Here is a 44,300-nt window from a genome sequence, read left to right on the forward strand (position 1 = left end):
CGGAGATGTGTATAAGAGACAGCCGCGGAGCTGGGATCCGCGTCGGCGGAGGCTGTAGGGGTGGAGGTGCGCTGTTTGCCGTCGTAAAGCAGTAGGGCACCGCCAGCAATGCCGAGAAGAACCGCGAGAGCAAGGATTAGAAAAGCCATCATCCCACGATAGTAGTAGGAAGGAGCAAGCCCTCAGCGCTCGGCGCGCGGACGCGGGAGGCTGAGGGCGAAGGCGAGGGGCGGGCTGGGGCGATTAGCCGTTGACGGTGAAGCGGTCGCCGCGCTCGACGGGGTTGTGGGGGTTGGCGGACCACTGGGACCAGCCGCCGACATAGTGGCGCAGGCCAGTGAAGCCGGCGTCTTCCATGGCGGCAAGGGCGAGGGCGGAGTGATTGCCGGAACCGGAGTAGATGATGGCGCCTTGGACGTTGTCGGGGGTGAGGCCGGCGTCGAAAAGCACTTCGCGGATTTCGCCCGCGGACTTCCAAGTGCGCAGGCCATCGTTGTGGAACAGGCGCTCCGGCACATTGACGGCGCCGGGGATGTGGCCGGCCTTGAGGTCGAGGTTCTCGCGGCGGCCGGCGAAGCGGTTGCGGGTGCGGGTATCGATGAGCAGGCCATCGTGATTGCGCACGTCATCGATGGTGGCCACGGGCATCTGGCCCGGGTTGACCTCGGCGGTGGCACCGACGGCGAAGTTGCCAGGGCCGGTCAGCGTGGTATAGCCCAGGTGGCGCCAATTGGCCAAGCCGCCGTCGAGGATGCGGACGTTGTCTAGACCAGCCCAGCGCAGGGTCCACCACGCGCGGCCAGCGAAAAGGCCACGGCCCTCGTCATAGACCACGACGGGACGGTCCTCACGGATTCCCCACTGGCGGAAGTGCTCCTGCAGCTTATCCGGATCCGGCAGCGGGTTGCGGCCTACTTGGGAGCCGGGCAGGCCGGCGAAGGAATTGGCGGTATCGCTAAACAGTGCCGTCGGGATGTGCAGGGAGGTAAATTCGTTGTAGCTCTGGCGCAGCTGCGGCTGCCAGTGGGTGGCCAAGAGGGTGAAACGCTCGCCGTGATAAATAGATTCGCGGAGTTCTTGCGGGGAGACCAAAATGCTCATGCCCCCGAGTCTAGGGGCATGAGCAGGATTTGGCGCGGCGGGCGGTGGAAGGCCGATTAGCGGGCGGCGATGTCTAGCTCGGCGCCGCCATCGGCGACGTCCACGTGGACGGTATCGCCGTCGACAATATCGCCGGCCAGCAGCTTCTTGGCGAGCTTGTCACCAATGGCCTGCTGGATGGTGCGACGCAACGGGCGGGCGCCATAGGCCGGGTCGTAGCCGCGCTCGGCCAGCCAGGACTTGGCGGAATCCGAGACCTGCAGGGTCAGACGGCGGGCGTCGAGGCGCTCGGACAGGCCGCGCAGTTGGATGTCGACGATGCCACGCAGGAGTTCCTCAGAAAGGGGCTCGAACATGACCACATCATCGAGGCGGTTGATGAATTCGGGCTTGAAGGCCTTCTTCACCGCGTCCATGGTCTCCTCGCGGGTGCCACCGGCGCCCAGGTTGGAGGTCAGGATGATGACGGTATTGCGGAAGTCGACGGTGCGTCCCTGGCCGTCGGTAAGCCGGCCCTCGTCCAAAACTTGGAGGAGGACGTCGAAGACGTCGGGGTGGGCCTTTTCTACCTCGTCGAAAAGCACGAGCGTGTAGGGGCGCCGGCGCACGGCCTCGGTGAGCTGGCCGCCAGCCTCATGGCCGACGTATCCCGGAGGGGCACCGACGAGACGGGAGACGGAATGCTTCTCGCCGTACTCGGACATATCGATGCGGACCATGGCGGATTCATCGTCGAAGAGGAAGTCCGCCAATGCCTTCGCCAGCTCGGTCTTGCCCACACCGGTGGGGCCGAGGAAGAGGAAGGAACCAGTCGGGCGGTTGGGGTCGGCCACGCCCGCACGGGAGCGGCGCACTGCGTCCGATACGGCAGTGACGGCTTCCTTCTGGCCGACCACGCGGTTGCCCAGCACGGATTCCATGTTGAGCAGCTTCTCGGTCTCGCCCTGCAACATCTTGCCGGCCGGGATGCCGGTCCAGGCGGAAACGACCTCCGCGATGGTGTCCGGGCTTACCTCCTCATCGAGCATCGTATTGCGCTGTTCGGTGGCCTTGACCTCCGCGGCCGCGAGATCCTTTTCCAGCGGTGGAATCTTGCCGTAGTTGATCTCAGAGGCCAGTGCGAGGTCGCCGTCGCGCTCGGCGATTTCGGCTTGGCGGCGCAGGTCATCGAGTTCTTCCTTGATGTTTTGGACATCGTCGATGGCCTTCTTCTCGTTGGCCCAGCGGGCCTTGAGCTCGCCGAGCTTCTCGCGCTGGTCCGCGAGCTCGCCTTGCAGGGCGGCTAGGCGGTCCTGGGAGGCGGCGTCAGATTCCTTCTTCAGCGCCAGCTCTTCGATCTCCATGCGGCGAACGATGCGCTCAAGCTCGTCGATTTCCTGCGGGGAGGAGTCGATCTCCATGCGCAGGCGGGAGCCTGCCTCATCGACGAGGTCGATGGCCTTATCCGGCAGGAAGCGGTTGGTGATGTAGCGGTTGGAAAGCTCGGCGGCCGATACCAGCGCGGAGTCCATAATGCGCACGCCGTGATGTACCTCGTAGCGCTCCTTCAAGCCACGCAGGATGCCGATCGTGTCCTCCACGGAAGGCTCGGCAGCATAGACCTGTTGGAAGCGGCGCTCGAGGGCGGCGTCCTTTTCGATGTACTTGCGGTATTCGTCCAAGGTGGTGGCGCCAACCAAGCGCAGCTCGCCGCGGGCCAGCATGGGCTTAATCATGTTGCCGGCGTCCATGGAGCCGTCGCCAGTAGCGCCGGCGCCGACGATGGTGTGCAGCTCATCGATGAAGGTGATGATCTCGCCCTCGGAGGATTTAATCTCATCGAGCACGGCCTTGAGGCGCTCCTCGAATTCACCGCGGTACTTAGCACCGGCGACCATGGATCCAAGATCTAGGCTGATGAGGGTCTTGCCCTTAAGGGACTCGGGGACGTCGCCAGCCACGATACGGCGGGCTAGGCCCTCCACGATGGCGGTCTTGCCCACGCCGGGCTCGCCAATGAGCACCGGGTTGTTCTTCGTGCGACGGCTAAGCACCTGGACCACGCGGCGGATTTCCTGATCGCGGCCGATGACCGGGTCGATCTTGCCCTCGCGGGCGCGTGCGGTGAGGTCCGTGGCGTACTTTTCTAGGGCCTGGAACTGGTCCTCTGGGTTCTCAGAGGTCACCTTGGCGGCACCGCGCACGGAGGGGAAGGCGCCCTTGATGGCGTCATAAGTAGCACCACGGCCGGTAAGCAGCTCGGCGGCGTCGGTCTTGGAGCCAGCAATAGCGGCGAGAAGGACCTCGGTGGAGACGAATTCATCGCCCAGCTCCCCGGCCAGCTCCTGCGACTTGGTCAGGACGTTGAGGCCGTCGCGGTTAAATTGCGGGTTGGGCATATTGGCGCCCTCGGCCTTGGGATAAGAATCAACGAGCTCACGGGCTTCCTTGAGCACGGTATCCGGGTCTACGCCGGTGGCCTTAAGAACCGGGGCGGCAATTCCGCCTTCTTGGCTAAGAATGGCCGCCAGCAGGTGGGCCGGGCGGATATCCGGATTGCCATTGGACGAGGCGGTTTGCAGGGCGTCCTGCAAAGCCTCTTGTGTTTTAGTGGTGGGGTTAAATGAGTTCATGTGTGCGTTGCTCCTTCTAAGTTTTATTCACCCACTGTAGGGCTTCACTTAGCACAACGCACCCAGAGTTGAGCCTATTCCACTCAACTTAAATATTTTTGAGTGTGGGTCGCTCAACTTTATGCAGGGCTTTTAAACCTGCTTGTACTCCTCGTTTTCATGGCCCAGAATCTGCAAGCTGTGGGCGGTAGCGAAGAAGGATACGGTCACTACCTGAATGAAAAGCGCCCACTTGAGATCTTCATTAAAGGTCTTGAAATCGCCGATACTGCACAGATGGGCAATGCCATTGGCGCCGGCCCATACAGCCAAGGTGCTGATATAGACCAGCTGGTCGGTGGGGGTAATTCCCATCTCGATGACAAACTTGCGGAGCAGGTCCATCATGATGGCAAAGTTCTTGGTCATACCCTCATGCGAGCTACCGTCACCATTGTGCGGAACAATGGAACCGCTGGCCAGCGCAATAATGGAGCTGAAGCGCTCTGGGTACATCATCGCGTAGTTAAAGTAGGCGGCAGCAACAATCTGCAGGCGGTCTACGGTGGGGGTATCTTCTGGAAGCACGGCGAGACAGTCCTCGAAGACCTTCGCCATCTCTGTGGTGGTGAGGGTTTCTGCAACCTCACGCAGCGCGAAGTCATTGTCCACGATGGTGGTCAGGAAGTCTTTGGAGGTACCAAGCTTTTCGGCCACGTGGTCAAAGAAGCGGCGGTCGACGCCGCGGCGACCAGCCACGCGCAGCGCGGCCTCAATAATGACCTTCTTGGCTTCCTCAGGATCCATCTGCTCAAGGTTATCCGGAGCCACGAAGGGTTTTTCACGCTCGCTGCCCATAACCTTTTCCACAATGCCGCGGGCATCGTTCATAATGGGGCGGCGTTGCGGGATCTGCTTATTCTTAAACCAATATTGCAGGGCATCAATCACGAGGCGATCCACCTGCTTCAGATTAGCGGCGCGAATAACGGCATGCTGCAGGCGCAAGATGCCCACCACACTCAAGTGCCCCATACCATGAATGACCGACCAGAGCGCCAAAGTGATGCGGCCGATTTCCAGAGGCGAGATATCTCCATCTGCTGCTACGACGGCACCCTGCTCTTCGGCAAAACGCTTGACGACGTCCAGCGCCATGTCCGCACCCGGCGTGCCCGACTTTTCTCCCTTGGCGAATTGGCAGACGTGCTCCTCATCCATGGCATCGTACCGCTCGAAGAGGTAATGGTAGATACCAGGCTCGTCCTGCGCGTAGGCAAAGTAGGCCTCGGCCAACTGCATGAGAACATCGCCGCCGGAATTACCCTCCGGCAGGTGACGCGCCGCTTCCACCATGTATTCAGACATGCGGCAATCCAAAAAATCTGGGATTGCCGCAAGCATGTCAGCACCGCTGGTAAATTCCGCAGAAACCGCCTCCGGCGAGAGGCCAGCCTGGTCCGCCACAGAGTCCACGGTAACAGCCTGCTCACCTGCAGAGCCCGCTATATAAACAGCAGCTTCCAGGATAATCACCCGACTGGAAGCCCCATCCAACTGGTACATCTAGTTCCTCATCATGCCAGAGATTGATATCCACTGATTCTAACAAATTTTAAGGTTTAGGGATAGTCCCAATCGATTACCCTTTTCAAGTATACAGCCCCTCACCAATGTTGACGGTGGTAGCGGGCCGATGGGCCACGATCACAGCCGCAGCCACGTCCATCCACTTTGCACCGATAGAACATTTTCTCAGTTTTGCGCGTCCTATCTCATAATTTTTTAAGGTAACGGTGTGAGGGAGGGGACGTCGGCAAGCGCGGCTATTCCTGCTTTTGCCCTACGTGGCCAATGCCCTCTTGGAAGATGGTGCCGCGCGGTGGCATAAGACGCATGGATTTAAAAGCAATGTAGACGCCGATGGAAATTGCTAAGGAAATGGCACCGAAAATGCCGGTGAATCCGTACATCACGGCCATAGGCGCGATGATGGTCCACGAGATTTCGAATGGTCCGAAACCAATGTAGGCCATGCCGTATTCAGACAGCGTGCCGGACTTAAGCTTGGGGTCCACAATCTTGAGGATGGCGATGCCGGTCGCCACGGTGGCGGTGGCCCAGCCCCAGCCAAAGATGCCCCGCTCAATCCAGCGCTCACCAAAGAACTCGGCCGGGAACCACAGCAAGAAGAACACGCAGAAGATGGTGCCCAGGACGAAGAGCAGGAGAAGTGCCTGCCAATAACAGTAGAAGTGCCTGCCAATAAGAGGCAATAGCGGCCGGGACGATGGCGGCCACACCGAAGGCAATGAGGTAGTCCGTGGCCGCACCAGAGATGGAGGAAATAGAGTCCTTATCCAAGTAGTCCTCGGCGCCAACGAAGTTCATAAGCGCGCGGAAGATTAGGCCCACCACCATGGACATGGCAAAAAGCGGCACGGAGACATTCTCCCAGATGCTGCTCAACCCCTGGTTGATGCCGTAGGCGGTCATCACTGTCAGAATGATGAAGCCGAAGTGCAATGCGAGCGGTTCGATGGAGGAAGGGTTGGTGGTAGCTCGGCCAAGCGACGGGCGCTCATCGATGTTTTTGATATAGCCGCGGCGCAGCTCTTCCGGCAGCTCCTTAGGTACGTGGGAGACCTTGCCCTTGCGGATGCCCCAGTTACCGGCGACTACGCCGCCGATGATTGCGGCCAGCGTGCCGACGGTCGCGGAGGTAAAGCCGAGCGAAGACGCGGCATCAGCGCCTACGCCCTCGAGCGCACCACCCACGGCCGCGGCGGTACCGAAGCCGCCGGTGAAACCGACGGGCAGCATCATGCCGAACCAATTCGGGGTATCGAAAAGCGGCGCAAAAAGGAAAAGACCCAGCACGATGAACAGGCCCCACTGGCCGGTGAACATCATGGTGGAATAACCCCACATATTGCGCGCGCCCTTGCCCATGTTGCCGCCCACTTCCATGGAGTAGGCCATAGACGCAAAGACCACTGCGATGAGGATGGAGGTGTAGTCGCCCAAGTTATCGGAGAAGTTAATCCACCCCAGCACATTTGGACCAACCACCAGGCCGATAAGGCCGGCGGTGATCGGGGCAGGTAGCAGCAGGTCCTGGAAAATGAACTTCACCTGGTGACGCAGGACGTTGCCGATGACCATGAGCAAAGAAATCCAGCCCACATCTAGCATGAGCGTATAAGCGGAAAAATCTTCCATGGGGACCCTTTCTAACTGTGCAATTATGGCGGCTTGCCCCCGTTAGAGGGCAGGCGGATAGGGAATACAATACCTTCCACTAAGTGATCCACAACATAGACTCCCGTTTTCACCCCCCACTACAGCTTTCAGTAGGTAGCTCGACCCCCGGTTGGGCGCTGACTATTAGGATGATGTGCCATGTGGGAATTGGGCGAGCATTTTCGAAATTACGCAGACGAGTACCGCGATGCGGTGCACGAGCATTTCTTTAACGCTGTGCCTGAATCCCGGCAGATTTTTGCCCTGTCGATGCGCGATACCCATACCTCGATGGTGCCTGCGCTGGCGTGGGTGATTGAGCATACGGAGCCGGGACAACCCCTGCTTTCCGACGTCTCTGCAAAGCTCACCCAGCTCGCCCGCGATCACCGCCGGCATGGGTTTCCGGCCGAAATCTATTCCCGCTTCGACGATGCCCTGGTAGCGGGCCTGCGGGTTTTGGCGCTGACGCAGTATCAATACAACTTTGCCTGCGACGTCATCCACCAGGTGTGCGCCACGATGGCCGACGCCGCGCGGGCGTCCGATGCCGCCGGCGAAGCACCGGCGCACTCGGCGCAAGTGGTAGCAGTGGATCACCCCACCCGCGAGACGTCCATCATCCACGTGGAGGCTGGCCTGGCTGTGCCCTATCAACCGGGGCAGCACTTTCCGGTGACCACGCAGTACTTGCCCGGGCAATGGCGGATGCTCACTCCTGCGCAGCCTAGCGACGGAACGGGCCAGGTGGTCTTTCACATCTCCACCGCGGGCGAGGCTTCCCGGTCCCTCGCGCACGCGCAGCCCGGAGATTGGTGGACCCTGGGCCAGCCCGCCGGCGGCATTAGCCTGCAGAACGCGGGCGCAGGCGAACTGGTCATTATTGCCTATGGCACCGGGTGGGCCACGGCCCGCTGCGCGGCACTCGCCGCGCTGAAGGAGAATAGCCGCCAGGTGCCCCGCATCTTTGCCGTGGCAGGGAGCCCCGGCACCCACTATGACACCTACTTCCAGCAGAACCTGGCAGCACTTGGCGTACCAGTGCGCCGCATCGTGCGGGAAGAAAAAGACCCGTGGCTGCTCAATGCCCGCGAATTGGCGCCCGGCGCCGACTACGTAGTCTCCGGGGAACCGACCGATGTAGTAGTCAACGAGGTGGAGTTATCCACAGGCACTCCCCCACGCTTCTTACTCGTCGGACCAGCCGACGAGGTTGTAGAAGGTGCGGAAAGGTTGGTTCAAAGGGGCGTCGGCAAGCAGCAGATCGACGTCCTTAGCTGGGGCCGCGACGGGCGCTGGCAGCCGGAAGACTACGCGGCTCTGGCCTAGCCCACAGTGGCCACAATCGGCAAGGCGCGGCGGGTTTTCGCTACCTCATTCGGATCGATGTCGGCATAGAGGATGTCATCCTCGTAGCCGGCCTCGGCCATGCGCACGCCATTCGGATCAACGATGGTGGAATGGCCAATACCCGTTGGTCCGGAAGGATTGCCCGCCTCTGCGTCACCGCCCGGGCGCGATTGGCCGGCCGCAACGATATAGCTGGTGGAGTCCAAGGCACGCGCGGCCGTGAGCAGGCGCCACTGCTCCAGCTTTCCGGGGCCATCCGCCCAGCTCGTGGGTACTACAATGAGCTGCGCGCCCTGGCTGGCCAGCTCCTTGAACTGTTCTGGGAAGCGAATGTCATAGCAGGTGGCCACACCCACAATAAGGTCATCCACGTCGAAGGCTACGAGCGATTCGCCGGCTAAGACCGTATCCGATTCGCGGTAGTCAAAGGCATCATAGGTGTGGATCTTGTCGTAGCCGCCCAGCACGCCAGGTCCTGCAATGAGCGCCGTATTGGTCACGCGATTAATGGTCTTGCCGTCGCGCTCCACGGTATCGGCTGGACAGAACATGCCGGCCACGACGGTGACCTCAAGCTCCTCTGCGAGCGTTTGGATCGCCGTGGCGAACGGGCCTTCGAGCGTCTGCGCCTGCTCATCAAGGCGACCGGAGCGGAAATTCTGCGCCGTGGCCTCCGGCAGCACGATTAACCGCGCCCCGTTTCCGGCCGCCTCACGGATCTTGGCGAGGGCCAATTCCTGGTTTTCGGTGACATTACCGGTGGACGTTAACTGCACTGCTGCTACCTTCATGCCTCCCAAAATAATGAAGCAATGCGGAGTTATCCACAGGCTGCGTCTTTACCCCTAGCGCGGCGTTGTATGGTCCTTCAGGCTTAGGGGCATGAGTTATGTAGAAATTTCCACCCACCTGCCCGATTACGTCCGCTCCCTCATGGCGCGCCCTCCGCTGCCACCGCCGACGGCCGCACTCGATACCGCCTGCCGCACCGCGGCCGCACTAGAGCGAGCCCGTGCCACTTGGTCCAGCGCCGTGACCGCAACGGAGGACGCCACGGCCGAGCAATTGCGCTCCATTGAGGCCTTCCTCGATACTGCCGCCGGGGCGGATTCCTGCCTAGGCCAGGCATTGGGAGATGGACGATGACCCTATCCGTGACTTTAAGACATGGCGCTAGCATTTTGCATGGCGAACGCGCTGAACTGCTTTTTCGATTTTTAGATGCACACCAGGATTGGCGCGACCTATCGCTGGGTGGCCCCGCCGGTGACGCCGCCCGCGCCAGTTTGGCAAGCTTCACCGACTGGCTCGCACAACCGCTGCACCAGATGGAACAGGTTGCCACCACCCTTGAACTCCACGCCACCTTGCAGGCTCGCCGCGAGGAACTCGAAGACCGCATCATCGCATTTCTAGGACAAGTGGATGAGCGCAATGGCCCCGCGGCCAGCGCCGCTGGACTCTTGTTGAATCAAGTGCGGGCACTGGGCGATTCCCTCGACTGGCTGTGCTCCCAAGAAATCGATGCCCTGTGTACGCCTGCCGGGGTGGCCCCACCCGTTCGCTTGGAAGACTTCTCCGATCTTCCAGTAGATACTGTCCACGAGATTAATCTTGCTCAGGCCAGCGAGCACGTGTCTGAACTCGCCGCGCAGAACCCAGATATGCGGGTGCTAGAAACTGGCGACGGACGGCTCGTAGCCATGGTGGACCCCGGTGGCTTCCGGACTACGCCGGCATCGCTTACCACCTTCGTGGAAGGAGTTCACTCCTCCGATCCAGAAACCTGGCAGCGCGCGGTGGACCGCGGCCGCAATCTTGCTAAGGCCAGCGGCGGGCCGGCGGTGGTGTGGTTGGGCTACCAGGCGCCATCTTCCCTGCCCCGTGCGGTTCACGCCACTCCCGCACACACTGCCAGCCAAGAACTCGCCCGGTTTCAGCGCTCGCTCGGTAGACGCTATCCGCAAGCCAAGCGCACCGTCGTGGGATATTCCTATGGTTCCGTCGTCACCGGGCATGCCGCAAAGCAGGAAAGGATTGCTGCGGACGTAGTGCTCGTCGGCAGCCCCGGCACCGGCGCTGGCCATGCCTCAGAACTGCATGGCCGCATCTGGGCAGCCACAAACGTCAACGACCCCATCGCTATTACGACGGGGCCTCACGGCGGCATCCATGGCCCCGATCCCACCATTGATACCTTTGGCGCTACTCCCCTTCCCGGTGCGGATGGCCTCCCTGGCGATCATGGCTCCTATTGGGAGGACCCCCGGTTCTTGCGTGGCCTAGGCCAAGTGGCACACGCGAACTAGTCCGAGGGGTTGGGCCTTTTAGAACAGACCAGCCGGCTGGTCCGAATAGGAGACTAACATATTCTTAGTCTCCTGATAGTGGCCCAGCATCATCAAGTGGTTCTCACGGCCAAGGCCGAAGAAAACCCCGCAGCCAGCGGGGAAGCTGGCTGCGGGGTTGGGTGTACTCGTCTGCAGAGCGAGAGTTAGTCTTGGCCGTATCCACGGCCGCGGGAGCGCTTGCGCTCACGCGCGGTGCGTGGGCTCCACATCACCACGGAGGTGGACCGTGGGACATGGACAAGCTCACCACCGCGCTGCGGGCGGCGTCCAGCGGCCTGCTCGCGCAGGGCCCGGACCTCTTCAGCTAAAGCGTCGCGCTCGGCCTCGAGTCGATCGCGTTCCTCGGTCAACTCGATGATGGACTTGATGCCGGCAAGGTTGACGCCATCGTCTTGGGACAGCGCCTGAATCTTGCGCAGCAGCTCGATGTCCCGGTCAGAGTAGCGGCGGCCACCGCCACGAGTGCGGGCCGGGGAGACCAAGCCCATGCGGTCATAGGTGCGCAGGGTTTGGGCATGCATTCCGGAGAGTTCCGCAGCTACGGAGATGACGTAGACCGCGGTGCCGGAATCTTCTGCCTTTCCAGTGCTCATTTCTTAACACACCTCCTGCCTTAAGCATTCTCGGCGCCGGCCCAACCCGCACGCGGGTTGAAACCGGAGTCCTTTTCCGCTTGAGCATAGGTGCGCAGTGCGCTAGAGGCGGCGGCATCGAGCTTGGTAGGCACGGTAACCTGCACGCTAACCAGTAGATCACCGGAGTTGCCACCGCGCTTGGCGATGCCCCTTCCGCGCACCCGCAGCGTGCGTCCATCCGGCGTACCAGCGGGGATCTTCACGCGCACCGGGTTATCCAAAGTTGGAACCGCGATGGTATCGCCCAAGGCCAGCTCCGTGAAAGAAACCGGAACGGTGACATGGAGGTCATCGCCCTCGCGAGTAAAGACCTTATCCGGCTTTACAGTCACCGCCACGAAGAGGTCACCAGCCGGGGTACCGTTGGGACCTGCTTCGCCTTGGCCAGCGAGGCGGACCTTTTGCCCATCGATGACGCCGGCAGGGATGCGCACGGTGATATTGCGGGTGCGGTGAACCGTGCCGGTGCCGTGGCAATCCTTGCACGGATCCGTGATGCGCCGGCCGGTGCCATCGCAATCCTTACACGGGGCAGAGAAACCGAAGGCGCCGCGGTTTTCCGAGGTAAAACCGGTACCGCTGCAGGTGCCACAGGTAGAGGTCTTGCCGGAAGCGGAGCCCGAGCCGTGACACGTGGTGCACGGCGCATTGCCGCTGAGCGCTAGGGGAATGGTGGTTCCCTTAGCGGCCTCGCGGAAGTCGAGGGTTATTTCCGTTTCGACGTCGGCCCCCCGCGACGGTTTAGCTGAGTGGCCAGCACTACCGCCGCGGTTGAAAACGCTACCGAAGATATCCCCAACACCGCCGCCTTGAGCCGATCCTCCAGCGGATCCTCCGAAGAGGTCCGAGAGGTCGAATTCTTGCGCACCTTGTCCACCCATGCGCGTGGATCGAAACCCGCCGGGAAATCCGGCGCCTCCCATCCGTCCAAAGCCGCCTCCATTGCGGAGCATGGCCTTGAACTGGTCGTATTCCTTGCGCTCGGCAGCGTCGGAAAGCACGTCGTAGGCTTCCGCAACCTTCTTGAACCGTTCCGCTGCTGCGGGGTCGTCTGGGTGGGTATCGGGGTGGTTTTCGCGCGCTAGCTTGCGGTAAGCACGCTTAATCTCGTTCTGGTCTGCGGACGAGGAGACCCCCAGATCCGCATAATAATCTTTGTCTGCCCATTCGGGTTTAGCGCTCACTGGGCATCTCCTCCTTTCAAAGAGAATCGATACAAGTTAAGTAAAAGGGCGCCGCGGGAAGGTCACTAGTCAATTCCCAGGGCGCCCTTTATGTTATTTACTCGGAATCTTCCGAGCTGCCGGACTCATCGCTGGGGTCCGCGATGATGACCATGGCATTGCGTACGAGCCTGTCGCCTACGCGGTAGCCCTTGCGCAGCACGGTGCCAAGCACCTGCTCATCGCCGGAGGACAAGTCCTGCACGGCTTCGTGGACCTCAGGGTCGAAGGCATCGCCTTCCTCACCAAAGGCAGCGAGGTCGTGCTTTTCCAACGTGTCGTGGAGCTTATCCGCAAACGCCTTGAGCGGGCCCTCCAAGTCACCATGCTCACGAGCCAACTCCAAGTCATCAAGGACAGGCAGGAAATCTGCGATGACCTTGGCCTTGGTGGTCTCGATTACGGCCTGGCGGTCACGCTCGGTACGGCGGCGGTAGTTGGTGTATTCCGCATTGAGACGCTGCAGGTCTTCCGTGCGTTCTGCCAACTGTGCTTCCACATCGCTGGCGCCAGTACCGGCGGGCTCTTCGCCCGCGGCTTCGGCCTCTACCTCATCGGCGTTGACGTCCGCCAGCGCTTCTTCAAGGTCAGCATCGAGGGTGGGATCCAGTTCGGCTTCCTCGGTGGCATCAGCCTGCGCTTCCTGCGCGGCTTGGGCCTCCTCAGCCTGCTCGGCAGCAGCCTCAGCGCGGTCAGCCGAGGTAGCCTCCGGATCCGTGTTTTCCGGGTCGCCTGGGTTGTGCGGCATTCCGCTGTCCTGAGTCATTACTTGTTGCCATCCTTGTTCTCGTCCTCGTCAACGACTTCAGCGTCGACAACGTTCGGGTCACCCTGCGCAGCACCAGCATCGGCAGCGCCCTCAGCGCCGGCCTCAGCAGCCTGTGCCTCGTAGATCTGCTTGCCCATCTCCTGGGATTCGGTGGACAGCTTCTCCACTGCGGACTTGATGGCCTCGAGGTCATCGCCCTTCAGAGCCTCATCAACGGCGTCAGCAGCCTCGGTGACCTTGGTCTTAACATCCTCGGATACCTTGTCAGCGTTGTCATCCAAGAACTTGCGGGTCTGGTAGGAGGTGGACTCTGCGTTATTGCGCAGCTCCTGCTCCTCGCGGCGCTTCTTGTCCTCTTCGGCGTGCTGCTCAGCATCCTTGACCATGCGGTCGATTTCTTCCTGGGACAGGCCAGAACCATCCTGAATCTTGATGGTGTTTTCCTTGCCGGTGCCCTTGTCCTTTGCGGTCACGTGGACAATGCCGTTGGCATCGATATCGAAGGTGACCTCAATCTGCGGAACACCGCGCGGTGCCGGAGCAATACCGCCGAGCTCGAAGGAGCCCAGCAGCTTATTGGCGGTAGCCATCTCGCGCTCACCCTGGAAGACCTGAATCTGCACAGAAGGCTGGTTGTCTTCTGCGGTGGTAAAGGTCTCGGACTTCTTGGTCGGAATGGTGGTGTTGCGCTCGATGAGCTTGGTCATCACGCCACCCTTGGTCTCAATGCCGAGGGACAGCGGGGTGACGTCGAGAAGCAGCACGTCTTTAACCTCGCCGCGCAGCACGCCTGCCTGCAGGGCAGCGCCCACTGCAACAACCTCGTCCGGGTTAACGCCCTTGTTGGCATCCTTGCCGGTCAGTTCCTTAACCAGGTCAGATACGGCTGGCATACGGGTGGAGCCACCAACGAGAACAACGTGGTCGATATCGCCGACGGAAAGGTCAGCGTCCTTGATGACCTGGTTGAACGGAGCCTTGGTGCGGTCCAGCAGATCCTGGGTGATCTTCTGGAACTCGGTGCGGGTCAGGGTCTCATCCAAGAATAGCGGGTTCTTGTCGGAGTCGACGGTGATGTACGGCAGATTAATGTTGGCCTGCTGAGAGGAGGACAGCTCAATCTTTGCCTTCTCTGCAGCCTCGCGCAGACGCTGTACGGCGCGCTTATCCTTGGTCAGGTCAACACCCTGGGAGGTCTTGAAGCGGTCTACCAGCCAGTCGACGATGCGCTGATCCCAGTCATCGCCACCCAGCTCGTTATCGCCGGCGGTGGCCATAACCTCGACGACACCATCGCCGATTTCCAGCAAGGAGACGTCGAAGGTGCCGCCACCCAGGTCGAATACCAGGATGGTCTGCTCCTGCTCGCCCTTTTCCAGGCCATAAGCCAAAGCAGCTGCGGTTGGCTCGTTAACGATACGGAGCACGTTCAGGCCTGCAATCTGGCCAGCTTCCTTGGTGGCCTGGCGCTGTGCGTCCTCGAAGTATGCAGGAACGGTAATAACGGCGTCAGTAACATCCTCACCGAGGTAAGCCTCTGCGTCGCGCTTCAGCTTCATCAGCGTGCGAGCGGAGATCTCCTGGGAGGTGTAGTCCTTGTCATCAATGTTGATCTTCCAATCGGTGCCGATGTGGCGCTTGACGGAGCGGATGGTGCGGTCAACATTGGTCACCGCCTGGTTCTTAGCGGACTGGCCAACCAGGATTTCGCCATTCTTTGCAAAAGCAACAACGGAAGGCGTGGTGCGGGAGCCCTCAGAGTTTGCAATAACGGTGGACTCGCCGCCTTCCAGTACGGAAACGACGGAGTTCGTCGTACCAAGGTCAATACCTACTGCGCGTCCCATGATTTCTTCTCCTTTTATCTTGGGGTAATTAATAAAGTTGACTGTCGGTGACTCAACTTCTTGTTGCGTCCGAGCGCTACTGTAACAGAACTTCTGCGCCCAGTCACACAACCTTGAGTCCGTGTCACTCAACCCTTACAACAGGTAGCCTACAAAAGTTATTCCTCGCGACTCAACTTTTCTTGTAAAATTTTTCTTTATGCAGCTCAGCACCGCTCTTTCCGACGTCCACCCCTACCCTCCACACAATCACCCCCTCTACTGGCACCGCCCCGTACCCAAACGGAGATCCTTAAATGATCCTAAGGGGATCCAAAAGTTACCTCAGAAAGGATCCAAAAGAGGATTGGCAGCCCGCCCCCACTACCGCATACTAGGAATCACAGCAGTTAAGAGCTGCTACCCCAGAGAGAGATTGTAGTTTTACTCCGCCAATCCGAAAGGAATTCATATGTTCGATACCCTCGCAGACCTCAGCTCCGCCATCGACTTCGAGGCACTCATCAAGGGCATCAAGGGCCTCATCGAGGCTTCCTCCGAGTCCAACACCGACTCCGAGGGCCTGTCCTCCGTATTCGAGGGCCTGTCCTCCAAGGATGACGCAGAGGCTGCTGTAGAGGCTAAGTAATTAGCCTCTACACTCCTTCATGAAGACCAGCTAAACCCCCTCACCTTCTTCCTCCGCTCGGAACCCACCACAAGGAACCGCGCACGAAGGTGCGGGGGTTTCGCTGTTTCAATCGCTGTTTCACGTTCGCTGTACTTACACTAGGGAGATAAAACCTCATTGAGCCTTAGCATCCAGGAAGCGTGGACCGCACCGTGTCGAAACCTTCACAGCCGCCAATTCACCAACGCATCCGCGCGGCCATGACCCTGCAGCGGACAGCAGCCATTACTACCTTCTTCTGCGTTTCCCTTACCCTGCTAGGCGCATTCCTTACCCCCACAGAACATCAGTTATCGGCAGCCATTCTTGGATTAATTCTCACAGTGATAACTACTTCAGGCTTTCGCTGGCCTTTGGGAATGGCCGGTGCCTTTGTCGCCGTCTGGCTAATCGCTACATTTCTTACACGGGCCCCATTTATCTGTTCGGTGTTCCTAGCTCCGATTTTCCTAGCGGTAGTTGCTTGCCACGGCAAACATAGCCACACAATTGCGGTCGGCCTACTCCTATGGATTTGCGGGCTCATTGATCCCGAAACGCTTGAACTAAGTATCCACCCTGCAACAGCTTTCACTTGGGGAATGCTAATTGGCGTCGGTGGCGTAATTGGAGCGACCTTCGCCCACTCTGCAAACCGCTATAGATCTGCCATGGTGGAGTGGAACGATGACGTGAAGCGCCGCCAATCCGACCTCGCAGAAACCTTGCACAATTCGGTTGTTTCTAACCTAACGGTAAACACCATGCAGCTAGAGGCCCTGAGCCTCGAATATTCCAAGCATCCAGAGCTAGCGAAGAGACTCGATGAGCTCAGCGATTCCATGCGCTCTTCCATGTCGGAAGTACGGGCACTGACCAAGGTCCTGCGAAATAATATCGATGGGATTAATGACGGCATGAGTTTTGGTTCAACCACGAAGCCAACAAGCTTTGCCCAGCTTATTTCAGAGGAAGAGGAGCGCCTTTCCCGCCTGAATCGATCACCCGTTGTTGAGGTCAAGGGCGAGGAGTTTGCGCCAGAATTTCCCCAAGAAATTCTGGAACCCATCGCAGCCATCACCACAGAAGCCTGCCTAAACGCGGTGAAGTATTCTCCACCAAGGGCGGAGATTGTAATTTCTGTTCGACCCCATATGGGCTGGACGGTCATTACCATCACTAATCCCGTAGCTAAACCAACAAGCAAGAACACCGAAATGTCCTCCGGCATTGGTATATCCTCTATGAACCGGATTGCAGCCACGATGGATGCGCGATTGGACACGGATTTGGAGTCTGGAAAATGGGAGTTGAATCTATTTCTGCCGCCCAGCGCCCATAAGCGGCGTTAGTTCCACCACGTTGTATAGCAAAGGCTTAATTCTTACACTAAGCTCTCGCTTGTTTCTGCCTATTCAAACTTTCACAAAAGGAGCGCCTTGATGCAGGCCGCACTCGCAAGTCTTCTCGCCCCACTAATGTTGTCTTCTTCCGTCTTCGGCGCCGGCCTTACGCCTGGTGATCTGCCAAAGACTACGGAATACGCATCTCCCGTCGATATTGCATTTGGTTGCCCAGGTCCATGGTGCGTGAAGTAAAAATATCCCTCTTGGTCGTCGATGACGACCCACTTGTCCTTGAGGCCTTGGGGCGCTACTTCGCCTCGGCTGAAGACATGGAGGTGCGCGCCACCGCAGAAAATGGCAAGGTCGCCCTCGCGCTTTTGCAAGAGCACGAATTTGACGTCATTGTCGCGGACGTACATATGCCCGAGATGGACGGCACAACCCTCTTGCGCGAGGTCAACAAGCTGGAAGACCCGCCGGTCTTTGTTGCGATGACCGCAATGGACAATGACGAGACCCTCAAAGAGGTCATGTCTAATAAGGCCGCGGCCTATATTTTAAAAAGCTCCAAGCCGGTCTACATCTTGGATACCGTGCGCGAGGCCGTGCGCGGCGGCACGGTTGTCACCCCACAGTCGCTTACCCGCTTGTTTGAGCAGCTTCCCGATTGGAACGCTGAGGGAACCAGCGCCGATGCGGCAGCTACAACCGCCAAGATCAAGGACAATCACCATATCTCCCCTGCGCTAGAGCAGGTCCTGGACTTGGTCTGCCAAGGAAAGTCCAATGAAGAAATTGCCAAGAGCACGCATTATGCACCGGGCACGGTGAAGAAGTATGTGTCCACCTTGCTCAGTGAATTCCACGCCAAGTCCCGCCTCGAGCTGGCAGTGAAGGCGCTCAAGGCTGGCTACGGTTCTTAGAACCCAATTGTTGGACAATCCGGGGGTGGGATACCCCCGGATGAGTCAATACCCCCTCTAAACCCCACATGCTGGGGTTTATTTTTTGTTTTTCTACCCCCGTCTACCATTTACCGAAGGAGACTAGCATCACGTTTGGCGCTTCCCTATAATTACGGCAACACAAAAGTTCATAATATTTCCTAGGCAACAATTGGAGCCTGAACCTGCAGGGTTGCCGCACGTCAAAGCGCTAAGCCGCTCACGTTTCTTCCTCTGCCCACCCATAGCCACGTCATAGAAAGCAGGTGAGAGTTGAACACCAACCTGGCGCGCGTTCGTCGCAGCAGCGATAGGCCTCCCGTCCGCATTCGGCCCGCATAATGGCCCGCTGACATCGCATTTCACCACGAATCTCTGCGACCCTCACTTTGCGTCGCGCGCACCCGCGTGTTCGCTCCTCACCCAGCTGCGCCCTGCAGCACCACATAGCTCACCGCTTACGTCCCAACCGCCCGTATCGCCCGGCAGCCCACTGTCCGGCACGAATACTGCTAGCGGCTAAGGGGATGTGACCCGTTTGAAAAAAGAGGTAGAACCCATATGACTTCTCCTGCTAATACCCGCTTGCCCATCTCTGATGACGTGGAAGCAGTCCTGCCTGCAGCTATCAGCCGCGCCCACGACTGGTTGAAGTCCACTGCGGACGAAGAAGATAAGGCCACCGAACAACTCGCAGACCTGCTGCGCGATGAGGACGGCGTGAAGTTCACCATGGACTTCGTCGACCGCGTCATGCGCCCAGAAGATGACAAGGTTGCCGCACACGCGCTGAAGGATATTTCCTCTCACTATGACCCGTCGTTCCTGGGCAGCATCAATGGTGCGCTCGTTGGTGCCGGTGGCTTCTTCGGCCCAATCCTGCCCAACCTAGTCATGCCGGTTGCCCGCCTGTACATGCGCAAGATGGTTGGCCACCTCGTTCTGGACGCCGAGTCTGATGCCCTCAACAAGATTCTGGACAAGGCCGCCGAATCCGGCGAACAGCTCAACCTCAACCTGCTGGGTGAGGCCGTGCTCGGTGAGGAAGAGGCTAAGTCCCGCGCGGAGCGCACCCTCAAGCTCATCCAGAACCCACGCGTAACCTACGTTTCGGTCAAGGCTTCCTCTATGGTGGCCCAGCTCAATCAATGGGATATCGATGGCTCGGTAGAGCGCCTCAAGGAGCGCCTGCGTCCGCTGTACCAGGCTGCGGCGGACCGTACCGACAAGGTCTTTATCAACATGGACATGGAGGAGTACCACGACCTCCACCTGACCATCCGCCTGTTCAAGGAGCTGCTCAGTGAGCCGGAATTCCTCACCCTGGATGCCGGCATCGTGCTGCAGGCTTACCTGCCGGATACCTTCGATGCGCTCAAGGATATCGCTGACTTTGCTAAGGAGCGCGTGGCTAAGGGCGGCGGCAAGGTCAAGGTGCGCATCGTTAAGGGCGCGAACCTATCCATGGAAACCGTGCAGGGCGAGGTCCACGATTGGCCGCTGGCTACCTACACCAACAAGCTCGACGTTGACGCCAACTACTACCGCCTATTGGATTACATCCTGCGCGAAGAGTACGCCGATAGCGTCCGCATCGGTGTAGCAACCCACAACCTCTACACCGCGGCAATGGCCTATGAGCTGGGTAAGAAGCGCGGCGTGCTGCACATGATGGATTCGGAGATGCTGCAGGGCATGTCCCCAGCACAGCAGGCAGCGGTGCGAAAGGTCTTTGACGGCCGCCAGATCCTCTATACCCCGGTTGTCCACGCAGAAGACTTCGACGTCGCCGTTTCTTACCTGGTACGCCGCTTGGAGGAAAACTCCGCGCCGCAGAACTTCCTCTACGCGCTCTTTGCCCCGGGCGAGGAGCCACTGGCGGACCAGGAAGAGACGTTCCGTCGGGCCGTCGCCAAGCGCTGGGACACCTTCGCTGGCGCCCGTCGCACCCAGAACCGCCTCGAGGAGGACGGCCGCCAAGCACCGCGTACTGGCCGCTTTACTAACGAGGCTGACACTGACCCGGCGCTCGCGCCGAACCGCCAGTGGGCGCTGGAAGCGCTCAAGCGCAACCCGGGCGAGCACGGCATCGGGGAGGTCACCGACCCAGCCGCAGTAGAAGGCCATATCGCTCGCGCCAAGGAGCTGGGCACCGAGTGGGGCAAGCGCCCTGCCGCCGAGCGCGCCGCCGCACTGGAGGCCGTGGCAGATCAGATTGCGTCCCAGCGCGGCAAGTTCATCTCCGTGGCTGCGTATGAGGCCAATAAGACCGTCACCCAAACCGACCCTGAAGTCTCTGAGGCGATTGACTTCTGCACCTACTACGGCCAGTCCGCGCGCCTGCTGGAAGAGTCCTACTCCGAGTTCACTCCGCACACCGTCACCGTGGTAACCCCACCGTGGAACTTCCCCATTGCCATCCCCACCGGCGGCATTGCGGCTTCCTTGGCGGCGGGCTCGGCGGTCATCGTCAAGCCTGCACCGCAGGTGGTTCACTGCGGCAAGCTCGTGGTGGAGGCCTTCCGCACCGCCCTCGACGCACAGGGCTTGGATCCAGATCTGGTGCAGCTGGTGCTTACTGATGAAGCCGCGGCCGGAAAGGCCCTGCTCTCCCACGATGACGTGGACAATGTCATCCTCACCGGCGCCTCCGATACCGGCGCGCTCTTCCGTTCCTGGAAGCCCAAGATGAATATCATGGCAGAAACTTCCGGCAAGAACGCGCTCATCATCACCCCTGCGGCGGACCCAGACTTGGCCATCGATGACCTCTACAACTCCGCCTTTGGCCACTCCGGCCAGAAGTGCTCGGCGGCCTCCCTGGTCATTTTCGTCGGCGCGGCGGGTAAGTCCGAGCGCCTGCGCACCCAGCTGCTGGATGCCGTTAAGACCCTCAAGCCGGGCCCGGGCTTCGATATCACCACCACCATGAATGGCCTGGCGGAAGAGCCGAGCGAGAAGCTCCTGCGCGGTTTGACCCAGCTCGAGCCGGGTGAGAAGTGGCTCCTCAAGCCGGAAAAGCTCAACCAGGAAGGCACCCTGTGGTCCCCGGGCATCCGCGATAATGTGCAGCCGGGCTCCTGGTACCACAAGAATGAGTGCTTCGGCCCCATCCTGGGCATCATGTACGCCGATACCTTGGAAGAGGCTATTGCCTGGCAAAACGACACCGGCTACGGCCTAACTGGCGGCATCCACTCACTTGACGACGCCGAGATTGAGTACTGGATCGACAACGTTGAGGTGGGCAACGCCTACGTCAACCGCGGGATCACCGGTGCGATTGTCCAGCGCCAGTCCTTCGGCGGTTGGAAGAAGTCCGTCATGGGACCGGGTGCCAAGGCTGGTGGCCCGAACTACGTGGCACAGATGGGTGAGTGGGCCGATGGCGAACTCAAGCCGCGCAACGTGGACATTGCCCCAGCCAGCCTCGCCGCACTGCACCGCCTGCGCGATAACCTCTCTGGCAAGCTCACCGAGGAGGACATCACCTGGCTGTGGCGCGCCGCTGAACTGGACCAGGTGGCCTGGCAGGAAGAGTTTGGCCGCAACCACGACCGCACCGGCCTGGTCTCTGAGGCTAATATCTTCCGCTACCGCCCGCTTCTGACCAAGCTGCGCGTGCGCGTGGGCGAAGGTTACGAGCTGCGCGAGGTTGCTCGCCAGGTGCTGGCCGCCGCGATTACCGGCACCGCCACGGAAATCTCCGCTACCCCGGAGGTTGCCACCCAGCTGCAGGATCTCGGCTTCGACGTCAAGGCCATCACCGACGAGGCTTTTGCCACCGCCGTGACCAATGACGCCTCCTCCCGCGTGCGCGCCCTGGGCACCGTGCCGGATTCCGTCTACGAGGCCGCGGTGCGCTCCAACTCCGTGGTGCTGGACCAGCCCGTGCTTGCCGACGGCCGCCGCGAGCTCCTTCCTTACCTCCTGGAGCAGGCAGTTTCGGTTACCATGCACCGCTTCGGCATTATTCGCAACGTAGGTAACCTGCGTGACGAGTAATTCCCGGCCGCGTCAGCGGACGTGTTAAAGGTACTGAAGGGAGGTAGCGCCCCGCCCATGGGCCGCTACCTCCTTTTCGTATATGCGCTGCGAGTTTTATGTGGCATAGTGGTAGACAATGTCTACGTCACATAATTCGTCTTCCCGCGACGAGGCCAAGCGCCCGTCTGCGCAAGAAAAAGGCAACGCAACACAGATCCAGAAGCCGGGCGAGGAAGATTCGCATACCCTCGTCGCTTATGATGACGCGCACCTTGGTGCAGAGGCTGCCAGCGAGCACCCTGCCGAGCGCGACGATAAATCCGCCGTCCTAGCCAGGGACTTCCGCACCATGGCCAAGGTCTCGGTGATCTTTATCCTTATCGTCGCCGGCCTAGCGCTGGCCGGCTACCTGCTCAAGTTCATTTGGGTAGGCCTGCTGCCAGTCCTGCTCGCCGTCTTGGTCTCCACGGTGCTCTACCCCATCAGCGCGTGGCTGCGTGGTAAGGGATTCCCGCGCTCGCTTGCGGCGGTCAGCACCTTGCTCGGTCTCATCATCATCTTCTGCGGCGTCTTTGCCGCCATGGCCCCGGTTGTCACCAACCAAAGCCAGACACTCATTGACCAAGCTGAAGATGGCATCAATCAACTCACGGAGATGGTGGAAAAGTCCCCCATCGATATCCAAAGCGACCAGCTACAGTCCGTGCTGCAAGACGTGGTCAAGTTTGCCAAGGGCCAAGCCTCTACCATCGCCACCGGCGTTATCTCTGGTTTCTCGATGGCCAGCTCCATCGTCGTGGCCGCACTGATCATGCTCTTTGTCACCTTCTTCATTATTAAAGACGGCGACAAGTTCCTGCCGTGGCTGCGCAAGTACACCGGCAATTCCACCGGCTGGCACATCACCGAACTCGGTTCCCGCATTTGGAAAACCTTGTCCGGCTTTATCCAGGCGCAGGCCGCCGTGGCCATGGTGGACGCAGTGCTCATCGGCCTTGGCCTGTGGGTGCTGCAAGTTCCGCTCGCGCTCGTCATCGCCGTAGTGACGTTCTTCGCCAGCTTCATCCCGATCATCGGTGCGGTCACCGCTGGTGCCCTCGCCATCATCATCGCGCTGGTCTCCAATGGCCTGACCAACGCGCTGCTGGCGCTTGCACTTATCATCATCGTCCAGCAGGTGGAAGGCAACGTCCTCCAGCCGATGCTGCAGTCCAAGGCAATGGGCCTGCACGCCGCCGTCGTCCTGCTTTCCGTGACCGTCGGCTCCACCCTGGCTGGCATCGTCGGTGCCTTCCTCGCCGTCCCCGTGGCCGCAACCATCGCCGTTGTCGTGCGCTACCACGCAGAAATGGCAGCCCTGCGCTCCGGCGAAGTCGAGCCCTCCGATATAGACATCATCACCGGATCCAAGGATGATCCTGAAGACTTCAGCGACGTCACCTACGAACATGACGAGACCCCACGCGACAAGGTAGAACAGCTCTACCAGTCCATGAGCCCGTTGAGTTAAGGCTCAGCCACCACTAGCAGCGCGCCGGCCCTCCCCGGCGCGCTTTTAGTTTTTAGCGCAGAAAGCCTAGGTCCGTAGCGGCCGAGGCAAGCTGGCGCGCACCGCGGTCAAGCACGTTGGCCCAGGTGCCCTTGGATTCCTCATTGGCGGAATCGGACACCTGCTTAAGCAGGGTGCAGGGCACATCGAAGCGCTGGCATACCGCGGCGATGGAATAGCCTTCCATGTCGCACAGCTGCGATTTCTTGGCCAGCTCGGTGCGCAGGGCGGTATCGGAGACAAACATGTCGCCCGTGGCCAGTCCGCGCACCGGTAGGCGGCCGGAGGTCTCGAGCTCGATGGCCTCTGGCAGCAGGTAGCGGTTGATATCGGTAAGCACTTCTAGCTTGAAGTCATGTTTGGTGACCTTGTCCACTTCGAAGACGCCAGCCATGCCGTCGACAAGCGCGCCGGCCGTGCCAATGTTGACCACGCGATCGGGAAGGGCGCCGTTAGCGCGGGCGTCGGCAAGAGCTTCCGTCAGCGCAATGGCCGCCGGAACCGTACCGATTCCGGTGATGAGCAGGGGTTCGCCTTCCGGGATGTGAGCGGCTTCCGCATCCACAGCGGCGACGAAAAGGGGGCGTCCGTTGAGATTCTCCATGCCTGCGAGAATACCTGCCCGCCCTAGTCAAAGTTCAATGTGCGGTTCTTCTGACGCAGGCGAATCGTAATGTTTTTCTGGCCGGCACCAAGGGCAATGATTTTCCCGCTGAGCACCCGGGCGACGGCCAGGTCTTCCTCCGTCGGTGCTTCGGCCGCGACCCGCGCCGTAGGCAGCCAAGCATCGTGCGGGTCTGGCGCGCCGAGGTGAATGAGCCGTTCGCGCTCCACGTCGATCCAATAGCCCTCCGTGGCCATGAAGCGATCGTGGCTCCCCTCGAAGGAATCGCGGCGCCACCCGCCCTCGGCCACGCGGAAGACAAAGGGGCAATAGCCAAAACGCGAAGGCACGATATAGCGCGTCTGGGGGCTAACGCGCCAATGGCCGCGCGCGGAGCTCCACACTTGGCGGTATGTATCGGCCAAGCTCATGCCCAGACGCAGGCGCTGCTGCCTATCTTCGTCCAACCCGGCACCTTCTACCTGCGTGTCGAGCTCTCCGAGCCGCGTGGCATCGGCCACGTACATGCCCAGCCACGCTTCCTCCGGAGTGGTGTACGGGCCGGTGATATCACGGTGGAAGGAATCCGGCACGGCTCTTTCCGCGTCCTGGGGCAGGCGCTGGCGGGCGGCAAAGGCCCAAAGACGCGGATGCCCCATGCGGTACAACATCACCGTCGCCCGCGGCAGGCGGTCGTGCACCTGCTGGCGCGTCAGATAATCCCCCGCGCTGATGCGCCGCAGCAGCTGCTTAGCGACGTCCCCCTCTACCTGCTGCTCCACTCCCGGCGCGACCTCCATCTCCGGCAGCTGACTAAGCAGCATCAAATCGATGATGTCTCCCAAATCAAAGACCTTGCTCAATTCCGTCTGCGCCTCTGAGCCAAAAGCCTCAATTGCGTGATATCCCAGCGCACCGCCCAAGCGGCGGATGAGATCCGGGGACACGCTTACCCGGTTGCGGGTCGCGTGCAATTCCGCGGCATTGAGATTGCGCTCCAGGCCCACGAGAGCTCCTTCCTCCCCCTCATCGGGGAAATAGTTTTTGGTCATGCTTGGGATTAAGCCGAACATTGCCCACCGTGCAGAATGGGCCCCGCCTTCCTGTGTGCCGCATGAATGTTTTCTAGCAAGACTTTTTCGGCATTTTCCCTATCCCAAACTCACCTAGGCGGCCTTCATAGCTTATATAGATTCATCTAGGCATGTCTAGCTTAATCCCTGCGAGTTACACGTATGACTCTTCCATCTGTTTAAAATACCCCTTCAGGACACCATTGAGAAGAATTCATGCAACTCCTATGCCTATAGTATGACGCGGATTGATTTTTAGCTTTCCATTCTCTTTCACTGTCATATTTCACTCTCGCGCATAGGAGCCCAGCCCTTGACTGATAACAATGCTTGGGGCCGACCGGAACCTTCCTCCCCTAGCCCCGGTTCCTCGGGCAGCACACAAACCTGGGGCGCGCCCTCCCCTGCATCCCCTACACAGGAGCCAGATCCCAAATCCACTGGCAAGGGCAAACGCCTAGCCATAATTGTGGTAGCCGTCCTGGCGGCTCTCGCCCTTGTAGGCGCTGGCACATGGGCGCTGCTAATTAAGCACGATCCCACAGACGACCCAGGCTCCACTCTTTTAGACCCGGCTTCTACGCCTTCAGGTTCAGCGGCCTCCGAAGAGGCTTCTTCAACCGAGTCCGAAGAAGTTACAGAAGAGAAGTCCGAAGGCGAGGACAAGAACGCTGCCGCAGCGGATGCTCCTACCAAATACGAAAAGTGCAATGACTTCGCAGAGGAAAAGCTCAGCTCGTTGACTAGACCAGTTAAGGAGTATTGCGATGACTCATGGCTTTTTGCCGGAGAAGACGGAACGTCAAACTTCACGTTGTTCTATTGGACCGACAATGCTTGGCACAAATACGAAACAGATGGAAGAGCTTGGCCATCCTCTATCGGATGCTATGACCGCGACAAATTGGAGGATGCAAAAGCACCGCTGCCCCTTCTTGACAAAGTTGCGCTCTGCAACGATGAAGGCGACACCACAACGGAAGCCGAAGAAACCGAAGAAGACCCAGCAGCAGACGAATTTGCGTGGGCTGGCGACTGGAACGGCAAATGCGATGGTCGCTATATCCTCATCGTTGAATCCGCACTGATCGATGGGCCAGAACCATATACTGAGACCTCCCGCATCCAGAATAAATACCCCGGTTCCAAGATCCTTTACGGCGGAGCCTGCAGCTCTCTTCGCGAGACGGTAGACGGCAAATCCGTCTACGCCATCTACTATGACGCCGGCTACAGCGTAGACAAGGTCTGTTCCCTTAAGTCCCAGTATGGCGGCAATGCTCGTTCGCTGAACGATGACGGAGACTTCTCCGACCCCTGCTAGGTCCCCTACATTCCTTCCCTACCACTCTCCTTCCGACATCTTTCACCCCTCGATTTACCCCAGAAAGGATTTCCGGTGGATCACTACAACCTCTACGATTCTCTCTCCCTTGACTCCTCCGCAGACTCTTCCCAGCTGGTAGCTGAAATCGACACCAAGCTGGCGCAACTAAGCCCCGAAAACACGGCAGCCCGCGACGAGCTCACCACTGCTCGGGAGATCTTCTCTGTTAAGAACCGCCGGACCCAGTACGACGAGGAACTCTCCAACCCCACCGGCCCAGAGGTAGATATCGCGCGCATCCGCGATATCGCAGCTCTACCTGCTGCAAGTGATGCTGATTCATCTAGCCCTGCAGCCAAGCACGCAGCACCACCCTCGGAAGCAGCCGGCACCTACACTCCGGCGCCCGGATACACCGCCGCACATACACGGCAACCACAACAGGGATGGCCTGCCCACACCGCTAGCCAGCAGGCTACTTCTAATAACACCGGTTTCAGTAGCTCCAAAAAGCAATTCACCGTTGACTTCAGCAATTTTTCTTTCCCGGTCGCCCCCGCACGCCAACGATGCCAGTCCATCATGTGGTGCGTGATTTGGGGAATCCTGTTGCTGATGTGGATAATAGCCGGTATTCGCGGCCTATCCCTAGCTAGCACTGCTGGCGACACCACCGCAATGAGCCTGCTTTTTGATTCTTCTAACCTCGAAGCGAAAACCGCTGACTTCGCTGCCTCGATGATCAAGACCCTTATCGCGACTCCGCTCCTGCTCGTACTGGGCGAGTTCATCTGGTCCATTCGCAAAACCATGGGACTTAAGGCAGCGGATGATGCCTAAGCGCTCGCTGACAGTATGCAGTTTGCTTGCAGGGCTAGTCCTCACCGCTTGTACTGCAGAATCTCCAGAATCCACGCCACAGGAACCCTCGCTGGCCACTGCGACGATGTCGACAACAAAAGAAGACAACGCTGCCCAGCAGGAAGAAACATCCTCTACCCCTGCTGCAAAGGAAGGGAAATCCACCCGTCCGGTGCCACCGAACGTCCTCTTAGATGACGAAGAGCCCAGTTCCAAACCGGAAGCCTCACCGGACCCCGACACCTCTTGCGGTTCTGGTGATGCACAGTCCGCTTTTGCTCAGGACGTATCGCAAGTGCCCCAGTGGGGCACCATCGGCTGAGAACTTTTCGATTCCTCCGGCTACGACCCCTGCGCTTCCCTATCGTGGGAGACCCTGATGATTGAAGGAGGAAGCAGCTCTTCGCCCTTCCACATCATGCTGTTTAACCATGGCGAATACCTAGGCACTGCAACGGCCAAGCCCTATGGCTTCGCCCCCACCATTGAACGAGTGAGTGATTCCGAAATCGCGGTGACCTATCACTGGCCGCGTAAGGGCGAAGGAAATGCCAACCGCTCAGGGACTACCCAAGCTGGCTTCCGCTGGGATGAGGCCCAGCAAAAGGTCATTATGTCGGGTGACGTTCCACCAATGCAGTAGATCGATGTAAAACAAGCACGTTTCGCTAAAATGTCACCAGTTTGGCGGCGAAACGTGCTTGTTTTGCGCGCTGCGTGACGCCAAGCGGCGGTGGAGCCTCAAGGGGTGCGGGAAGCCAAGAAATGGCCGCGTTCTGGGCTTTCGCGGGGGCCCAGAGGTGGTTATCGTGGCCCCAACGTAGCCGAAGGAGAGATAGGAATGAGCGAGAAAACGTTTCAGCAGAAATTCGGGGCTTTCGCGCTGGTGGCGGCGGTTGTCCTACTGATCGTGCGCCTAGTCATCGAAGGACCCAACGTGCTGGGCATAGCTTCGCCGCTGCTGCTCAGTATCACCGGTCTCATTATGATGCGCGGCGACAAGAGCAACAACAGCGGCGCGAAGAACGACTAGCGCAGGCGGTGGCCCACGAAGCCGGCGGCAAGCGTGTTGCCGGAGGACTGATCGATGAGCAGGAAGTTACCCACCGCGCCGCGGGCGGCGTAGTCCTCAACGGGAAGCTCGGCTTGGGTCTGGATGGTGATGTGGGCGATGTCGTTCATGGCGACAGACTCGGGATCTTCCACATCGGAAACGCCATCAAGATCCAGGGAGCGGGTGACAGCGGCGACGCGGGCCTTAACCAGGGAAGATCCGTAGCGCAGCTTGAGCATCTGGCCGGGCTTGATGTCCTTTTCGGTCAGGCCTACGACGGTGGCGTCGAATTCGCGGGTGGCCGCGGGGCGTTGGGAGCCGGCGATGAGATCGCCGCGGGCGAGATCGATGTCGTCGGCAAGCAGGAGCGTCACGGAGTCGCCGGCCGCGGCAGAGTCGGCGGGGCCATCGGCAGTGTCGATCTGGGTGACGGCGCTGGTGCGGCCCTCGGGAAGGCCAACCTCATCGCCGACCGAGATGGACCCCGCCTTCACGCGGCCGGCGTAGCCGCGGTAATCGGAGGCGTGCTCGCGGATGACGTATTGGATGGGGAAACGGAAATCCAGCTCATCGGCGCGGCCGGTGGCCACGGGGACGGTCTCGAGAACCTCGAGGACGGTCGGGCCGGTGTACCACTCCATGGTGGCGGAGCGCTCGACCACGTTATCGCCCTTGAGCGCGGAAATCGGCACGACGGTGGTATCGGTGATGTCTAAGCGCGCGGCGATCTGGTTGAACTCGGACTCGATATCGCGGAAAACCTGCTCGTCATAGTCCACCAGGTCAATCTTGTTCACCGCGAGGACCACGTGGCGCACTCCCAAGAGCGCGGCGACGTTGAGGTGGCGGCGGGTTTGTTCGACAACGCCATGGCGGGCGTCGATAAGAAGCACCACCACCTGGGAGGTGGACATGCCGGTGACCGTATTGCGGGTGTACTGCACGTGGCCGGGGGTATCGGCGAGGATGAAGGTGCGCTTATCCGTGGCGAAGTAGCGGTAGGCCACGTCGATGGTGATGCCCTGCTCGCGCTCGGCACGCAGACCGTCAACAAGCAAGGAAAGGTCCATGCCGTCGAAGCCGCGGTCGGTGGAGGTGCGCTCCATGGACTCCACCTGGTCTGCAAGCACGGACTTGGTGTCATAGAGCAGGCGGCCGACGAAGGTGGACTTGCCGTCATCAACGGAGCCGGCGGTGCACAGGCGCAGGGTATCGCGTTGCTTAAGGGCGCCGACATTCGGCGCGAGGGTCGTGGTCATCAGAAGTAGCCTTCCTTCTTGCGGTCCTCCATGGCGGACTCGGAAAGTTTGTCATCGGCGCGGGTGGCGCCGCGCTCGGAAAGGGTGGAAATGGAGATCTCCGCGAGCACCTCGTCCGGGGTCGACGCGGTGGATTCCACGGCGCCGGTGCAGGACATATCGCCCACGGTGCGGTAGCGCACGGTGCGGGTTTCCAGCGCCTCGCCCTCGGCCGGGCCACCCCATTCACCAGGCGCTAGCCACATGCCATTGCGCTTGAATACCTCGCGCTCATGCGAGTAGTAAATGGAGGGCAGCTCCAGTTCGCGGGCGCCGATATATTCCCAAATATCGGACTCGGTCCAGTTGGAGATGGGGAAGACGCGGACGTTTTCGCCGGCCATCTTGCCGCCGTTGTAAAGGTCCCACAGCTCGGGGCGCTGGCGGCGGGGATCCCACCCGCCGAAGGAATCGCGGATGGAGAAGATGCGCTCCTTGGCGCGGGCGCGCTCCTCATCGCGGCGAGCGCCACCGCAGACGGCGTCATATTCACGCTCGGCGATGGTCTCTACCAGCGGCACGGACTGCAGCGGGTTGCGCGTACCATCGGGACGCTCCTGGAGGTCGCCGCGGTCAATCCAGTCCTGGACGCGGGCGACGTGCAAGCGAGCGCCGGATTCTTCCACGAGGCGGTCGCGGAAATCGATGACCTCGGGGAAGTTGTGGCCGGTATCGACATGGAGCAGCTCAAACGGCACCGTGGCCGGGGCGAAGGCGCGGCGGGCTAGCTCGAAGACAACGACGGAGTCCTTGCCGCCGGAAAAGAGGATGCCTACCTTGTCGAACTGCCCGGCCACCTCGCGCAAGATGTGGATGGATTCGTTTTCTAGGTCTTTTAAGTGTGGAGAAAGTGTGCTCATTATTCGTGTAACCCGCATTCTGTCTTGCCGTCTGCAAATACGCGCCCGGACCGGGCATCGTCGCCTTCACCAACCGGGAAGGTCAGCGGGGCGCAGCCGATGGAGCGGTATCCCTGCAGGGTGAGTGGGTGGATGATGAGGTCGTTGTCTTCGATATAGCGGTCCGTATCGTCCAGATCCCAGGTGATGATGGGAGAGATCTTCAACCGGCCGGTGCGGTCCAAACTCAGCGCCGGGGCGGTGGCGCGGTGTTCGGAATCGGCGCGGCGCAGGCCGGTGACCCAGCCAGCATATGGATCCATCGCCATATTCAGCGGCTCGACCTTGCGCATGCGGTTATAGGCCGCAGTATCGCGGGCATAAAGGCGCGGGCCGTACACCTCGTCTTGCTCTTCCGGGGTGAGCAAAGGCAGCACGCGAACAAGTGGGAGGTCCGGGTAGCGCTTTTCTACCTCGTCGGCTACCTGCAGGGTTTCCTGGAAGTGCCAGCCGGTATCGATGAAAAGTAGGTCTGCATCGAGCCCAGCACGGTGGGAGAGTTCAGCCAAGACCGTATTTTCCATGGACATGGTCACGGCCAAGCGGCCGGGTGCGTGCTCGGCGGCCCATTCGGTAATGGTTTCCGCTGAGGCGTCATAAAGCTTATCCGCCCACTGGTCCACCAATTGCTGGTTGCGCGCGGCTACCTCGGCGTCCAGCGGCACGGTATCGCGCGTGCCTTCCGGGGAGATGCTGGGGTCGCGGTAGTTCTTGCCACCGTCCAGCAGGTTCGTCGTTGGGTTCATGCCGTCACACATTAGGCAAAACCCCAAGGCGGTGCAGGAGATTGTGCGCGAAAAGCCGCTGAGCTTGGCGGGAGGTGCGAATAAAAAGTTTCCAATCCGTACCAAGCGGACTAGATTTACAGACAAGACAGTCTGTTGCGGGTGTCCGCGCCCCGCACAAGGAGGCACTTTCATGCAGCGTATAGCAATCATCGGGGAGGGCCCGGCAGCCCTATCCACCGCCGAGAAGCTTATCAGCGCTGGCATGTGTGTGGACCTCATTACCCAATGCACCGCACCATTCGGTCTACTCCGCCGCTTTGCTGGCCTCGCAGGCGTGCTTTCCGACGCCGTCTCAGGATCCCACTGCGGCCCCGGCACCACTCCCCGCTTGCGCCTTATCGGCAACGTGCGGGTAGGACCAGACGGCGACATCACGCAGAACGAAATCCACCACTTGGCCGCCTCTGGCAATCGCGAGCTACTCATACTGGAGCTCAAGGCTCGCGGCGTGGCCGTCACCACGTGGGAAGGCCTATGCGCCCCACTGCAGGATTTTGAAGACTGGCGCAGCGTCATCACCCGCGCGCAGCTGGCTCACGTGGGGATTTAGCAGATCTAACCGTCTTCCCGTTTAGGCTTACTTAAATCCTTCAAAGTAGCAAGCCCCAGCGAGATCAAAATATCTTCCACAGAATCAACATGAACCTCAAAGCTACTCAAGCGATCAGCTTGAGGTTCAGATAACCGTCCCCCTTCCCGCAGGTACCGTAGACGGGGATAGCGGCCGGCTAGCAGCGTCCCCCAGTAAATGCGTAAGTCAAGAATTTCCTGATTACCAGGTACGGGCTCTCCATTATGGAAAGCAATAATATCGCGCAGCTGATGCTCTAACATTGCAAGATCCATATCAGCTCCAGGCGCCCCGTCGTCACTGGTATAAGTTTCTTCTCCATGGCGCAGCGGAATAGCCTCCTGCTCATAGAGCCTGTGTAGTGTCATAGTTTCCGCAGCGAGAACGGGTTCATTAACAGGAAGCATGGGAGCATCTTCGTGACCCATCAGCTGACCACGAGACATACGAATAAAGGTGCGCTGATGTTCCAGCCCCGAGGCAGTGCACTGGAGTCCCACACCATAAGATTCCAGATCTTCTAACTGGAACATGTACCCCAAATATCGCGCGTGCGGATTAACTTCAAAATCAGCACTCGTCGCACCGGGAAGATGGAAATTGATCCGGCGAATATAATCGCGTACCCGCTGCACCTGTTCGGCAGTCAAATACAGATCTTCATAAAGGGATCGAGACATTGCAACTCCTAAAGCATCTGTAGACGGTCATAGCTGTCGGTGTCCTCAAAAAAGCCACCACGTCCGTTACCTATGATGTCGAAACGGTTGACGACTTCAATGCGGTCAAGCCATTTTGCTGACCGGAAACCGGTGGAAGTCTCTAGGCGAAGACGCATCGGTGCACCATTTTTGATGGGGATTTCGCCCCCGTCATATCCAACAGCGATTAGTGTTTCGGGCTGACGTGCCTCCACCATCGGCATAGATTCGTAGTAGTACGAACCGTTGTAGTTATCATCATCGCGGGTCATATTCTGGAAACTGTGAACTACAACGTCCGATGCGCCCTCCAAAGGTCTGACCAGATCTAATAGCTGCGCGAGAGGGACACCTTCCCATTTACCCAAAGAGGTAAATCCCTGGACACAATGATGCACCGTATTCTGCGAGTGCCCCGCGGACAGACGGCGAAGATCTTCTAGATTAAGCCGCATTGGCTTTTCTACTAAGCCACCGATCTCCAGAACATAGTCCTTTTCAAAATCATTGCAGACAAGAGCCATGTATTCTTCGGTCCCTGGAGGCATTCCTGAAGCACGGTGATGAGGGGCCTTGGTAACTTCAGCATCCGCATACACGCCACGCTGCCGCGAATACGCCTTGCTACGTAGAAAACGGGTGAAGGGGCGCACGACTATGTTGTGCAGTTTGGCAACCACTGCCGGACGCTCCAAAGAGGTCTTCGTAGCCCAGATATGGACAAACACAATAAGCAGTAGTCCTAGGGTGAAAAGAATTCCGCCAGCCACTGGCTTGTCGCTGTGCCCGAAGACCATCTTTGATACTTCATGCCCATAGCCATGCATGATCACCATTCCTACGTGGATAACGATGAATAGGAGATAGGCAATAAGGCCCCAAAAATGTAGGGTCCTAATTACTTGCCGCCCACCCATTGCTTTAGAAAGGCGCGGAAAGTGGTTATTAATCGCCGGCGATTGGAACATGCCGGTAACGATCATCCACAGTGGGAGAACGAGAACCACAAATCCGTAGGAGAGCTGCTGGATCGCATTAAACGCATAGCCATCCATAGCTTCTGGAATTTGAAAACCCAGATAATGCACTAGGTCATCCCACGCTTGGCCGAATACACCCCAGCTCTCCGGCCAATAACGACGCCATTGACCTGTTATGAGCAAGAGACCCCAATAAATTACAAGTAATAGCATCCACCCCATGACAGAAATGAAGTGCCAATACCGCCCTTGACCTAGCGCTCCATAGCCCGGAAGCGAAACGATGGGACTATAGTTTTCGTACTCTCCCGATACCGGAAAGTACTTGCGCTTGCGCTTCTGCTTAATAGAAAACTGGGCCCATTGCTTGCCAATAGGAGTGTGAATGGAGCGATGTAGTTTGGGAAAAGTTCCCAAAATTTCGACGCCGCTACGGATGAACAAAGTAACAAACAGAATGTTGACGAAGTGCTCGATACGCAGCCAAACAGGAAATTCAGTCAGCATCATCAGTCCTCAAATCCTTGATCATCGGGGTACGCCGCAATTACGCCATAATTCATGGCCCAATACAGCAGCACATAGGCAATGCCACAAAATGCAGTGGTATTCCACGCAGCGGCAAGCTGAATATCGGCTCCGTTCCAGACCCACGGCGGTGTCCCCGCCATCGCACCGATAAAGATGACCACAGCTCCTACAGCTGGAATAAGACCAAAATCCCACACGCGCCAACGCGTCACCGCTCCCATCACCACAAAGAGTGCGTCCAGTGCAACAATTGTGTAGAGCACTAGTTCCTGTCCAGGGAAAATATCGAAGTCGGTACGCGCAACGTAGAAAGCTAGTACAGCCTGCAAAGCCATTAAGGCTACGATTAAAACGCGCGTAAGTCGCGGTAGGTTAATTCGGATATAGCGAAAAAAGGGCGCACGTTCTTTACCTGGTTTCACGTGCAGATTTATGTCATGAAGATTTGGGTCAGCCGATTGTGGTATGCCCGACATAGCAGCGAATGTCCTCTCTATCGCGCCGCTCCAGAGAACCACATTTCTATGCGCAAGTTTCCCAGAGATTAGACGCTCAAGCTTGTGTACTGTCAGGCGGCTCGCTACCACCACCTGTTTCGGTGGCCTGCTTATCAGCTCACCGGAGAAACACAATGCTGAAATCAGGCCTCGCTGCCTAGTTAACCCCAACGGCGCTTAAAGAACGAGTTTGGACATTCGTTCAAGTGTCTTAGAAATGAACTACCTGCGATTTATACAGGTGTTCACATGAGCGCTCTTTCTGGCATTTAACGGCAAACTCCTATAGTGCTTAACTGAAGCCTATCGAGCAGCACGCTAAGTTCTGCATCCCTATAGCGCCCCCTTCGCTACGCGCAACATAGGCAGAAATGCACCGGAGATGCATCGATACTTTGTCATCTTCCACGTCTTTAATGAAAGGACATAGCCATGTCTGCCATGGTCATTTTTGGCCTCATCGCCTCTGTTGCTCTCCTTTTTGCATTCGCAATGCTGAACTTGGACAAATGGACAGTCGAGGACTATCCGTACCAAATCCTAAACTTCATCGGTGCTGGCTTTCTAGCAGCCTCAGCCGCCAACCCATTCAACGCCGGTGTATTCTTCACCGAGCTCATCTGGTCTCTTTTTGGTCTGTACGGAATCATCCGAATCTATCTCGACCGTAAGAAGCAGCAGGCACAACGCTAACCTGCTCACATTCCTTTCCTGCCCCACCGCTTCTAAAAGAAAGAACCTTAACTCATGACTTTCGCCTTTGAAATCGGCATCATTGCTGGCATCCTCTTCGTCGTTGCCTACGGTCTCCTAAACTTCCGAGTAGTTACCGCCGACTCACCGTTATACCAATCTCTTAATTTCCTGGGTGCCACTGGCTTTGTCTACACTGCCATCTCCCCGTTCAACCCGGGATTGTTCATCGTCGAGTTTGTCTGGGCTATTGTGGCGCTCTTTGGCCTGTGGAAGATATTCACTAAAAAGAACGCTAAGCCTCACGCTTAAGAACGAATCTCAGAATTCTTACGCCAGCGGGTACGACGGTTCGCCCCAAGCCAAGCGGGTAAAGGGCTAGACTAAAAGATCGTCGAAAGTTGGGAGTAAGATGCCTACCCAAGATCAGTCACAGCATGTACAGCCCCAGCGCCGAGAAATAATTCTCAGCGCTGCGCTGAACACGATAACCCGAGAAGGCGTGGCCGGACTTTCGCTAAGAACTGTCGCTGCCGAAGCTCACGTCGCGCTAGGTTCTATCGCTTATTACTTTAATGACAAAGACGGGCTCATCAACGCTGCCTTCAAGGAATTCACTCAGCGATCGGTGATACAGTTCCAATCCTTCTATGAAGACGTAACCACTTTGGAGGAAGCCCGCGCCGCAACTGTATCTATGCTGTCCTCTACAGCTGGCTCCCGCACCGATACTATCTTGGGGAGCGAACTATATGCTCTTTCCCTTCGCCGGCCTCGGCACCGAATGATCCTTCTGGAGTGGACTCAAGCATGCCAGGACGTGATGCGCAAGTATTTCGACGAGGCCACTACCTTGGCCCTAGATGCGCTGTACGAAGGAGCAATCCTGCACCACTCCATGCACGTTGGCGAAACCTCCACGCAGCGCATTGCGCTCGCGGTCGAACGCCTCACGCCACCAGCGTCCTTTATTTATCGCTGCGCATCGCACTAGCGCCCCACCCACCACCGGTATAAACTTGCACGGCTACCCAGCCACGGCAAGGAAAGGGGCGCGAGTCCATGGATCTGGTTCGCATTCTCATTACACGGTCGGCGCCGTATACGCCGTATTTCATCGCGGTACTTGTCCTGCAGGCCTTGTCAACAGCTGCCACGCTGTACCTTCCATCGCTTAATGCCAAGATCATCGATGAAGGTGTGTCTCAGGGCGATGTAGACTTCATCTGGCGCACCGGCGGCATCATGCTGGCCGTCGCGTTTGCCCAAGTCATCACCGCCATCGGCGCAGTTTGGTGCGGCAGCCGCACCGCCATGGGCGTCGGCCGAGATCTACGCGGCGAGGTCTTCCGCCACGTTAATTCCCTGTCCACTGAGGACATGAGCCGTTTTGGCACACCTACGCTTATTACCCGCGGCACCAATGACGTCCAGCAGGTGCAAATGGTCTACATGATGATGCTGAACTTCATGGTGACCGCACCCATCATGTCCATCGGCGGCATCATCATGGCCGTGCGCGAAGACGCCGGCTTGTCCTGGCTGGTGTGGGTATCCGTGGCGGTTTTGCTCGGTACCATCTCCGTTATCATTGCTCGCCTCATGCCGCTCTTCCGTTCCATGCAGGACAAGCTGGATTCCATCAATGGCACCCTGCGCGAGCAGATCACCGGCATCCGCGTGGTGCGCGCCTTCGTGCGCGAGGCCTATGAGTCCGAGCGCTTCACCGAAGAAAATAAAAATATCACCCGCCTGTCCTTGAACATCGGCCGGCTTTTCGTGGTGATGTTCCCGCTCATTACGGTGATCCTCAACGTGGCTACGGGCGCGGTCCTGTGGTTCGGCGGCCATCGCGTGGATGAGGGCTTGGTCAACGTCGGCTCGCTCACCGCATTCCTGCAGTACCTGCTCCAGATTCTGGCGGCGGTCATGATGGGCACCTTCATGGCGATGATGCTGCCGCGCGCCATTATCTGTGCCCGCCGCATCACCGAGGTGCTCAAGCACGAGCCCTCTATTACTCCACCCAGCTCCACCACCTCTCCGGAGGCCTGCGTGGGCACGGTGAAATTTCGCAACGTGGGCTTTTCCTATGCCGGTGCGGATGCACCGGTGCTAGAAGACATTTCCTTTACCGCTCAGCCCGGCACCACTACCGCCATCATCGGTTCAACGGGCTCGGGCAAGACCACCCTGGTTTCCCTCATCCCACGCCTGTACGTGCCGACGGAGGGCCAGGTGCTTATCGACGCCACCCCTACCACCTCCCTGGCCCGCCAGGACATCGTCCAGCGCGTATCTCTGGTTCCACAAAAGGCCTACCTATTTAGCGGCACGGTGGCCTCTAACCTGCGCCTCGGACGGCCCGAAGCCACCGATGAAGAGCTCTGGGAGGCGCTGCGCGTGGCCCAAGCTGACTTCGTTGAGGACCTAGATATGCCCATATCTCAAGGCGGCACGAATGTCTCCGGCGGCCAGCGCCAGCGCCTGTCCATCGCGCGCATGCTTGTCGCCCAGCCTCTGATCTACCTCTTTGATGATTCCTTCTCCGCGCTGGACGTGGCTACCGACGCCAAGGTGCGGGCGGCAATGCGCGCCTCGTTTGCCGAGCGCAAAAAGCCGGTGACCAGCATTATCGTCGCCCAGCGCGTAGCGTCTATCCGCGATGCGGACCAGATCCTGGTGCTGGACGCCGGCCGCATCGTTGACCGCGGCACCCACGAGGAACTCCTGGGCCGCTGCGCGGTCTACCAAGAAATCGTTGATTCCCAAGAAACCGCCGGTGTGGCAGGGGGCGAAAACTAATGACTGAAAACACCACCTCTACCGCCGAGTCCACGGATACCGGTTTTGATCCGATGGGCGGCTCCGCACCCCGTCAGGCCAAGACTTTCTGGCCCTCCACCAAACGCCTTTTCTCCCTGCTTGCTCCCTTCAAGCGCCACCTATGGGCCGTCGCGGCAATGAACATAGTCTGCATCTTCTTGGCCGTGGTAGCCCCGAAGATCATGGGCAAGGCCATGGACGTCATCTTTGCCGGCGTCATTTCGCGCAACCTGCCCTCTAATATCACCGCCGAGCAAGCCATTGCGGGCATGCGCGCTGAGGGCCAGGACCGCTTTGCGGATATGGCTTCCGCGATGGACTTCGTCCCCGGTGAAGGCATCGATTTTAACCGACTGGGCACGCTCATCATCACCGTGATCGCGATGTACATCGTCTCCTCTGGCTTCCAGTGGTGGCAGGGAGCCATCCTCAACAAGGTAAGCATGGATATCGTGTTTGACCTGCGCGAGCGCGTGGAGGCGAAGATTAATGCGCTGCCTCTCAACTACTTTGATTCCCAGCAGCGCGGCGATATCCTCTCACGTACCACCAATGACATCGACAACATGCAGCAGGCCCTGCAGGAGGCGCTATCGCAGCTGTTTTATGACGCGCTGCTGGTCATTGGCATCACCATCATGATGTTCAGCGTTTCGTGGCAGCTCGCTCTCATCGCCCTCCTGTCCCTGCCGCTTACCGGTCTAGTTATCGGCATCATCGGCAGCCGCTCGCAGCGCCAGTTCACAATGCAATGGCGCTCCACCGGCCAGCTCAACGGCCAGGTAGAAGAATCCTTCTCCGGCCACGACCTAGCCATCGTCTTCGGCCGTACTGAGGCCATGACGGAGGAATTCGACAAGCGCAACGAGGAGCTCTACCGCTCCGCAGCTAAGGCTCAGTTCCTGTCCGGCATCATGATGCCCATCATGCAGTTCCTGTCCTACCTGTCTTATGTGGCCATTGCGGTCCTGGGTGGTCTGCGCGTGGCCAATGGACACATGACTCTGGGCGCTGCCACTGCCTTCATCCAATACTCCCGCGAGTTCAATCAGCCGTTAGGCCAGCTCGGCGGCATGATGCAGCAGGTACAGTCCGGCGTGGCCTCGGCCGAGCGCGTCTTTGAGCTTCTCGACGCCGAAGAGCAAGCCCCCGACACCATCGATGAAGACCTTCCCGGCCGCGCCCAAGGACTCGTGGAGTTCCAAGACGTTGGCTTCTCCTACGCAGAGGATAAGAAGCTCATCACTGGCCTCAACCTGCGCGTGGAGCCCGGCCAAACCGCGGCTATTGTCGGCCCCACCGGCGCCGGCAAGACCACCCTGGTCAACCTACTCATGCGCTTCTATGAGCTAGATAGCGGTCAGATTCGCATTGATGGGCACGATATCGCCCGTATGCCTCGCCATACCCTGCGTTCCCAGGTGGGCATGGTGCTCCAGGACGCCGTGCTCTTCAAGGGCTCGATTCTGGAGAACATCCGCTACGGTCGCTTGGACGCGACGGACGAAGAAGTCATTGCGGCGGCAAAGGCGACCTATGTGGACCGCTTCGTGCACGCGCTGCCCGATGGCTACGACACCATCATCGACCAAGACGGCGGTGCTATCTCGGCCGGCGAGCGCCAGCTCATCACCATTGCCCGCGCGTTCTTGGCCCAGCCCGCGCTGCTCATCCTTGATGAGGCCACCTCATCGGTCGATACCCGTACCGAAGTCCTCGTACAAGAGGCGATGAACGCGCTACGCGCGGACCGCACCTCCTTCGTCATTGCCCACCGCTTGTCCACCATTCGCGATGCTGACCTCATCCTCGTCATGGAGAACGGCACCATCGTGGAACAAGGCTCGCACGACGATCTCCTTGCGGCCCAAGGCGCATACTGGCGCCTACATCAGTCCCAGTTCGCTCAAGGGTAGGTCTTCGCCGGCCGTGAGCTATTCCAGCCCTACCGTCACGGTCGGCGCGTTAAAGTGAGCACCCTTGAGGTTTACCAGCTCAAGGGTGACATCGCGCAGCTCAAGATGCTCCATGATTACATCGGGCACTTCCGCATCTGGGACGGGGTGTGGCTCTGGAACACCAAGTTTGTCCAACACGGCATTGATATCGTCGCGGCTTAAATCGATATCCGCCCGGGGTGCAGAAACCTTACCCACCGCCGGGGTGGCTGTGAGCTCGGTAGCCATAATGGTCACCGGTCCGCCGCGTACCTCGGTGGTATCCCCTCCCGTAGTCAACATGCCATCGCCGTAGCGGCCGGGCAGCGTGATCCCAAGGTTGTCGATGTCGAGGTTCTCGCCCTTCAGCTCTAGAACCCGCACATCACCGCTGGCGGTGGGGAAAGTGCCCAAGGACACGGTGACATTCTTCGTCAGCGTCACCTTATCCGCGAAGACGGTACTGAAGTACGGAACCGCCGGGGCATCTTGCGCATTAACCCGTTCGGAACCGCTCACACCACCCACCACCAGGGCACAGGTGAGTACGGCCAAGCAGCTACGCGCCGCCCGCGGCATCGCCCTCATCATTGCTCTGCTGCTTCCTTGGTGCGGCGCTTTTGCTCCCCCGGCTGCCACGCAAAGGTAAAGGCCCCGCCAATGATGCCGAGCAGGGAGCCGATGATGAAGCCGCCCAAGTTGGACGTCGGCAAGGCGATAATGGCCACGATGATGCCTAGCACCCCGACATAATTCGAGGTTGCCGGCTGGAACCACGCACCAAGGCCGAACATGGCTAGCAAGACGCCGATAAGCAGCGTAGATACGCCAGAAATAGTGGAGATCATGACCAAAAGGTCAGAGATCCGGATGGTGATATAGGCCGGCGCGGCAATGATGATGCCGGACAAGATGAGCAACAGTCCGGGAAAGAAGGGCCGGCCGTTGCGCCAGCGGCGGAAGCGCTGCCACAGGCTGGGCTTAGATTCCTCCTCGCCCGTTGCCTCCGCCGCCGGGAGGGTCTGTGTTTCTTCCGTGCTGGACTCAGCAGCCATTATCGGACCCCCTCCTCACCGTCACTCCCACATTCTTGGCAGAAAGGCGCTGCGCGCCCACGGAGGTGGCCTTCACATCATCAGCCTTGAGGGAAACTTGCTTGGAATAGAGACCCCAGGCGCCAGGATCGGCGGTATCGCTGAGCTGATTCGCATCGATGCCCACGTTGACATCCTGCATCACCAAGGAACCATCCACGTCGGTCGCACCGACCAGCAGGCTATCGGACTCTGTACTGCCCTCACCCTCAGCCTTGAGCGCGAGTGTCGCCTCACCCACGCCGGGCACCTTGGGGACAGTCACCGAAAGACAAAGATCAGAGACCTTCGCGTGGTCCAGCTTGATACGGGCAACGGGAAGGTGTTCTTCGCCCTTTTGATCGTCATCAACAAAAAGCGAAAAGCCTTCTCCGTCCAAGTGCCCCATGGTGATTTTAAAGAAGCTACCGGAAAGGGCCAGGTTTGCTGTCAAACCGCCCTGCGCCACGGCAAATCCGGTGACACCAAAGGCAGCAAGGCCTGCGGTCAAGGCCACCGCGGCCTTGGTGATATTTGTCTTACCCATGGTGGTCTGCCCTTTCTGCGGCGGTCTAGGTTCTCTTCTTGCCAGGTTGGGCCACGCTGCGGCCACCAGCACTGGCTATACTCCGCCGCCGTATACAGCACGTTTAAAAGAATATGGCGACCGAGTTTCTCATCTTGACAGTGTACAGCCCACCCCGCCGCAGCACCGCACTGAATGCAGACTCTGGGATTTTCACCCCAAGGCTTTAAGGTAGATAGCAACGTGGAGCATCAGTATTAAAGGAGCACGCATGACCACCGTGTTCGGTTGGATAGCTATAGCCGCATCGATTCCGGTGTGGCTGTACTTTTTCACCCGCGTATGGGCCCTCTTCAAATTCATCCGCTCCGGCGGACCTAGCCAGCTCAAGCGCACCGATAATATAGGCAAGCGTTTATGGCGCGTTATTGCGGAAGTCTTTGGCCATTCCCACTTCAAGGGTAAGCCTCTGGTCAATGCCGCCCACTGGCTGGTGATGGTGGGCTTCCTCTTCGGCATCCTGGTGTGGTTTGAGGCCTATATCCAAACCTTCGCACCCAATAAGGGCTGGCCGTGGCTCAGCCACTGGCCGGTCTACCACTTCGTTGAGGAAATCTTGGGCATCGCGACGGTCCTAGGCATCGGCTTCCTCATCAGCGTGCGCCTCAAGCTCGGCGATACCGAACGCGGCAGCCGCTTCTTCAATTCCCAAACCGCCTCGGCGCGCTGGGTAGAGTTCATCGTCTTTTCTGAGGGACTCGGCATGATCTTGGTGAAGTCCACCAAGATCGCCACCTACGGCGGCGGCTCCGCCTGGGCGGATTTCTTGAGCGTCCACTTGGCCAAGCTCTTCCCCGAATCCCCGGCCCTAGTGAGCTTTTTCGCCCTGTTCAAGCTGCTATCCGGCATGCTGTTTATCGTCTTCATTTCCCGCAATTTCCAGTGGGGCGTGATGTGGCACCGCTTCACCAGCTTCTTCAATATCTTTTTCCAGCGCAATGCCACCGGTGAGAAGGCCCTGCAGTCTTTACCCACCCCGGACTTGGAAGAAGACATCACCCCGGGTAGCTGGAAAATGCTGCTGGATTCCACCTCGTGTACCGAATGTGGCCGCTGCCAAGAACTATGCCCTGCATGGAATACCGAGAAACCGCTGAGCCCCAAAAAGGTCATGATGGACCTGCGTCAGGGCGCACTGGATAACTACAACCCACACGAAGGCCTAGATGTGCTGTCCATGGCCGGCGTTATCGATGATGACGTGCTGTGGTCTTGTACCAACTGCGGTGCGTGCGTGGATCAATGTCCTACCGATATTGAGCACATCGACCACATCGCGGACCTGCGCCGCTTTAAGGTGCTTGCGGAATCGGACTTCCCGTCCGAGCTCACCGGCCTGTTCAAGAATATAGAAAACAAGGGCAACCCGTGGGGCCGAAATAATTCTGAGCGCCGCGCCTGGATCGATGAGGCCCGCGCCGATGGCATCGACGTCCCCATCATCGGTGAAGACGAGGCCGATTTCTCCGATATGGAATACCTGCTCTGGGTGGGCTGCGCTGGCGCTTATGATGACGATGGCCGCCGCACCACCCGCGCCGTTGTAGACCTGCTGCATACCGCTGGTGTGAAGTTTGGCGTGCTCTCCACGGGTGAGACCTGTACGGGTGACCCTGCCCGCCGCGCCGGCAACGAGTTCCTCTTCCAGATGATGGCGCAGCAAAACGTAGAGACCCTCAACAATGCCTTCGACGGCGTCCCGGAGGGCCAGCGCAAGATCATCACCACCTGCCCACACTGCTTTAACACCATCCGCAACGAATACCCGGACTTTGACGGGCACTTCGACGTCTTCCACCACACCCAGCTGCTCAACCGCCTGGTCCGCGAGGGCTTGCTCAAGCCGGTGCCGCGCACACCGGAGAATCGCAAGCCCATTACCTACCACGATCCTTGCTTCCTCGGCCGCCACAATAAGGTCTTCGATCCTCCGCGCGAGCTGCTCGAGGCCACCGGCGTGGAGCTGCGCGAGATGGACAAGAACCGCGATGAAGCCTTCTGCTGTGGCGCCGGCGGCGCCCGCATGTTCATGGAGGAAAAGCTCGGCACCCGCATTAATGACTTCCGCACCGAGCAGGCCCTAGAGACCGGCGCAGAAGAAATTGCCACCGGCTGCCCCTTCTGCAATGTCATGATGACCGGCGGGGTGAAGTCCTTGGCGCAGGATTCCACCCCCGCCACCAAGGTCAATGACGTGGCGGTTATGCTGCGCAATTCAATCTCCCTCGACGAGTCCGGCACCCTCCCGGAGCCCCGCCCCAAGGCGTTCCTTGCTACCCCGGTGCGCCACCAAAAGTCGGCCGGCGCCAAAGAAACCCCGCTTGCCGACGCCCCCACTTCCGCCACCCCAAACACCACCCACACCCCGGCTGCATCGGCACCAGCGCCAGCCCCCGCCTGTCTCTTATACACATCT

38 protein-coding genes and 2 pseudogenes are annotated in these 44,300 nt (G+C 59.1%); 20 read left to right on the top strand and 20 right to left on the bottom strand.

Annotated elements, in window-relative coordinates; all coding sequences use genetic code 11:
* Nucleotides 1-243: 243 nt before the first annotated feature.
* The 4 genes and pseudogenes from QP934_RS08800 to QP934_RS08815 all read right to left on the bottom strand — a co-directional run bounded on the left by QP934_RS08800 (nt 244) and on the right by QP934_RS08815 (nt 6,914).
* Nucleotides 244-1,101, bottom strand: a complete 858-nt coding sequence (locus tag QP934_RS08800) for a sulfurtransferase (protein ID WP_049379001.1) — start codon at nt 1,099-1,101, stop codon at nt 244-246.
* Between the two features lie 56 nt (nt 1,102-1,157).
* Nucleotides 1,158-3,713, bottom strand: coding sequence for an ATP-dependent chaperone ClpB (clpB, locus tag QP934_RS08805; protein WP_419127339.1), 2,556 nt, complete (start codon nt 3,711-3,713; stop codon nt 1,158-1,160).
* A gap of 132 nt (nt 3,714-3,845) precedes the next feature.
* Entirely contained in the window at nt 3,846-5,228 is a 1,383-nt protein-coding gene (locus tag QP934_RS08810; RefSeq protein ID WP_419127340.1) for a TetR/AcrR family transcriptional regulator, read from the bottom strand.
* A gap of 290 nt (nt 5,229-5,518) precedes the next feature.
* Nucleotides 5,519-6,914, bottom strand: a pseudogene (locus QP934_RS08815) (sodium/glutamate symporter).
* Nucleotides 6,915-7,094: 180 nt separating this feature from the next.
* Between QP934_RS08815 and QP934_RS08820 the strand changes: the two are divergent.
* On the top strand, nt 7,095-8,264 hold the full coding sequence (locus tag QP934_RS08820; protein ID WP_419127341.1) for a 2-polyprenylphenol hydroxylase: 1,170 nt from the start codon (nt 7,095-7,097) through the stop codon (nt 8,262-8,264).
* On the opposite strand, the gene QP934_RS08825 is transcribed toward QP934_RS08820, so the two are convergent.
* A complete protein-coding gene (locus tag QP934_RS08825) occupies nt 8,261-9,076 on the bottom strand; it encodes a carbon-nitrogen hydrolase family protein (RefSeq protein WP_419127342.1) in 816 nt (271 codons plus the stop codon). The two genes, QP934_RS08820 and QP934_RS08825, sit on opposite strands and share 4 nt — an antisense overlap.
* Nucleotides 9,077-9,167: 91 nt before the next feature.
* On the opposite strand from QP934_RS08825, the gene QP934_RS08830 reads away from it, so the two are divergent.
* Both QP934_RS08830 and QP934_RS08835 read left to right on the top strand, forming a co-directional pair.
* A complete protein-coding gene (locus tag QP934_RS08830; protein ID WP_419127343.1) occupies nt 9,168-9,431 on the top strand; it encodes a hypothetical protein in 264 nt (87 codons plus the stop codon).
* An 8-nt stretch (nt 9,432-9,439) separates the two neighbouring features.
* Nucleotides 9,440-10,594 (top strand): alpha/beta hydrolase, encoded by a 1,155-nt coding sequence (locus QP934_RS08835; protein ID WP_340419169.1) that lies wholly within the window; start codon nt 9,440-9,442, stop codon nt 10,592-10,594.
* Between the two features lie 185 nt (nt 10,595-10,779).
* Here the strand turns inward: QP934_RS08835 and QP934_RS08840 are convergent, their stop codons facing one another.
* From QP934_RS08840 to dnaK, 4 genes are all read right to left on the bottom strand, one after another.
* A complete protein-coding gene (locus tag QP934_RS08840; protein ID WP_340419170.1) occupies nt 10,780-11,229 on the bottom strand; it encodes a heat shock protein transcriptional repressor HspR in 450 nt (149 codons plus the stop codon).
* Nucleotides 11,230-11,249: 20 nt separating this feature from the next.
* Complete coding sequence (gene dnaJ / locus QP934_RS08845; protein ID WP_419127344.1) at nt 11,250-12,455, bottom strand: molecular chaperone DnaJ; 1,206 nt, start codon at nt 12,453-12,455, stop codon at nt 11,250-11,252.
* A gap of 97 nt (nt 12,456-12,552) precedes the next feature.
* The gene (gene grpE, locus QP934_RS08850; protein WP_419127345.1) at nt 12,553-13,260 is read right to left on the bottom strand and encodes a nucleotide exchange factor GrpE; all 708 of its coding nucleotides are present in this window, start codon (nt 13,258-13,260) and stop codon (nt 12,553-12,555) included.
* The gene (gene dnaK, locus QP934_RS08855; RefSeq protein WP_005325523.1) at nt 13,260-15,110 is read right to left on the bottom strand and encodes a molecular chaperone DnaK; all 1,851 of its coding nucleotides are present in this window, start codon (nt 15,108-15,110) and stop codon (nt 13,260-13,262) included. Before dnaK ends, grpE begins: the two co-directional genes overlap by 1 nt.
* 451 nt (nt 15,111-15,561) lie before the next feature.
* On the opposite strand from dnaK, the gene QP934_RS08860 reads away from it, so the two are divergent.
* From QP934_RS08860 to QP934_RS08880, 5 genes are all read left to right on the top strand, one after another.
* Nucleotides 15,562-15,738 (top strand): hypothetical protein, encoded by a 177-nt coding sequence (locus QP934_RS08860; RefSeq protein WP_337888767.1) that lies wholly within the window; start codon nt 15,562-15,564, stop codon nt 15,736-15,738.
* Between the two features lie 182 nt (nt 15,739-15,920).
* Nucleotides 15,921-17,111, top strand: coding sequence for a sensor histidine kinase (locus QP934_RS08865; RefSeq protein ID WP_419127346.1), 1,191 nt, complete (start codon nt 15,921-15,923; stop codon nt 17,109-17,111).
* Nucleotides 17,112-17,368: 257 nt separating this feature from the next.
* Nucleotides 17,369-18,028, top strand: coding sequence for a response regulator (locus tag QP934_RS08870; RefSeq protein WP_419127347.1), 660 nt, complete (start codon nt 17,369-17,371; stop codon nt 18,026-18,028).
* Nucleotides 18,029-18,610: 582 nt separating this feature from the next.
* The gene (locus QP934_RS08875; protein WP_419127348.1) at nt 18,611-22,054 is read left to right on the top strand and encodes a bifunctional proline dehydrogenase/L-glutamate gamma-semialdehyde dehydrogenase; all 3,444 of its coding nucleotides are present in this window, start codon (nt 18,611-18,613) and stop codon (nt 22,052-22,054) included.
* Between the two features lie 118 nt (nt 22,055-22,172).
* Entirely contained in the window at nt 22,173-23,546 is a 1,374-nt protein-coding gene (locus QP934_RS08880; RefSeq protein WP_419127349.1) for an AI-2E family transporter, read from the top strand.
* 52 nt (nt 23,547-23,598) lie between these two features.
* Here the strand turns inward: QP934_RS08880 and QP934_RS08885 are convergent, their stop codons facing one another.
* The gene (locus tag QP934_RS08885; RefSeq protein WP_049378987.1) at nt 23,599-24,189 is read right to left on the bottom strand and encodes a nucleosidase; all 591 of its coding nucleotides are present in this window, start codon (nt 24,187-24,189) and stop codon (nt 23,599-23,601) included.
* 23 nt (nt 24,190-24,212) lie between these two features.
* On the bottom strand, nt 24,213-25,241 hold the full coding sequence (locus QP934_RS08890; RefSeq protein WP_419127350.1) for a hypothetical protein: 1,029 nt from the start codon (nt 25,239-25,241) through the stop codon (nt 24,213-24,215).
* A 334-nt stretch (nt 25,242-25,575) separates the two neighbouring features.
* Here QP934_RS08890 and QP934_RS08895 point away from each other — a divergent pair, with 334 nt between their 5' ends.
* The 5 genes and pseudogenes from QP934_RS08895 (at nt 25,576) to QP934_RS08915 (ending at nt 28,483) form a co-directional block, all read left to right on the top strand.
* Complete coding sequence (locus QP934_RS08895; RefSeq protein WP_419127351.1) at nt 25,576-26,586, top strand: hypothetical protein; 1,011 nt, start codon at nt 25,576-25,578, stop codon at nt 26,584-26,586.
* Nucleotides 26,587-26,661: 75 nt separating this feature from the next.
* On the top strand, nt 26,662-27,429 hold the full coding sequence (locus QP934_RS08900) for a hypothetical protein (RefSeq protein ID WP_419127352.1): 768 nt from the start codon (nt 26,662-26,664) through the stop codon (nt 27,427-27,429).
* A complete protein-coding gene (locus QP934_RS08905; RefSeq protein WP_419127353.1) occupies nt 27,419-27,772 on the top strand; it encodes a hypothetical protein in 354 nt (117 codons plus the stop codon). The genes QP934_RS08900 and QP934_RS08905 overlap by 11 nt, the downstream gene beginning before the upstream one ends.
* A gap of 27 nt (nt 27,773-27,799) precedes the next feature.
* A pseudogene (locus tag QP934_RS08910) lies at nt 27,800-28,093 on the top strand (LppP/LprE family lipoprotein); the annotation flags it as partial.
* Nucleotides 28,094-28,291: 198 nt separating this feature from the next.
* Nucleotides 28,292-28,483 (top strand): hypothetical protein, encoded by a 192-nt coding sequence (locus QP934_RS08915; protein WP_419127354.1) that lies wholly within the window; start codon nt 28,292-28,294, stop codon nt 28,481-28,483.
* Here QP934_RS08915 and QP934_RS08920 read toward each other — a convergent pair.
* The 3 genes from QP934_RS08920 to QP934_RS08930 are packed head-to-tail and all read right to left on the bottom strand — an operon-like array spanning nt 28,480 to nt 31,447.
* A complete protein-coding gene (locus tag QP934_RS08920; protein ID WP_419127355.1) occupies nt 28,480-29,763 on the bottom strand; it encodes a sulfate adenylyltransferase subunit 1 in 1,284 nt (427 codons plus the stop codon). The two genes, QP934_RS08915 and QP934_RS08920, sit on opposite strands and share 4 nt — an antisense overlap.
* Nucleotides 29,763-30,662, bottom strand: coding sequence for a sulfate adenylyltransferase subunit CysD (cysD, locus tag QP934_RS08925; protein WP_284839242.1), 900 nt, complete (start codon nt 30,660-30,662; stop codon nt 29,763-29,765). The genes QP934_RS08920 and cysD overlap by 1 nt, the downstream gene beginning before the upstream one ends.
* Complete coding sequence (locus QP934_RS08930; protein ID WP_284787811.1) at nt 30,662-31,447, bottom strand: phosphoadenylyl-sulfate reductase; 786 nt, start codon at nt 31,445-31,447, stop codon at nt 30,662-30,664. Before QP934_RS08930 ends, cysD begins: the two co-directional genes overlap by 1 nt.
* A 172-nt stretch (nt 31,448-31,619) precedes the next feature.
* Between QP934_RS08930 and QP934_RS08935 the strand changes: the two genes are divergently transcribed.
* On the top strand, nt 31,620-32,039 hold the full coding sequence (locus tag QP934_RS08935; protein WP_239274219.1) for a methylenetetrahydrofolate--tRNA-(uracil-5-)-methyltransferase: 420 nt from the start codon (nt 31,620-31,622) through the stop codon (nt 32,037-32,039).
* Between the two features lie 5 nt (nt 32,040-32,044).
* Here the strand turns inward: QP934_RS08935 and QP934_RS08940 are convergent, their stop codons facing one another.
* From QP934_RS08940 to QP934_RS08950, 3 genes are read right to left on the bottom strand one after another with little or no spacing between them, the layout of a single operon-like run.
* Nucleotides 32,045-32,740: a hypothetical protein gene (locus QP934_RS08940; protein ID WP_284839241.1), complete on the bottom strand. Its 696-nt coding sequence runs from the start codon at nt 32,738-32,740 to the stop codon at nt 32,045-32,047.
* A gap of 8 nt (nt 32,741-32,748) precedes the next feature.
* Nucleotides 32,749-34,251, bottom strand: coding sequence for a molybdopterin-dependent oxidoreductase (locus QP934_RS08945; RefSeq protein WP_284839240.1), 1,503 nt, complete (start codon nt 34,249-34,251; stop codon nt 32,749-32,751).
* Complete coding sequence (locus QP934_RS08950) at nt 34,251-34,748, bottom strand: hypothetical protein (RefSeq protein WP_419127356.1); 498 nt, start codon at nt 34,746-34,748, stop codon at nt 34,251-34,253. Before QP934_RS08950 ends, QP934_RS08945 begins: the two co-directional genes overlap by 1 nt.
* Nucleotides 34,749-35,201: 453 nt before the next feature.
* Between QP934_RS08950 and QP934_RS08955 the strand changes: the two genes are divergently transcribed.
* The 5 genes from QP934_RS08955 to QP934_RS08975 all read left to right on the top strand — a co-directional run bounded on the left by QP934_RS08955 (nt 35,202) and on the right by QP934_RS08975 (nt 40,204).
* Nucleotides 35,202-35,462 (top strand): CBU_0592 family membrane protein, encoded by a 261-nt coding sequence (locus QP934_RS08955; protein WP_049378977.1) that lies wholly within the window; start codon nt 35,202-35,204, stop codon nt 35,460-35,462.
* 54 nt (nt 35,463-35,516) lie between these two features.
* Nucleotides 35,517-35,774 (top strand): CBU_0592 family membrane protein, encoded by a 258-nt coding sequence (locus QP934_RS08960; protein WP_049378976.1) that lies wholly within the window; start codon nt 35,517-35,519, stop codon nt 35,772-35,774.
* Nucleotides 35,775-35,874: 100 nt separating this feature from the next.
* Nucleotides 35,875-36,456, top strand: coding sequence for a TetR/AcrR family transcriptional regulator (locus tag QP934_RS08965; RefSeq protein WP_284839516.1), 582 nt, complete (start codon nt 35,875-35,877; stop codon nt 36,454-36,456).
* 68 nt (nt 36,457-36,524) lie between these two features.
* Nucleotides 36,525-38,267, top strand: coding sequence for an ABC transporter ATP-binding protein (locus QP934_RS08970; RefSeq protein ID WP_349822426.1), 1,743 nt, complete (start codon nt 36,525-36,527; stop codon nt 38,265-38,267).
* A complete protein-coding gene (locus QP934_RS08975; RefSeq protein ID WP_419127357.1) occupies nt 38,267-40,204 on the top strand; it encodes an ABC transporter ATP-binding protein in 1,938 nt (645 codons plus the stop codon). The genes QP934_RS08970 and QP934_RS08975 overlap by 1 nt, the downstream gene beginning before the upstream one ends.
* 18 nt (nt 40,205-40,222) lie before the next feature.
* On the opposite strand, the gene QP934_RS08980 is transcribed toward QP934_RS08975, so the two are convergent.
* Genes QP934_RS08980 through QP934_RS08990 form a run of 3 tightly spaced genes read right to left on the bottom strand, consistent with a single transcriptional unit; the run spans nt 40,223 to nt 41,845 of the window.
* The gene (locus tag QP934_RS08980; RefSeq protein ID WP_239191736.1) at nt 40,223-40,816 is read right to left on the bottom strand and encodes a hypothetical protein; all 594 of its coding nucleotides are present in this window, start codon (nt 40,814-40,816) and stop codon (nt 40,223-40,225) included.
* Nucleotides 40,813-41,280, bottom strand: a complete 468-nt coding sequence (locus tag QP934_RS08985; RefSeq protein ID WP_239191739.1) for a DUF6114 domain-containing protein — start codon at nt 41,278-41,280, stop codon at nt 40,813-40,815. Before QP934_RS08985 ends, QP934_RS08980 begins: the two co-directional genes overlap by 4 nt.
* Entirely contained in the window at nt 41,270-41,845 is a 576-nt protein-coding gene (locus tag QP934_RS08990; RefSeq protein ID WP_049378970.1) for a DUF6230 family protein, read from the bottom strand. Before QP934_RS08990 ends, QP934_RS08985 begins: the two co-directional genes overlap by 11 nt.
* Nucleotides 41,846-42,095: 250 nt before the next feature.
* Between QP934_RS08990 and QP934_RS08995 the strand changes: the two genes are divergently transcribed.
* Nucleotides 42,096-44,300, top strand: a 2,205-nt coding sequence (locus QP934_RS08995; RefSeq protein ID WP_419127358.1) for a (Fe-S)-binding protein, incomplete at its 3' end; no start/stop codon positions are given.

The organism is Corynebacterium sp. MSK122, assembly GCF_030229435.2.
Lineage (GTDB): Bacteria > Actinomycetota > Actinomycetes > Mycobacteriales > Mycobacteriaceae > Corynebacterium > Corynebacterium marquesiae.

Coding starts and splice junctions, on each gene's coding strand:
- QP934_RS08800 (WP_049379001.1), bottom strand. CDS start 1,101: ATGAGCATTTTGGTCTCCCCGCAAGAACTCCGCGAATCTATTTATCAC.
- clpB (WP_419127339.1), bottom strand. CDS start 3,713: ATGAACTCATTTAACCCCACCACTAAAACACAAGAGGCTTTGCAGGAC.
- QP934_RS08820 (WP_419127341.1), top strand. CDS start 7,095: ATGTGGGAATTGGGCGAGCATTTTCGAAATTACGCAGACGAGTACCGC.
- QP934_RS08825 (WP_419127342.1), bottom strand. CDS start 9,076: ATGAAGGTAGCAGCAGTGCAGTTAACGTCCACCGGTAATGTCACCGAA.
- QP934_RS08830 (WP_419127343.1), top strand. CDS start 9,168: ATGAGTTATGTAGAAATTTCCACCCACCTGCCCGATTACGTCCGCTCC.
- QP934_RS08840 (WP_340419170.1), bottom strand. CDS start 11,229: ATGAGCACTGGAAAGGCAGAAGATTCCGGCACCGCGGTCTACGTCATC.
- grpE (WP_419127345.1), bottom strand. CDS start 13,260: ATGACTCAGGACAGCGGAATGCCGCACAACCCAGGCGACCCGGAAAAC.
- dnaK (WP_005325523.1), bottom strand. CDS start 15,110: ATGGGACGCGCAGTAGGTATTGACCTTGGTACGACGAACTCCGTCGTT.
- QP934_RS08860 (WP_337888767.1), top strand. CDS start 15,562: ATGTTCGATACCCTCGCAGACCTCAGCTCCGCCATCGACTTCGAGGCA.
- QP934_RS08875 (WP_419127348.1), top strand. CDS start 18,611: ATGACTTCTCCTGCTAATACCCGCTTGCCCATCTCTGATGACGTGGAA.
- QP934_RS08880 (WP_419127349.1), top strand. CDS start 22,173: ATGTCTACGTCACATAATTCGTCTTCCCGCGACGAGGCCAAGCGCCCG.
- QP934_RS08885 (WP_049378987.1), bottom strand. CDS start 24,189: ATGGAGAATCTCAACGGACGCCCCCTTTTCGTCGCCGCTGTGGATGCG.
- QP934_RS08890 (WP_419127350.1), bottom strand. CDS start 25,241: ATGACCAAAAACTATTTCCCCGATGAGGGGGAGGAAGGAGCTCTCGTG.
- QP934_RS08905 (WP_419127353.1), top strand. CDS start 27,419: ATGATGCCTAAGCGCTCGCTGACAGTATGCAGTTTGCTTGCAGGGCTA.
- QP934_RS08915 (WP_419127354.1), top strand. CDS start 28,292: ATGAGCGAGAAAACGTTTCAGCAGAAATTCGGGGCTTTCGCGCTGGTG.
- QP934_RS08920 (WP_419127355.1), bottom strand. CDS start 29,763: ATGACCACGACCCTCGCGCCGAATGTCGGCGCCCTTAAGCAACGCGAT.
- cysD (WP_284839242.1), bottom strand. CDS start 30,662: ATGAGCACACTTTCTCCACACTTAAAAGACCTAGAAAACGAATCCATC.
- QP934_RS08930 (WP_284787811.1), bottom strand. CDS start 31,447: ATGAACCCAACGACGAACCTGCTGGACGGTGGCAAGAACTACCGCGAC.
- QP934_RS08935 (WP_239274219.1), top strand. CDS start 31,620: ATGCAGCGTATAGCAATCATCGGGGAGGGCCCGGCAGCCCTATCCACC.
- QP934_RS08940 (WP_284839241.1), bottom strand. CDS start 32,740: ATGTCTCGATCCCTTTATGAAGATCTGTATTTGACTGCCGAACAGGTG.
- QP934_RS08945 (WP_284839240.1), bottom strand. CDS start 34,251: ATGATGCTGACTGAATTTCCTGTTTGGCTGCGTATCGAGCACTTCGTC.
- QP934_RS08950 (WP_419127356.1), bottom strand. CDS start 34,748: ATGTCGGGCATACCACAATCGGCTGACCCAAATCTTCATGACATAAAT.
- QP934_RS08955 (WP_049378977.1), top strand. CDS start 35,202: ATGTCTGCCATGGTCATTTTTGGCCTCATCGCCTCTGTTGCTCTCCTT.
- QP934_RS08960 (WP_049378976.1), top strand. CDS start 35,517: ATGACTTTCGCCTTTGAAATCGGCATCATTGCTGGCATCCTCTTCGTC.
- QP934_RS08965 (WP_284839516.1), top strand. CDS start 35,875: ATGCCTACCCAAGATCAGTCACAGCATGTACAGCCCCAGCGCCGAGAA.
- QP934_RS08970 (WP_349822426.1), top strand. CDS start 36,525: ATGGATCTGGTTCGCATTCTCATTACACGGTCGGCGCCGTATACGCCG.
- QP934_RS08975 (WP_419127357.1), top strand. CDS start 38,267: ATGACTGAAAACACCACCTCTACCGCCGAGTCCACGGATACCGGTTTT.
- QP934_RS08980 (WP_239191736.1), bottom strand. CDS start 40,816: ATGATGAGGGCGATGCCGCGGGCGGCGCGTAGCTGCTTGGCCGTACTC.
- QP934_RS08985 (WP_239191739.1), bottom strand. CDS start 41,280: ATGGCTGCTGAGTCCAGCACGGAAGAAACACAGACCCTCCCGGCGGCG.
- QP934_RS08990 (WP_049378970.1), bottom strand. CDS start 41,845: ATGGGTAAGACAAATATCACCAAGGCCGCGGTGGCCTTGACCGCAGGC.